Origin of the sequence: Dactylosporangium sp. NPDC050688 (assembly GCF_040654515.1) — a bacterium.
GTDB lineage: Bacteria > Actinomycetota > Actinomycetes > Mycobacteriales > Micromonosporaceae > Dactylosporangium.
Genome location: NZ_JBFAIC010000023.1, coordinates 56,782 through 114,452 on the forward strand (window position 1 = coordinate 56,782; position 57,671 = coordinate 114,452).

48 protein-coding genes (2 of these 48 only partly in view) are annotated in these 57,671 nt (G+C 71.1%); 24 read left to right on the forward strand and 24 right to left on the reverse strand.

Features of this window, described 5'->3' with window-relative positions; all coding sequences use genetic code 11:
- Positions 1-204 carry the 3' end of a hypothetical protein gene (locus tag AB0H83_RS22560; RefSeq protein WP_360097153.1) on the forward strand. The gene continues 576 nt to the left of window position 1, outside the view, so 204 of the gene's 780 nt are visible here — the last part of the coding sequence; its start codon lies beyond the left edge, outside the window; the stop codon is at positions 202-204.
- 282 nt (positions 205-486) lie between these two features.
- Positions 487-1,695: an ATP-binding protein gene (locus tag AB0H83_RS22565; RefSeq protein ID WP_360097156.1), complete on the forward strand. Its 1,209-nt coding sequence runs from the start codon at positions 487-489 to the stop codon at positions 1,693-1,695.
- On the opposite strand, the gene AB0H83_RS22570 is transcribed toward AB0H83_RS22565, so the two are convergent.
- From AB0H83_RS22570 to AB0H83_RS22590, 5 genes are all read right to left on the reverse strand, one after another.
- On the reverse strand, positions 1,692-2,867 hold the full coding sequence (locus AB0H83_RS22570; protein ID WP_360097159.1) for a VWA domain-containing protein: 1,176 nt from the start codon (positions 2,865-2,867) through the stop codon (positions 1,692-1,694). The genes AB0H83_RS22565 and AB0H83_RS22570 overlap by 4 nt on opposite strands.
- A complete protein-coding gene (locus AB0H83_RS22575) occupies positions 2,860-5,544 on the reverse strand; it encodes a DUF5682 family protein (protein WP_360097162.1) in 2,685 nt (894 codons plus the stop codon). Before AB0H83_RS22575 ends, AB0H83_RS22570 begins: the two co-directional genes overlap by 8 nt.
- A complete protein-coding gene (locus AB0H83_RS22580) occupies positions 5,537-6,634 on the reverse strand; it encodes an AAA family ATPase (RefSeq protein WP_360097165.1) in 1,098 nt (365 codons plus the stop codon). The genes AB0H83_RS22575 and AB0H83_RS22580 overlap by 8 nt, the downstream gene beginning before the upstream one ends.
- The gene (locus tag AB0H83_RS22585; protein ID WP_360097168.1) at positions 6,631-8,151 is read right to left on the reverse strand and encodes a DUF5691 domain-containing protein; all 1,521 of its coding nucleotides are present in this window, start codon (positions 8,149-8,151) and stop codon (positions 6,631-6,633) included. Before AB0H83_RS22585 ends, AB0H83_RS22580 begins: the two co-directional genes overlap by 4 nt.
- A gap of 568 nt (positions 8,152-8,719) precedes the next feature.
- On the reverse strand, positions 8,720-10,069 hold the full coding sequence (locus AB0H83_RS22590) for an SWIM zinc finger family protein (RefSeq protein WP_360097171.1): 1,350 nt from the start codon (positions 10,067-10,069) through the stop codon (positions 8,720-8,722).
- Between the two features lie 54 nt (positions 10,070-10,123).
- Here AB0H83_RS22590 and AB0H83_RS22595 point away from each other — a divergent pair, with 54 nt between their 5' ends.
- Entirely contained in the window at positions 10,124-10,720 is a 597-nt protein-coding gene (locus AB0H83_RS22595; RefSeq protein ID WP_360097174.1) for a DoxX family protein, read from the forward strand.
- 12 nt (positions 10,721-10,732) lie between these two features.
- Here the strand turns inward: AB0H83_RS22595 and AB0H83_RS22600 are convergent, their stop codons facing one another.
- Genes AB0H83_RS22600 through moaC form a run of 4 tightly spaced genes read right to left on the reverse strand, consistent with a single transcriptional unit; the run spans position 10,733 to position 13,332 of the window.
- Positions 10,733-11,155, reverse strand: a complete 423-nt coding sequence (locus tag AB0H83_RS22600) for a molybdenum cofactor biosynthesis protein MoaE (RefSeq protein ID WP_360097177.1) — start codon at positions 11,153-11,155, stop codon at positions 10,733-10,735.
- Complete coding sequence (locus tag AB0H83_RS22605; protein ID WP_360097180.1) at positions 11,152-12,354, reverse strand: molybdopterin molybdotransferase MoeA; 1,203 nt, start codon at positions 12,352-12,354, stop codon at positions 11,152-11,154. The genes AB0H83_RS22600 and AB0H83_RS22605 overlap by 4 nt, the downstream gene beginning before the upstream one ends.
- Positions 12,355-12,391: 37 nt before the next feature.
- Positions 12,392-12,874: a MogA/MoaB family molybdenum cofactor biosynthesis protein gene (locus tag AB0H83_RS22610; protein WP_360097347.1), complete on the reverse strand. Its 483-nt coding sequence runs from the start codon at positions 12,872-12,874 to the stop codon at positions 12,392-12,394.
- The gene (gene moaC / locus AB0H83_RS22615; RefSeq protein WP_360097183.1) at positions 12,856-13,332 is read right to left on the reverse strand and encodes a cyclic pyranopterin monophosphate synthase MoaC; all 477 of its coding nucleotides are present in this window, start codon (positions 13,330-13,332) and stop codon (positions 12,856-12,858) included. Before moaC ends, AB0H83_RS22610 begins: the two co-directional genes overlap by 19 nt.
- A 347-nt stretch (positions 13,333-13,679) precedes the next feature.
- On the opposite strand from moaC, the gene AB0H83_RS22620 reads away from it, so the two are divergent.
- From AB0H83_RS22620 to AB0H83_RS22630, 3 genes are read left to right on the forward strand one after another with little or no spacing between them, the layout of a single operon-like run.
- On the forward strand, positions 13,680-16,205 hold the full coding sequence (locus AB0H83_RS22620) for a bifunctional diguanylate cyclase/phosphodiesterase (RefSeq protein ID WP_360097186.1): 2,526 nt from the start codon (positions 13,680-13,682) through the stop codon (positions 16,203-16,205).
- Entirely contained in the window at positions 16,193-17,698 is a 1,506-nt protein-coding gene (locus AB0H83_RS22625; protein ID WP_360097189.1) for a glycosyltransferase family 87 protein, read from the forward strand. The genes AB0H83_RS22620 and AB0H83_RS22625 overlap by 13 nt, the downstream gene beginning before the upstream one ends.
- 9 nt (positions 17,699-17,707) lie before the next feature.
- On the forward strand, positions 17,708-18,334 hold the full coding sequence (locus AB0H83_RS22630) for a phosphoribosyltransferase family protein (RefSeq protein ID WP_360097192.1): 627 nt from the start codon (positions 17,708-17,710) through the stop codon (positions 18,332-18,334).
- Positions 18,335-19,140: 806 nt separating this feature from the next.
- Here AB0H83_RS22630 and dnaB read toward each other — a convergent pair.
- A complete protein-coding gene (dnaB, locus tag AB0H83_RS22635) occupies positions 19,141-21,837 on the reverse strand; it encodes a replicative DNA helicase (RefSeq protein WP_360097195.1) in 2,697 nt (898 codons plus the stop codon).
- A 274-nt stretch (positions 21,838-22,111) separates the two neighbouring features.
- On the opposite strand from dnaB, the gene AB0H83_RS22640 reads away from it, so the two are divergent.
- Complete coding sequence (locus tag AB0H83_RS22640; RefSeq protein WP_360097198.1) at positions 22,112-22,501, forward strand: hypothetical protein; 390 nt, start codon at positions 22,112-22,114, stop codon at positions 22,499-22,501.
- A 216-nt stretch (positions 22,502-22,717) separates the two neighbouring features.
- Positions 22,718-24,217: a von Willebrand factor type A domain-containing protein gene (locus AB0H83_RS22645; RefSeq protein WP_360097201.1), complete on the forward strand. Its 1,500-nt coding sequence runs from the start codon at positions 22,718-22,720 to the stop codon at positions 24,215-24,217.
- A 59-nt stretch (positions 24,218-24,276) separates the two neighbouring features.
- Here the strand turns inward: AB0H83_RS22645 and rplI are convergent, their stop codons facing one another.
- The 5 genes from rplI to AB0H83_RS22670 form a co-directional block, all read right to left on the reverse strand.
- Positions 24,277-24,726, reverse strand: coding sequence for a 50S ribosomal protein L9 (rplI, locus tag AB0H83_RS22650; protein ID WP_360097204.1), 450 nt, complete (start codon positions 24,724-24,726; stop codon positions 24,277-24,279).
- Positions 24,727-24,738: 12 nt separating this feature from the next.
- Positions 24,739-24,978, reverse strand: a complete 240-nt coding sequence (gene rpsR, locus AB0H83_RS22655) for a 30S ribosomal protein S18 (protein WP_033359945.1) — start codon at positions 24,976-24,978, stop codon at positions 24,739-24,741.
- A gap of 20 nt (positions 24,979-24,998) precedes the next feature.
- Positions 24,999-25,517, reverse strand: a complete 519-nt coding sequence (locus AB0H83_RS22660) for a single-stranded DNA-binding protein (RefSeq protein ID WP_360097207.1) — start codon at positions 25,515-25,517, stop codon at positions 24,999-25,001.
- Positions 25,518-25,625: 108 nt separating this feature from the next.
- On the reverse strand, positions 25,626-25,916 hold the full coding sequence (gene rpsF / locus AB0H83_RS22665) for a 30S ribosomal protein S6 (protein WP_033359943.1): 291 nt from the start codon (positions 25,914-25,916) through the stop codon (positions 25,626-25,628).
- A 222-nt stretch (positions 25,917-26,138) separates the two neighbouring features.
- Entirely contained in the window at positions 26,139-26,936 is a 798-nt protein-coding gene (locus AB0H83_RS22670) for a hypothetical protein (protein ID WP_360097210.1), read from the reverse strand.
- A gap of 225 nt (positions 26,937-27,161) precedes the next feature.
- Between AB0H83_RS22670 and AB0H83_RS22675 the strand changes: the two genes are divergently transcribed.
- Together AB0H83_RS22675 and AB0H83_RS22680 are read left to right on the forward strand one after the other, a co-directional pair.
- Positions 27,162-27,935 carry a deoxyribonuclease IV gene (locus AB0H83_RS22675; protein ID WP_360097213.1) on the forward strand — a complete coding sequence of 258 codons (774 nt, stop codon included), beginning with the start codon at positions 27,162-27,164 and terminating at the stop codon, positions 27,933-27,935.
- Positions 27,932-29,974 carry a hypothetical protein gene (locus AB0H83_RS22680; protein WP_360097216.1) on the forward strand — a complete coding sequence of 681 codons (2,043 nt, stop codon included), beginning with the start codon at positions 27,932-27,934 and terminating at the stop codon, positions 29,972-29,974. The genes AB0H83_RS22675 and AB0H83_RS22680 overlap by 4 nt, the downstream gene beginning before the upstream one ends.
- 355 nt (positions 29,975-30,329) lie before the next feature.
- On the opposite strand, the gene AB0H83_RS22685 is transcribed toward AB0H83_RS22680, so the two are convergent.
- The 4 genes from AB0H83_RS22685 to AB0H83_RS22700 form a co-directional block, all read right to left on the reverse strand.
- A complete protein-coding gene (locus tag AB0H83_RS22685) occupies positions 30,330-31,784 on the reverse strand; it encodes a glycosyltransferase 87 family protein (protein ID WP_360097219.1) in 1,455 nt (484 codons plus the stop codon).
- A gap of 4 nt (positions 31,785-31,788) precedes the next feature.
- Positions 31,789-32,982, reverse strand: coding sequence for a glycosyltransferase 87 family protein (locus AB0H83_RS22690; protein WP_360097222.1), 1,194 nt, complete (start codon positions 32,980-32,982; stop codon positions 31,789-31,791).
- 81 nt (positions 32,983-33,063) lie between these two features.
- Positions 33,064-35,547, reverse strand: coding sequence for a transglycosylase domain-containing protein (locus AB0H83_RS22695; protein ID WP_360097225.1), 2,484 nt, complete (start codon positions 35,545-35,547; stop codon positions 33,064-33,066).
- 526 nt (positions 35,548-36,073) lie between these two features.
- A complete protein-coding gene (locus AB0H83_RS22700) occupies positions 36,074-36,508 on the reverse strand; it encodes a DUF5318 domain-containing protein (protein WP_360097228.1) in 435 nt (144 codons plus the stop codon).
- Positions 36,509-36,693: 185 nt separating this feature from the next.
- Here AB0H83_RS22700 and AB0H83_RS22705 point away from each other — a divergent pair, with 185 nt between their 5' ends.
- Both AB0H83_RS22705 and AB0H83_RS22710 read left to right on the forward strand, forming a co-directional pair.
- Positions 36,694-37,293, forward strand: a complete 600-nt coding sequence (locus AB0H83_RS22705; RefSeq protein ID WP_360097231.1) for a PadR family transcriptional regulator — start codon at positions 36,694-36,696, stop codon at positions 37,291-37,293.
- A 23-nt stretch (positions 37,294-37,316) separates the two neighbouring features.
- Positions 37,317-38,396, forward strand: coding sequence for an inositol-3-phosphate synthase (locus tag AB0H83_RS22710; protein ID WP_360097350.1), 1,080 nt, complete (start codon positions 37,317-37,319; stop codon positions 38,394-38,396).
- Between the two features lie 57 nt (positions 38,397-38,453).
- Here the strand turns inward: AB0H83_RS22710 and AB0H83_RS22715 are convergent, their stop codons facing one another.
- Positions 38,454-38,936 (reverse strand): methylated-DNA--[protein]-cysteine S-methyltransferase, encoded by a 483-nt coding sequence (locus AB0H83_RS22715; RefSeq protein ID WP_360097234.1) that lies wholly within the window; start codon positions 38,934-38,936, stop codon positions 38,454-38,456.
- Positions 38,937-39,018: 82 nt separating this feature from the next.
- Between AB0H83_RS22715 and AB0H83_RS22720 the strand changes: the two genes are divergently transcribed.
- The 3 genes from AB0H83_RS22720 to AB0H83_RS22730 all read left to right on the forward strand — a co-directional run bounded on the left by AB0H83_RS22720 (position 39,019) and on the right by AB0H83_RS22730 (position 42,517).
- Positions 39,019-39,525 carry an NfeD family protein gene (locus AB0H83_RS22720; protein ID WP_360097237.1) on the forward strand — a complete coding sequence of 169 codons (507 nt, stop codon included), beginning with the start codon at positions 39,019-39,021 and terminating at the stop codon, positions 39,523-39,525.
- Between the two features lie 13 nt (positions 39,526-39,538).
- A complete protein-coding gene (locus AB0H83_RS22725; protein ID WP_360097240.1) occupies positions 39,539-41,056 on the forward strand; it encodes an SPFH domain-containing protein in 1,518 nt (505 codons plus the stop codon).
- 90 nt (positions 41,057-41,146) lie between these two features.
- Complete coding sequence (locus AB0H83_RS22730) at positions 41,147-42,517, forward strand: MFS transporter (RefSeq protein WP_360097243.1); 1,371 nt, start codon at positions 41,147-41,149, stop codon at positions 42,515-42,517.
- On the opposite strand, the gene AB0H83_RS22735 is transcribed toward AB0H83_RS22730, so the two are convergent.
- Positions 42,514-43,434, reverse strand: a complete 921-nt coding sequence (locus AB0H83_RS22735) for a hypothetical protein (RefSeq protein WP_360097246.1) — start codon at positions 43,432-43,434, stop codon at positions 42,514-42,516. The genes AB0H83_RS22730 and AB0H83_RS22735 overlap by 4 nt on opposite strands.
- A gap of 214 nt (positions 43,435-43,648) precedes the next feature.
- Between AB0H83_RS22735 and AB0H83_RS22740 the strand changes: the two genes are divergently transcribed.
- Both AB0H83_RS22740 and AB0H83_RS22745 read left to right on the forward strand, forming a co-directional pair.
- A complete protein-coding gene (locus tag AB0H83_RS22740; protein ID WP_360097249.1) occupies positions 43,649-44,788 on the forward strand; it encodes a glycosyltransferase in 1,140 nt (379 codons plus the stop codon).
- 26 nt (positions 44,789-44,814) lie between these two features.
- Positions 44,815-46,227 (forward strand): peptidylprolyl isomerase, encoded by a 1,413-nt coding sequence (locus AB0H83_RS22745; RefSeq protein WP_360097252.1) that lies wholly within the window; start codon positions 44,815-44,817, stop codon positions 46,225-46,227.
- Here AB0H83_RS22745 and AB0H83_RS22750 read toward each other — a convergent pair.
- The gene (locus AB0H83_RS22750; RefSeq protein ID WP_360097255.1) at positions 46,214-47,656 is read right to left on the reverse strand and encodes a CCA tRNA nucleotidyltransferase; all 1,443 of its coding nucleotides are present in this window, start codon (positions 47,654-47,656) and stop codon (positions 46,214-46,216) included. The two genes, AB0H83_RS22745 and AB0H83_RS22750, sit on opposite strands and share 14 nt — an antisense overlap.
- Before the next feature lie 181 nt (positions 47,657-47,837).
- Here AB0H83_RS22750 and murJ point away from each other — a divergent pair, with 181 nt between their 5' ends.
- From murJ to AB0H83_RS22785, 7 genes are all read left to right on the forward strand, one after another.
- Positions 47,838-49,700: a murein biosynthesis integral membrane protein MurJ gene (gene murJ / locus AB0H83_RS22755; protein ID WP_360097258.1), complete on the forward strand. Its 1,863-nt coding sequence runs from the start codon at positions 47,838-47,840 to the stop codon at positions 49,698-49,700.
- 400 nt (positions 49,701-50,100) lie between these two features.
- Entirely contained in the window at positions 50,101-51,624 is a 1,524-nt protein-coding gene (locus AB0H83_RS22760; RefSeq protein WP_360097260.1) for a protein kinase family protein, read from the forward strand.
- Between the two features lie 37 nt (positions 51,625-51,661).
- A complete protein-coding gene (sigM, locus tag AB0H83_RS22765; protein WP_360097263.1) occupies positions 51,662-52,282 on the forward strand; it encodes an RNA polymerase sigma factor SigM in 621 nt (206 codons plus the stop codon).
- On the forward strand, positions 52,279-53,175 hold the full coding sequence (locus AB0H83_RS22770; protein ID WP_360097266.1) for a hypothetical protein: 897 nt from the start codon (positions 52,279-52,281) through the stop codon (positions 53,173-53,175). Before sigM ends, AB0H83_RS22770 begins: the two co-directional genes overlap by 4 nt.
- 98 nt (positions 53,176-53,273) lie before the next feature.
- The gene (trxB, locus tag AB0H83_RS22775) at positions 53,274-54,200 is read left to right on the forward strand and encodes a thioredoxin-disulfide reductase (protein WP_360097269.1); all 927 of its coding nucleotides are present in this window, start codon (positions 53,274-53,276) and stop codon (positions 54,198-54,200) included.
- A 34-nt stretch (positions 54,201-54,234) separates the two neighbouring features.
- Complete coding sequence (trxA, locus tag AB0H83_RS22780) at positions 54,235-54,570, forward strand: thioredoxin (RefSeq protein ID WP_033359929.1); 336 nt, start codon at positions 54,235-54,237, stop codon at positions 54,568-54,570.
- A gap of 135 nt (positions 54,571-54,705) precedes the next feature.
- Positions 54,706-55,863 carry an N-acetylmuramoyl-L-alanine amidase gene (locus AB0H83_RS22785; protein WP_360097272.1) on the forward strand — a complete coding sequence of 386 codons (1,158 nt, stop codon included), beginning with the start codon at positions 54,706-54,708 and terminating at the stop codon, positions 55,861-55,863.
- A gap of 189 nt (positions 55,864-56,052) precedes the next feature.
- Here the strand turns inward: AB0H83_RS22785 and AB0H83_RS22790 are convergent, their stop codons facing one another.
- Both AB0H83_RS22790 and AB0H83_RS22795 read right to left on the reverse strand, forming a co-directional pair.
- Positions 56,053-56,730: a GNAT family N-acetyltransferase gene (locus AB0H83_RS22790; protein WP_360097275.1), complete on the reverse strand. Its 678-nt coding sequence runs from the start codon at positions 56,728-56,730 to the stop codon at positions 56,053-56,055.
- A gap of 142 nt (positions 56,731-56,872) precedes the next feature.
- Positions 56,873-57,671 carry the 3' portion of a hypothetical protein gene (locus tag AB0H83_RS22795; RefSeq protein ID WP_360097353.1) on the reverse strand. Its footprint extends 107 nt past the window's final position, so the window shows 799 of its 906 coding nt (coding positions 108-906); its start codon lies off the right edge, out of view; it ends in the stop codon at positions 56,873-56,875.

The following is a 57,671-nucleotide window of genomic DNA, read 5'->3' on the forward strand; positions in this document are numbered from 1 at the left end:
TGCCTGGTCAACCAGGGCACCGCGACCGCGCCGCGGATGGTGAAGACGGCGTGCGCGCCGGCGACGTTCGAGGTGCTCAAGCGCATCCCGAACACCACCGACAAGTCCAAGTGCAACGGCGTCTCGGGCTACACGCACGACTACTTCTACGACAGCACGCTGGACAGCGAGGACTTCGTGCTGTGCCTGAAGCTCAGGAGCTGAGCGGCTGACGCACGGGATGGGCGGGCCGCGGAGGGAGCAACCTCCGCGGCCCGCTATCGTTTGGCAGGTCGAGGCGACTCGAACGTTTGTTTGACCCCCTTGCGGGGTGGCCCTCGGGGCGTGTAGTACATTAGTTCGAGCGCGGGCAGACGGGCACTCGATGCAGCGATCTAAGCCATTCTTGCGTGTGCCCTAGACTGCCCTAGACAAGGCACGACACGCCACAAGGATGTTCTATGCGGTTCTAGCGTTTTGGCTAGAGACGCCGATACGGTGCGATTCGTGGATCCCGTTCGCAACCCGTATGCGCCCGGCGCCGGGCAGCGGCCCCCGGAGCTCGCCGGCCGTGACCGCGAGCTGCATGCCTTCGAGGTCGTCCTCGAGCGGGTCTCCCGCGGGCGGCCCGAGCGCTCACTGATGCTCACCGGCCTGCGCGGCGTCGGCAAGACCGTCCTGCTCAACACGCTGCGCTCGCAGGCGATCTCGCGACTGTGGGGCACCGGCAAGATCGAGGCGCGGCCCGACCAGTCGCTGCGCCGGCCGCTGTCGGCGGCGCTGCACATGGCCATCCGCGAGCTGGCCCCGCACCACCGGGCGCCGGACCGGATCGACGAGTTCCTCGGGGTGCTGAAGGCATTCGCGGTCCGTGAGGATCCGAACAAGCCGCCGGCGAAGCTCCGCGACCGGTGGCAGCCGGGGATCGACGTCCCGGCGACCACGGGCCGCGCCGACTCCGGCGACATCGAGATCGACCTGGTCGAGCTGTTCACCGACGCGGCGAGCGTGGCCACCGACGTCGGCACCGGCGTGGCGATCTTCATCGACGAGATGCAGGACCTCTCGGCCGACGACATCTCGGCGATGTGCGCGGCGTGCCATGAGCTGTCGCAGACCGGCGCGCCGCTGATCGTCGTCGGCGCCGGGCTGCCGCACCTGCCGGCGCTGCTCACGGCGTCGAAGTCCTACTCCGAGCGGCTCTTCCGCTACCAGCGCATCGACCGGCTCGACCGCATCGCGGCCGACCTGGCCCTCACCGCGCCCGCGATGCGGGAGGAGGTCGAGTACGAGCCCAAGGCCCTCGACGCGCTGTACGAGGCGTCGGGCGGGTACCCGTACTTCGTGCAGGCCTACGGCAAGGCGACCTGGGACCACGCGCCGCGCTCGCCGATCACCGCCGCGGACGTGCGGGTGGCGGCGCCCGAGGCCGAGGCGGAGCTGGCCGTCGGCTTCTTCGGCTCCCGGTACGAGCGGGCCACCCCCGCCGAGCGCGAGTACATGCGCTCCATGGCCACGCTCCTGCCCGCCGTCGACGTGTCCGAGGCGGTGCCGACCGCCGAGATCGCGCGCAGCCTGGGGCGCCGCCCGGCGAGCCTCTCCCCGGCCCGCGACGCCCTGATCAAGAAGGGCCTCATCTACTCCGGCGAGCGCGGCACGGTCGCCTTCACCGTGCCGCACTTCGCCCGGTACATCCGCTCCCAGCCCGCCGACTAGGCCTTCGCCTTCTCGATGACGGCGCGCAGATCCCTGCGCTCGATGGCGGCGGCCATCAGGTCCGGAAAGACGTCAGGGGTACAGGCGAACGCCGGCACCCCGAGCGCCGCCAGCGCCGCGGCGTTCTCGTGGTCGTAGTCCGGTGCCCCCTCGTCGGACAGTGCCAGCAGCGTGATCACCTGCACGCCGGAGGCGGTCATCGCGGCGACCCGCCGGAGCATCTCCTCGCGCACGCCCCCCTCGTACAGGTCGCTGATCAGCACGAAGATCGTGTCCTGCGGGCGGGTGATGAGCTGCTGGCAGTACGCGAGGGCCCGGTTGATGTCCGTGCCGCCGCCGAGCTGGGTGCCGAACAGCACGTCGACCGGGTCCGCGAGCTGGTCGGTCAGGTCGACCACGGCGGTGTCGAACACGACGAGGGATGTCTTGAGCGACCGCATCGAGGCGAGCACCGCGGCGAACACCCCGGAGTACACGACGGAGGCGGCCATCGAGCCCGACTGGTCGACGCACAGCACGACGTCACGCTGCACCGACTGGGCCCGGCGCCCGTACCCGACCAGCCGCTCGGGGACGATCGTGCCGTACTCGGCCTGGTAGTGCTTCAGGTTCGCCTGGATGGTCCGGTTCCAGTCGATGTCGTGGTGCCGTGGCCGGTTGACCTTGGCGGCCCGGTTCAGCGCGCCGGCCAGCGCGGTCCTGGTCGGCTGCGCGATCCGCCGCTCCAGCTCGGCGACGACCTTGGCCACGACCTTCCGCGCGGCCCGCTTGCTCTTGTCGGGCATGACCCGGTTGAGCGACAGCAGCGTCCCGACCAGGTGCACGTCGGGCTCCACGGCGTCGAGCATCTCCGGCTCGAGCAGCAGCCGGGTCAGGTCGAGCCGCTCGATCGCGTCGGCCTGCATCACCTGCACCACGGTCGACGGGAAGTACTGACGGATGTCGCCGAGCCACCGGGCGACCCGCGGCGCCGACGCGCCGAGGCCGGCGCCGCGCTGGCCGCCGGTGCCTCCGCCACTGTCGTACAGGGCGCCGAGGGCCGCGTCGATCGACACGTCGGTGCCGGTGAGGCCGTAGCCGGTGCCTTCGCCGCCGGACGCGCCGCCGAGGGCGAGGCGCCAGCGACGGAGCCGCTCGTCATGCTGGTCCTGATCGTGGGTCTGGTCAGGCATGGTGCAGCTCCTTGCCCAGGAGGCGGGCCACGACCGGCAGCAGCAGCGCGCCGCGGTCGGGGTCGACCTGGTCGTCGTGCTCGCCGGCGCGGGGCCGCCCGCCGGTGCCGATGTGCGCGGCCCGCTCGCCGATCATGCGCCGCTGCGGCGCCGGGTATCCGCTGAACGTGCGCCGCAGCAGCGGCAGTACCTCGACGAACGCGTCCGCCGGGATGCCCGTCAGCCACGCGTCGACCAGCGCCAGCAGCCGCTCGTCGTGGACCAGCAGCAGCCCGTCGCCCGCGAGGAACCCCTCGATCCAGGCCGCGGCCTTCGCCACCGGTACGCCCACCGTCAGCACCAGCGCCATCCTGACGCCGATCTCGTCGGCGTCCACGGTGCCGGCGTCCAGCAGCAGCCGGCTCATCCGCCCGCTGAGCAGGCCGTGCAGGTCGTCGCGGGTGGACAGGCCACCGAGCAGCGCCTGCCACCGCTGGCTGGCCTCGGCGTCGTCGATGAGCGCCAGCGCGCCCTGCACCCCGTCGATGCGGTCGCGCATCACCGCGGCCGCCGCGTCGTCGAGCCCGCCGACCGCCGCGGGCAGCCCGACGCAGACCCTGGTGATCATGCCGTGGGTCACCGAGCGCAGGGCCGACAGGTCGGTGCCGCGCACGTCGCCGTACCGCAGTGTCCGGGCCAGCGCCGGCAGCGCGTCCATCAGGTGCGCGACATCGGCGTCGAGCGCCATCCGCTCGTCGAGCGCGTCGAGCACCCCGGGCAGCGCGTCCGGCAGGTCCGCCAGCAGGCACCGCTCGACGAGGGCCGTCACGTCGGCGAGGGTCTCGGCCTCGGCGGCCTGCTCCGCCACCCGCGCGGTCGCCGCCTCGCGGACCGTGGTCCCGTACACCCCAGCCTCGACCAGATCGACGGCGAACTCCGGCTGCCATGCGATCTGCCACGACTCCCAGAACGTGCCGCGACCCTTCCGGTTCGCGAGGACCTGCCCCCAGTCCACGCCCAGCAGCCGCAGCCGGTGCAGCAGCTGGCTGCGCTGCAGGTCGAGGTCGCGGCGCAGGTCGAGGTCGATCTCGCGGCTGCTGACCGCCGGCTGGAGCCGCAGCCGGCGTTGGCTGCTGGCCACGTCCCGCGCGATCGGCACCCCGGGCGTCTGGTCCGGCACCCGCCCGAGCCGGTCGCCGACCACCAGCCGCCGGTTGATCAGGCTCAGCCGCAGGTCGTCGCCGTCGCACAGCACCGCGTGCGCCGCATCGGTCACCTCGGCGAGCCCGGCCAGCGGCCGGCCGCGCATCGTCGCGAGCGCCTCGGCGAGCCGGGTCGCCTCGATGACGTGCGCGCTGGACACCGGCACGCCGTCCTTGCGCAGTACACCGGCCGCCCGCACCAGCCAGCGTGCCACCACGTGCTCGTCGACCGCCGTGAAGAGGTGGTGGTACCAGCCGGGTGAGCGCACTCCCGCGCCGTACCCCTGCCAGGACGCCAACCGCGCGTGCGTCCACGGCACCCAGGTCATGGCAACCTTGACCTTCGGCAGTCCCTTGAGGATCGCGGCATCGGAGGACGCGCTGGGCAGCGGCGCCGTCAGCGCGGGCACGTGCCAGGCCCCGCACACCACGGCGACCCGGTCGAACTCCTTCGTCGCGGCCCGCATCGCCTGGCGCATGTGCGCCTCGCGCCGCTCCTCGTCGACCCGCTCGGCCTCGGGCGGGGCGGGCGCGTGCGCCCGGACCACGGTCATCGCCTCGGCGATCGCCGCGAAGGGCGCCACCGCGGCGGCGAGCCGCTCCTCGTCGATGTCGGGCGCGGTGGCGAACAACGACCCGGCCCCACCGAGCCCGGGGGCGACCTGGACGTTGTCGTGACCTGCTCCTGCACCAGGAGCCCGGGCGCCGCCGGCGAGCCCGCCCGAGACAGACCCAGCCGAGACAGACCCAGCCGAGACAGACCCAGCCGGGGCAGACCCAGCCGGGGCAGGCCCGCCGGCGACGGAGCCAGCGTCGGCTGGTCCGGCCAAGGCAGACTCCGCCGAGGCAGGCCCGGCCGAGGCAGGCCCAGCCGGGGCAGGCCCGCCGGCGACGGAGCCAGCGTCGGCTGGTCCGGCCAAGGCAGACCCCGCCGAGGCAGACCCAGCCGGGGCAGGCCCGCCGGCAACGGAGCCGGCGCCCGCCGGCACACCCCCCGCCGGGCCGGCGGCGGGTCGGGGTGGCGGTGTCAGATGCGGCTCCCGCCGGTGCTCGACGACGTCTTCCCACCACCGTTCGGGGTCGTCGTACCCCGCCGCCTCGGCCAGCGCGCCGATCGGGTCGATGCGCACCGCGTCGTCGGCCGGGGTCGGCGCGGACGGGGTGCCCGAGGCGAGCCGCACCGCCGCCGGCAGGTCGATAAACCGGACCGGGATGTCGCAGGCGACCGCCCACCGGATCGCCTGCCACTCCGGGGAGAACTCGGCGAACGGCCAGAACGACGCGCGCAGCTTCGGGTCGGGGTTGTCGGCCGGATACGCCAGCAGCGCCACCGGCGCCCGCATGTCCTCGTCGCCGGCGAACGGCACCAGCGGGTCGGCCTCCGGGGGTCCCTCGATGAGGATCACGTCGGGTTGGAACGCGGCGAGGGCACGGCGCACCGCCCGCGCCGACCCCGGTCCGTGGTGGCGCACCCCGAGCAGCAGCGGCTCACTCACCGCGACGGGCCGCCCGGTAGAAGTCGCGCCAGCCTTCTCGCTCGCGGATCACGGTTTCCAGGTACTCCTGCCAGACGACCTGATCGGAGACCGGGTCCTTGACGACCGCGCCGACGATGCCGGCCGCGACGTCGCTCGGGCGCAGCATGCCGTCGCCGAAGTGCGCGGCGAGGGCGAGCCCGTTGGTGACCACGGAGATCGCCTCGGCCGTCGACAGTGTGCCGCTGGGCGACTTCAGCTTGGTGCGCCCGTCCTCGGTGGCGCCGTTGCGCAGCTCCCGGAACACGGTCACGACCCGGCGGATCTCGTCGACCGCGGGCGGCATCTCGGGCAGCTCGAGCGCCTTGCCGAGCGCGGCGACCCGGCGCGACACGATGTCGACCTCCTCCTCGACCCCGGCGGGCACCGGCAGCACCACGGTGTTGAACCGGCGCCGCAGCGCGGAGGACAGGTCGTTGACGCCGCGGTCGCGGTCGTTGGCCGTGGCGATGACGTTGAACCCCTTGCGGGCCTGCACCTCCTCGCCCAGTTCGGGCACCGGCAGCGTCTTCTCCGACAGCACGGTGATCAGGCTGTCCTGCACGTCGGACGGGACGCGGGTCAGCTCCTCGATCCGCGCGATCCGGCCGTCGGCCATGGCCCGCAGCACGGGGCTGGGCACGAGTGCGGCCCGGCTGGGGCCTTCGGAGAGGAGGCGGGCGTAGTTCCACCCGTACCGGATCGCTTCCTCGGGCGTGCCGGCGGTGCCCTGGACGAGCAAGGTCGAGTCGCCGCTGACGGCCGCCGCGAGATGCTCCGACACCCAGGTCTTGGCGGTGCCGGGCACCCCGAGCAGCAGCAGCGCCCGGTCCGTGGCCAGGGTCGCGACGGCGACCTCCATGAGCCGGCGGGATCCGACGTACTTCGGCAGGATCACGGTGCCGTCCGCGGCGGTCCCGCCGAGCAGATACGTCACCACGGCCGCGGGGGACAGCAGCCACCCCGGCGGTCGCGGGCGGTCGTCGCCGGCGGCCAGTGCGGCCAGCTCGGCGGCGAACTCGTCCTCGGCGTGCCGCCGCTGGACTGCCTGCGCTTCGACTGTGCTGGTCACGCGAGCTCCTCGAGCATGTCTTGTCGGAACCGGAGGGTGTCGGCGAAACGGCCGACGATGGAGGACATCGGGTCATCGGACGCCAGCCCGGCGGCGAGCTTCACGGCCCGGTCCGCGGCTTCCGCGGGCAGCCGCAGCGCGGCCAGCTCGCAGAGCCCGGCGAGCCGCCACCCCGCCGAACGCCGGCCGCCAAGGTCATCGAGCGCGGCGAACACGGCTTCCACGAGCGCCGGCGGCCACGGTCGCGGGCACAGCTCCAGCACGTGCTCGACGCCGACAGCGGCGGCGCCGACGAGGCCGCGGCGCAGGACCTCGACCGCGATCGCGGACAGCGCGTCGGACGGCAGCGCGTCATACAGCGCCTCGAGCAGCAGCCGGTCGTCGGGGCGCCCACCGGCCGCGACCTCCTCGGTCAGCTGGCCGGTCAGCGCGGTCGCCCACCGCGCGTCACGCTGCCCGGCCGCGGCCCGGGCCAGCCCGCGGCGCAGCACCGCGGCCCACTCGTCGGTCACGGGCAGGCGCAGGAACTCCTCGGGCTCGCCCCACACCCGCAGCGGGGTCCGGGTGAGCAGCTCCTCCAGCCACCAGGCCCGCTCGCCGACCCCGACCGGCGGGCGGGGCGTGATGCCGTCGCGCCGCATCGCCTTGTCACACGCGGCCGGTGGCAGGACAACGATCCGCCCCCCGCTCACCTGCACCGATGCCGTGGAACGCTCGGCCATTCGGCGGGCATACGCACTGTCGGGCAGCAACGCGAGCAATTCGACCGCGGCGGCCCGCACCTCCTTGCGCCGGTCGTCGAGCGCGGTCTCCAGGATGCCCTCGTCGGCGTCGGACAGGCCGGTCGCCAGCGCGCCCAGCAGCGCCGCCCGGTCGTCGGGTGTCTCCGTGGGCCAGGCGGTGCGCAGCAGCCGGCGGGCCGCTTCAGGGTCGCGGCGCCGCAGCGCGGTCAGGAACCCCACCCGCCGCCCGATCGACCCCAGCTCCCAGGCGCTGCCGTCGTCGGCAGGCCCGTCGACGGTCGCGGTGACCAGATACCCCCAGTCGGGTCGCTGGGCCGCCAGCCACTCGGCGCGGGGCCCGCCGACCGCGGCAATCAGCGGCCGCAAGATCCGGTGCCGGCGCCCGACCTCGAGCAGCGCGGGCAGCAGCTCGCCGGGCACCCGCCGCGGCCCGACCGCGCCCAGCCACTCCGCGAGCAGCTCCAGCCGCCCGTCGGCGTCGCGCACCGGGGTCGCGTTGCTGGAGCCGTAGCCCGCGGCGTCGACCGCGAGCAGGTCCGCCGCGCGCGCCGACGCCGGCCACGGCACCAGCGGGATCCCGGAGTCGTCGGGGGCGGGGGCCGGCACCGGGACACCGGATCGGGCGGCCACGCCCGCGCGCCGGTACATCGTCAGGGTGGCCGCGGCGTCGAGCAGCACCTCGGCGGGGTCACCGTCACCGGCCGCGAGATGCCGCCGCTGCGTGCCGACCAGCGCCGTCGCCAGGACGTCGCCCCATTCGGGCAGCGTGCTCACGCCGTCACCTCCGCTACGCTCCGGCGCCGCCGCGAGCCAACACCGAGCCCATGGTTCGCGGCCCCTCCACTCCGCTCCGGACCGCTCACGCCGCCACCTCCGCTACGCTCCGGCGCCGCCGCGAGCCAAAACTGAGCCCATGGTTCGCGGCCCCTCCGCTCCGCTCCGGACCGCTCACGCCGCCACCTCCGCTACGCTCCGGCGCCGCCGCGAGCCAAAACCGAGCCCATGGTTCGCGGCCCCTCCACTCCGCTCCGGACCGCTCACGCCGTCACCTCCGCTGTGCTCCCGTGCCGGGCCACATCCCGCCGACCGCCGGTCACCGCGCCACCACGCCCGTCACCGCGGTGAGCCGACCCGGGCACGGCCTCCGGCCGGCGATCACAGTGAGCCGACCCGGGCGCGGCCTCAAGCCGGCGCCCGCGGTGAGTCGGCCCTCGCCAACGCCCGTGCCCGGGAGCACCCGCGCCAACCGCAGCGGTGAGGTCTGGCGCCGCCGCGGGCGCGACACCGGCCCGCCGGGCGCCACCTCCGGTGCACGGTTCGCCGCCCACGACAGCCACGCCGGTCACAGCCGCACCAGCCGGCCCTCGGACCAGGCGCCGAGAGGTCGCAGCCCGCCCGCCGACCACTCGCCGGTGACCGTCGTCGGACGCCCGCCGGTGATGGCGAGCAGCCGCCACGGATCGCCGGAAGCAGGGTCGAGGGGGAGCGCGACACCGTCGGGGTCGACGAGGTGCCACGTGCCGCCGTCGCGGGTGGGGCACACGGCGTCGATGGTCATCGGCCAGTAGTCCAGCCACGGGTCCTCGGCGAGGGCGGCCGCGTGGGCCCGCAGGTTGGCCTCGATGCCTGCGGCGCCCGCGACGGCGTGCATGCGGGCGGGCGGGCCGTGCCGCTTGGCGATCAGGGCGCGGGCCGGCTGACCGCCCGGATAGAGGCACACGTCGGCGTCGATCTGGGTGCCGGGCAGCAGGTCGATCGGCAGCGACTGCCCGGCGACGGCGAACGACAGCACCAGCACAGGCCGCAGCGTCGAGGTGCCGCGCAGCCAGGCGCGGCGGACGGTGAGCTGGTCCTCGATCTCGTCGCGGACGCCGTGGACCTGCCAGCGGTCGCGCAGGGCGGGCCCGGCCAGGACGGTCTCGGTGGCGATCGGCAGGCCGACCCGCATGCGGACGCTGGCGGCGAGCTCCTCGGGCAGGTCGGCCATGCGCCGATAGCCGCCGACGAGCAGGTGGAGCCGGGCGAGCTCGCCGAGGAGCCGCTCGGGGGAGCTCGTGACGGCCGAGGTGCGGCGCAGGATGCCGGCCGCGCCGGCGGCCTGGGCGTCGACGAGCCGGGCGGCCATCGTGTCCCAGTGCGCATAGCCGCTCTTGGCGACGCTTGCCAGCCCGGCCCGGGCCTGGTCGGCGAGCCAGCGGTCGAGCTCGTCGAGGCCGGCGGAGATCCGGTCGGCGCGGCGGGCCTGCGCCTTCTCACCCGGGGCGGCCCGGCCCCCGCCACTACTGCCGCCGCCCGGTGCGGCGGGCGAGGTCGGGGTGGGTGCGGCGCGCCGGGCGGCGCGGGAGGACTGCCACTCCTGGACCCAGCCGGGCGCGGTGGCGTCGGTGACGCTCCCCGCCGACCAGCGCAGCAGCAGGCCCAGGGCGTGCTTGCAGGGGAACTTGCGGCTCGGGCAGGTGCACTTGAACGCGGGCTCGGTGAGATCTACGGCCGTCTGATACGGCGTGCTGCCGCTGCCCTGGCAGAGCCCCCAGACGGTCGGTGGCACGTCGTCGGAGGAGCTGAGCCCGGACTCCAGCCACGCGCGGTCACCGGCCATGCCCCTGGCCGCCCGCTGCGCGGACGCGTCGGGTGCGAGCGCCATGACCTGGTCGGTGGTCCAGACCGTCGTCTCCGTCGAAGTTTCGGCCATGCTGCGAAGCGTAGTGAGGGGGTACGACATTCCGTGGTTGGGTATGAGCCGGGCATGAGACCCGTGCGCACCGCGGCCCGCTCGATGCTCGCCGCCATCTTCGTCATTCAGGGGTGGGCGGCGTTCCGCGACCCCGCCAAACTCGCCGACAAGGCCCAGCCGGTCACGGACCGGATGGAGCCGGCGTTGCGGGCGGTCCATCCGCGCCTGCCCACGGACGCCGAGACGCTGGTACGGGTCAACGGCGCGGCGCAGGTCGCGGGCGGGCTCCTGCTGGCCACCGGCAGGGCGACGACCCCGGCGGCGCTGGTGCTGGCCGGCTCGCTGGTGCCGACGACCCTCGCGGGGCACGCGTTCTGGGACATCGAGGACCCGGCGCAGCGCAACCAGCAGCGGATCAACTTCCTCAAGAACCTCGGGCTGATCGGCGGGCTGCTGTTCGCGGCGCTGGACAACGAGGGCCGGCCCGGCCTGGCGTGGCGGACCCGCAACACCGCCCGCAACGCGCGCCGCGGCGCCGGACACACCGCCCGGACCGCGCGCCGGGAGGCCCAGCACGCGGTGCACACGGCGCAGCGGGAGGCCCGGCACGTCCTGCGCGACGCCCGCATCGCCCGCCTGGCGGCACAGGCAGGACGCCGTCTGGGGTAACCGATACGACAGCTAGGGGCAGTTGACCCATTCCTCTTCGCCGTCGGTGAAGACCTGCCGCTTCCACACCGGCAGCCTGGCCTTCACCTCGTCGACGAGCCGCGCGCACAGCAGGAACGCATCCGCCCGGTGCGAGGTCGAGATCGCCGCCGCGAGCGCCAGGTCGCCGATCTCCAGCCGGCCGACACGGTGCGACACGGCGAGCGCGTGCACGGCCGGCTCGGCCGCGATCTCCGCGGCGATCTCGGCGAGCACGTCGCCGGCGCTGGGGTGGCCCTCATACTCGAGTTCCACGACACCGCGCCCGCCGTCGTGGTCCCGCACCACGCCGGCGAAGGACACGACGGCGCCCGCGGCGCGGTCCGCGACCGCAAGCTCGTGGGAGGTCACGTCGATCGGCTCACCGGTCACCAGGACCGTGATTCGGTCGGTCACACCCGCTCCCCATCCAGAATCGGCAGCGGTACGAGCTGCGCCGGCGTCCCCGCAAGACCCCGCCCTCCGGGCGGGATGATCGCGAAGCCGATCGAGTTGGCCAGGCCTCTCAGCATCGAGGAGCCGGCATGGGCCACGGGATACGCCAGGCCGTCCAGCGGATCGCGGCGCACGAGCGCCAGATGGGTGTACTCGCCCCGCCCGGGGATGTCGGCGCCCAGCTTGACGGTGGCGTGTGCCGGTCGGGGCCGGCCGGTCAGTCCGGCGAGCAGTGGCAGTACCAGCGAAACCAACGCGACGAAGGTGGACTGGGGGTTGCCCGGCAGGCCCGCGACGAACTGGCCGCCGGGCAGCTGCGCGACGAGCATCGGGAAACCGGGGCGCACGGCCACGGTGTTGACGACGTAGGTGGCGCCCAGCTCGGCCAGCGCGGGGTGCAGGTGGTCGACGGGGCCGTGCATGGTGCCACCGGTGGTGCAGATGACCTGGGCGCCCGCGTCGACGGCGGCCCGCAGCGCGGCGACATGGTCCTCGAGGGTGTCCGCGACCGGGGCACGGTGGTGCACGACGTCGGTGCCGGCGCGGCGCAGCCACGAGGGCAGCGACGGGCCGAGCGCGTCGCGGACCCGCCCGACGCCGGGCACGCCCTCGGTCAGCAGCTCGTCGCCGAAAACCAGCAGCGCGCTGCGCGGCCTGGGGCGGCAGGACAGCGTGTCATAGCCGCAGGCGGCGGCGAGACCGATAACGCCCGGGGTGATCGGCGTGCCGGCGGGCAGGAGCTCCTCGCCGAGGGCGGCCTCCTCGCCGGTCAGCCGCCAGTCGGGCACCTTGCGGGGCTCGCCGGCGACGACCTGGTCGCCCTCGACCTTGGAGTCCTCGATGCGCACGACGAAGCGGGTGCCCTCGGGCACCATGCCGCCGGTGGCGATCTCGACGCAGGTGCCGTCGGTGGTCAGCGGCTGGGCCTGGTCACCGGCGAGCACCCGGCCGATGATCCGCCACGGCGCCGGGCCGCGGACGGCCCAGCCGTCGACGCTCGAGGTGGGAAACGCGGGCAGGGCCGTGAGCGTGGTCAGCGGCTCGGCCAGCGTCAGGCCGTCGGACTCGACGAGGGGGACGGGCACGGGGCTCGACGCGACCGCCGAACCCGCCTCGAACACCGCCTCGCGGGCGTCGGTCCACGCGATCGGTAACGTCACGCGTCGAGCCTAGTCCGTGCGGTGGGCGGGATCGCGGTCAGTGGTCACCGCCGCGGAGCTGGTCGACGGCGTGGGCGAGGACCGGCCCGAGCACGGCCAGGCCGTCCTTGGCGCCGCCCTTCGAGCCGGGCAGATTCACGATGAGGGTGCGCCCGGCGACACCACTGAGCCCGCGGGACAGGATGGCGGTCGGCACCTTCGCGGCGCCCGCGGCGCGGATGGCCTCGGCGATGCCGGGCACCTCGTAGTCCAGCACGCGGCGGGTCATCTCCGGGGTGGCGTCGGTGGGGGTGACGCCGGTGCCGCCGCTGGTCACGACGACGTCGGCGCCGCCGGCGACCGCGGCCCGCAGCGCCTCCTCGACCGGCGGGCCGTCGGGCACGACGACGGGGTCACCGACGTCGCAGCCGAGCTCGCGCAGGCCGGCGACGAGCAGGGGACCGCTGGTGTCGGCGTAGATCCCGGCCGAGGCGCGGTTGGACGCCACGATCACGACGGCCTTCACGAGGCCCGCTCCCAGAGGCCGGTCTTGCCGCCTTCCTTGCGCAGCACCCGCACTCCTTCCAGCGAGGCGGCCGGGTCGACCGCCTTGATCATGTCGATGAGAGCCAGCCCGGCGGCGGCGACGGCGGTGAGCGCCTCCATCTCGACGCCGGTGCGGTCGGCGGTGCGCGTGGTCACCACAATGTCAACCGAGTCGTCACCCAGCGTAAGGTCCACCGTCACCCCATGAAGGGCAATCGGATGACATAACGGGATGAGATCGGGCGTGCGTTTGGCACCCATGATTCCGGCGATCCGCGCGACGGCCAAAGCGTCACCCTTGGGTAACGCACCGTCGTGCAACAACGCTATTACGTCAGCGGTCGTACGGACGGAACCAGCCGCAACCGCTCGCCGGGCGGTGATTTCCTTGCCGGCGACGTCCACCATCCGTGCCGCGCCACTCTGGTCGACATGCGTCAGTTCATGTGCCACGACATCACCCTATAGGCGGTGCAGTGAGATGCGGTTTGATCATGCACGCTAGTGGGAACATGCGTCGATTCCGATGTACGGAGCGTAACTTTCGCGTCACCAAAGTATGACAAGTCATGCCCTTCTTCGCAAACTGTGAGTCGACGGACAAAAGGGTATGGGCAACTTGCGAAATGCACCCTAGGCTTCGTTCAACGCTACGGAGTTCGATGTTCATCGATGTCTGTGGCGACGGGGGTCGTAACCGCGATACGACTTAGGGGGCAGCAATGCGCATTCACGAGTGGGGCTAGGAAATCCGGCCTTGACAAAGGCACACGGCCATCGGTCACGATGAGCAGACCGCGATGCAAAGACCACTGGGTTCCGACGACGCGACCAACCGGCGCCTCTGGCGTCTTGTTGGTCCCGTCGTCGTCGGTGCGGGCCTGGCAGTCGCCGGGGCACTGTGGCTGATCAAGGACCAGGGCAGTCTGACACTGCTCCTTCCGCTGCCGACCCTGCTGGTCGCCAGCGGCAGATACATGCGGGTCCAGATGCGGATCCGCTCGGCGTTGCACGTATCGACGCCCGTATCGGCGGTCATCATCGCCGCGGCGGTGTTCCTGCCGCCGTCATTGGTGATCCTGTCCATCGCGATCGGAAAACTCACCGATCAGCTGCTGAATCCGGCACACGTGCCGGCAAAAATCAGTTTTAACGTCGGCAAGGAAGTCCTCGCCGGCACCGCGGCGACCGCGGCCGTGACCGCCATCGGCTTCACCCCGATCCTGGACACCGCCGGCCGCAGCAGCCCGCTCGGCGCCGCACTGATCGCCACCGTCGTGGCCTGGATCGCGTACACCATCGTCGACGAGCTCGTCTCGCAGGCGTTGTTCGCGATGCTCACCGGGACGCCGTACCACCGACGCCTGGTCGCCGACTGGGGCATCCTCACGGTCGTGCGGGCCGGAACGTTCGGCATCGCCGTCGTCACCGTCGTCGCGTACGACGTCAACTACTGGCTCCTGCTGGTCCTTCCGCTGCTGCTCTGGTGCATCCACCTCGCCTCCGGCAACCGGGTCCGGGCCCGCCAGGGCAACGAGGCCTGGCAGCGGCTCGCCGAGGCCACCGACGAGTTCAACTCCGTCGACCAGACCGCCGTCCTGCACGCCGCCGTGCGCAAGGCCGCCGACCTGTTCTCCACCGACGAGGTCGAGGTCCAGATCCGGCCGCAGACCGGCGAGGCACGGCTGGTCCGCAGCAACGGCCGCGACATCCTGTACGACGGTCACCCCGACGACGCGCCCGCCGCCACCGGCTTCGTCATCCCGATCGGCCTGGAGAGCTACCGCGGCGACGCCGACCTCGGCGAGCTGCGGCTCCGGTTCCGGGCGCCGATCAAGCTCACCGAGCGTGAGGGCTACACGCTGCACACGTTCGCCGCCGCGCTGTGCACCGCCATCCGCAACGCCTCCACCTTCGCCGAGACCCAGCGCCTCGCCGACAGCCACGCCCGGGCCGCCGCCCAGGACCCCCTCACCCACCTCGCCAACCGGCGCAAGCTGCAGCAGTACGGCGACGAGGCCCTCGCCACCGGCATCGTCGGCGTCCTGCTCATCGACCTCAACCACTTCAAAGAGGTCAACGACACCCTCGGCCACTCCGCCGGCGACCGGGTCCTGATCACCGTCGGCGAACGCCTCACCGCCGCCGTCCGCGAAGACGACCTGGTCGCCCGGTTCGGCGGCGACGAGTTCGCCGTCATCCTCGCCAACCTCAGCGCCCCGGCCCTCGCCGAGATGCGCGCCCACACCATCCTCGACGCCCTCGCCCCACCCATCCAGCTCGACGACATGCGCATCAGCGTCGAGGCCAGCTGCGGCGTCACGACCGCCAGCGGCGGCACCGTCGGCGAGCTGCTCCGGCGCGCCGACGTCGCCCTGTACCAGGCGAAACAGGACGGCCAGCGGGTCGTGGTGTACGCACATGCCCGCGACACCGCCGACATCGGCACCCTCACCCTGGGCGGCGACCTCGCCCGCGCCGTCGCCGAAGGCCAGTTCGTCGTCAACTTCCAGCCGATCGTCGACCTCGCCACCGGCAAGGTCATCGGCGCCGAGGCGCTCACCCGCTGGCACCACCCGGACCGCGGCGACCTCGCGCCCGACCGGTTCCTCCCCGCGATCGAACGCTCCGGCCAGCTCTCCGCGTTCGCCGACGCCGTCCTCGACCAGGCGCTCATCGCCGTGTCGCAGTGGGCCGACGCGGGGCACGACATCCCGGTCGCCGTCAACGTCTCGCCCCGCAGCCTGCTCGACCCCTCCTTCCCCGACGCCGTCGCCCGCCGCCTCGCCGCCCGCGGCGTGCCGTCCTCGTCGCTCGTCATCGAGCTCACCGAATCCGTCACCCTCAGCAAGCTCGAGGTCGTCGACGACGTCCTCGCCGCCCTGCGCGACCAGGGCATCCGTCTCGCCCTCGACGACTTCGGCACCGGCTTCTCCTCCCTGGCCACCCTCGCCCGCGTCGCCGTCGACGAGCTCAAGATCGACCGCAGCTTCGTCGCCGCCATGAACACCTCCGCCCCCGGCGCCGTCGTCCGCTCCACCGTCGACCTCGGCCGCAGCCTCGGCCTGGTCGTCGTCGCCGAAGGCATCGAACGCGAAGAGCAGCGCCAGCAGCTCTGGGAGCTCGGCTGCCCGGCCGGCCAGGGCCACCTCTTCGCCCGCGCCATGCCCGCCGACCGGCTCCTCGCCGCGCTGCGCCGCGGCCACGACGGCCAGCCCGGCTACCTCGCGCCACCCCTGCACGACACCGACACCGTGATCCGCCTCCCGCGCCGCCGGTCCCGCCGCGCCGGAGCCGCCGAGCCCGGGCAAGAATGGGTGCCATAGCCACGTTCTGGTCCCGCCCCCGCTTCAGCGACGCCGTCCTCTACGGCCTGTCCGCTGCCTTCGCCTCGCTCACCGCCGTCACGTCGACCCTGCTGCCGCACCGCGCCTGGGGCGCCATCGCCTGGTGGGGATACACCGCCGCGTTCCTGATCACGTTCGTCGCGCTCCGTCGGCTCCTGCTCACGTTCGCCGTCTTCGCGGCGGTCACGCTCGTGCCCCTGATCACCCAGGCCGTGCAGCGCGCCGGCGGCCGCACCGACCGGGCGCAGGAAGAGGTCCACGTCGTCGAGCAGATGGGCCAGCGCCTCCTCGACACCGGCACGCCCTACCTCGACCGCCCCGCCATCACCGCCCTCCCCGAGCCGGAACGGTTGCTCGGGTACTCGCCGTACCAACCCGGCATGGCGATCTTCGGCATCCCCCGAGCGGTCCTCGGCGACCACTGGTGGACCGACGCCCGGGTCTGGTTCGCGGCCGCCACCATCGCCGCCCTGCTGTGGACCCTGCGGCTGCTCGCCGACCTCGTCGCCCCGCCCGGACTCGTCCTCGTCGCCCAGTCCATCGCGGTCCTGCCGATCTGCACCCTCACCCTGACCACCGGCGGCGACGACCTGCCGGTGGTCAGCCTGGTGGTGCTGGCCATGGCGTTCACCGCGCGACACCGCTGGGTGGCTGCGGGCGTGACGATCGGTCTGGCGGGGGCGTTGAAGCTCTTCGCTCTTCCTGCGGCGCTGGTACTGCTGGTGCTCGCGTTCCAGTCAGCGGGCTGGTTGAGCCGGCCGCGGCGCGGCGCTGCTCCGGCTTCTCCGGATGCCGTCTCCCAGGCATCGGGCGGCGTTTCGTCGGTTGCTTCGGGTGCTGCTTCTTCGGCTCTTGCGGGCGGTGATTCCTCGGCTCTTGCGGGCGGCGCTTCTTCGGCTCTTGCGGGCGGTGATTCCTCGGCTCTTGCGGGCGGTGATTCCTCGGCTCTTGCGGGCGGCGCTTCGTTGACGGACGGTGCGGCTTCGGCGGGCGGCGCGACTTCGGTGGGTGCTGTCCGGCGGGCCGCGCTGTTCGCCCTTGGCGCGTTCGGCCTGCCGTTGCTGGTGATGCTGCCCGCCCTCGCCGTCGCCCCGTCCGCCTTCGTCGAGAACGTTCTGCGCTTCCCCGCCGGCCACGGCCTCGTCACCAGCCCTGCCCAGTCCCCCTTGCCCGGCCAGCTCATCGCCTCCTCGACCGGCGCTGGCCGCACCATCGCCCTGTCGCTCCTGGTCGCCGCCGGCCTCGCCATCGGCGTCTGGCTCCTGCGCCGCCCGCCGCAAAACACCGGATCCGCAGCCCTCGTCGTCGCCCTCGGCCTCACCGCCGCGATCATGCTGATCCCGTCGACCCGCTTCGGCTACCTGCTGTACCCGGCAGCCTTCGCCGCCCTCTGGTGGGCCCTGCGCCAACCCGCCGCCAGAGCCCCGAATCAGCCGACCGATATCTGGCCGGCAACCTCAGGAGCGGCGTAAACAGGAAGCATGGCCTTCCGGGACCGCCAAGAAGCCGGCGCCGCGCTTGCCGCGCTCCTCACCGGCTACACCGACCGGTCCGACGTCATCGCCCTCGGCCTGGTCCGCGGCGGCATGCCCGTCGCCGCCGAGGTCGCCACCCGGCTCCACGTCCCGCTCGACGTCCTGGTCGTGCGCAAGCTCGGCGTACCGTGGTCCCCCGAAGTCGCCTTCGGCGCCATCGGCCCAGGCGGCGTCCAGGTCCTCAACCCCGAGATCCGTCTCGAACCCCACGAGATGGCCCCCGTCATCCGCCACGAAACCGCCGAACTCCGCCGACGCGACCGCCTCTTCCGCATCGGCCGCGACCCGCTCGACCTCACCGGCCGGGTCGCCCTCATCATCGACGACGGCCTGGCCACCGGCGCCACGGCCGGCGCAGCGGTCGCGGTCGCCAGAGCCCTGTCCGCCACCCGCGTCGTCCTGGCCGTCCCGGTCGGCGCCACCCAGGCCGTCAACCGCCTCTCCCTGACCGCCGACAAGGTCGTCTGCCCCGTCACCGCCAACTCCTTCGGCGCCGTCAGCCGCTACTACGACGACTTCCGCCAGATCCCAGACGCCGAGGTCACCCGCTTACTGAGCCGCTGCCGCACGTAGCGGCATACGGTGGCCGATCGCGAGCCAGCATCAACGCCGACCGTCCCAGGCGCAAAACCCAGGCTGGTGGCGAAGCGGCCCCGTGCTGCCGGACCATCGCGGTGATCCGAGTCGCGTCCCGTTCGTCTGGACGACCACGCCGCGACTTCGATCAACCGGGCAAGATCACCAGTGAGCCGGTCGCGACCGCGACAGGATCGGCCACTCACCGCGACCGCGGCTCGCGCGTGTCCGCCGCTCTGAACGCCCGACGCCGACGGAGTCAACCAGCCACCCGAACAGCGCCTTACCAACACCGTGAACCTTCGTGGTCGGAGCACCAGCGCCGGACGGAAGGTCGGCCGGCGTCACTGGCTTGGGCGGCCGGGGATGCCGTTGGCTTGGGTGGCTGCCGGCTCGGGTCGGTGCCACGGACGAACGGCGGTGCCGGCTCGGGTCGGTGCCGCTGGCGAACGGCGGTGCCGGCTCAGGGCTCGCGGCGCTGGGCGGACACCGGTGCTGGCTCAGAGCTCGCGGCGCTGGGTGGACGAGGCGTCGCTGGCGCGCGGTGGACGGGGGCGTCGCTGGCGCGGGTCGGGGCGCCAGCGAACAGGGTGCTGCTACGGCAGGCACGACGGCGACCACCGGATGCCGCACCCGTAAGCCTGCCACGCGCCAGCGCAGGCAGTACGAGCGGCAACGAGCATCGAGGACTCCGGGGAACCTCCGGCTGGCCCCCGGCGCCGGCACGGAGGAAAGTCGCTCGCGCACCCGTCCGGCAAGAAACCGCAACACCGTCAACCCGGTGAACGTTCGTGGTTACAGCGCTAGATCGCCATGTCGACGAAGCGGGACAGGTGCAGCTGCGCCGCGACCGTGATCGTGTCGGTCGGGCCGTTACGGTGCTTGGCCACGATGAAGTCGGCCTCTCCCGCGCGCGGAGACTCCTTGTCGTAGTAATCGTCGCGGTGCAGCAAGATCACTACGTCGGCATCTTGTTCGATCGATCCTGATTCACGCAGGTCAGAGAGCTGTGGCCGCTTGTCGGTGCGCTGCTCGGGGCCACGGTTGAGCTGGCTGACCGCGACCACCGGGCACTCGACCTCTTTCGCGAGCAGCTTCAGGCCACGCGACAGGTCGGCGACCTCCTGCTGCCGGCTTTCGGTCCGCTTCGGGCTGGTCATCAGCTGCAGATAGTCCACAATGATCAGCTTCAGGTCGTGCCGCTGCTTGAGCCGACGGGCCTTGGCCCGGATCTCCATGAGGTTCATGTTGGGCGTGTCGTCCACGAACAGCGGCGCCTCGCTGATCTCGCCCATCCGCCGGGCCAGCTTGGTCCAGTCGTCGTCGGACAGCTGCCCTGACCGCAGCACGTGCAGCGGCACCCTGGCCTCGGCCGAGAGCAGTCGCATGACGATCTCGACCTTGGACATTTCCAGGCTGAAGATGGCGCTGGCCATGTTGTGCTTGACCGACGCCGCCCTGCTGAAGTCCATCGCGGCGGTGGAGTTGTGGGTCGGGATCATCGAGCGACCGGCCAGGTAGAGGTGGTCGTCGTTGTCCACCTGCACGCAGCGCACCGGCACGCTCGCAACGGCCCTGACGTCGACGATGTGCCGGGCGCCGGTCCTCGACGTGCCGCTCGCCCTCCGTCGCTCCCGGTGCGCGGTGCGCTTGCGCTCCAGGCGGAACACGTCGTCCACCGTCGTGAACTCCAGCGTGTGGCCGGCGGAGCTTGCCGGCGTGCGACCCTCGACCTGCTTCGTCGTGACAGTGCACCGGTAGCCGAGGCTGACGACCAGCTCGCGCACGTCGCTCGCCAGCCGGGCCGAGGTGGACGTGAACTGCACGGTGCCGGTGGCCGTGACGGTGCCGCCGGTGTCCAGCAGGCCGGCGAGCAGCGCACGTCGCTGCCGCTCCGCGCCACGCAGATAGGCGGCTGGGATGCGCTTGTTGTCGAAGACGCCGAGCACTCTCAGGCTGCTCACCAGCGGCTGACCATGGTCGGCTGATCTGCCACCTGCGCAGTGGCCGTCTCCGAGCCACGCGCCAAGCATGTAGGGCGGCACCAACAGGTCCCGCTCCGGCAGCTGCAGCGGCCGGCAGTTGTCCACGGCGTGGTTCAGCTGGCCGTCCATCGGACACCGGAGGGTGTCCGCGATGTCCTGGGTGGTGACGACCCGGCGGTGCAGCGTCGTAGGCAGCGTGTGCTGGGAATACACCTGACTCAGGCAGTGCTGCGGCTTGCCCGCACGCCGGTATTCGCGGACGACGGCGCCTGATGTGCCGACCTGACTGCCGGCAGCCTGCAGCACGTGCCGGAAGGACGGTCCGACCAGCTCGACCGCCTCGCCGAACGTCACCAAGGAGTCCGGCTGCGACAGGGACCTCGCCAGGACCGATTCGACCTGGGCGCGCGCCGCTTCGGCCCGTTGTGGTGTCAGTGCACCCTCGCCGCGCTGCCGGCGGGCGGCCCTGGTGGTGGTCGTCCAGAGGTGCTCGGCGTCGGCGACGATCACGCTGCCGTCGGAGAACTCCACTTCGAAGCACGGACGGTCGTGCAGGATCTCGAAGGCGTTGACGACCGTCGTCGGTCGTCCGTCGGCGCCGAGCAACTGGTCGCCCGCCTTGACCGCGCCCATCGTGGTCCAGCCTTCGGGCGTCGGCAGGGGCGTGTCGAGTGCCAGCGCCTTGCCCAGGCCGGGACGACCGGCGACGATCACGAGCTGGCCGGGGTGCAGGCCGTTGAGCAGGCGGTCCAGGTCACTGAAGCCGGTGGGGACGCCGGTCATGACGCCGCCCTGGGCGCCGACCGCTTCGATCTCGTCGAGGGTCGGCTGGAGCATCTCGGCGAGGACGGCGAAGTCCTCGCTGACGCGCTTCTCGGTGACGTCGTAGATGGCCTGTTGCGCGAGGTCGACCACGTCGTCAACGTCGCGGCCGCCGGGGCCGGCGGAGCCGTAACCGAGCTGGACGATGCGGGTGCCGGCCTCGATGACCCGGCGCAGGACGGCGCGCTCGGCGACGATGCGGGCGTAGTAGGACGCGTTTGCTGCGGTCGGGACCGCGGCCATGAGGGTGTGCAGGTATGCGGCGCCGCCGACCTTGGCGATCTCACCGGCGTCGGTCAGGGCGGCGGCGACGGTGACGGCGTCGGCCGGCTCACCGCGGCCGTAGAGGTCGAGGATCGCGTCGAAGACGATGGTGTGGTTAGGCCGGTAGAAGTCGTGAGATTTCAGGATCTCGACGACGTCGGCGATGGCGTCCTTGGACAGCAGCATGCCGCCGAGGACGCTCTGCTCTGCGGCGACGTCCTGCGGTGGGGTGCGTTCGAAGGTCTCCGCGCCGCCGGATGGGCGCTCGGCGTCCTTCGAGGGTTGCTGCCGGCGCGGCTCGGCCGGAGTCGCGTCCTCCCAAGGGTCGCCGCCCAGCCTGTCTTCGGTGATCGACACTCGCCCCTCCAACGTCGTACCCGCACCGCCTAGTAGACCTCGGGGGTACGACAAAAACTCGCCGGTGCGCACAGAGCGCCCCGCGCAACCGTAAGGAGCGTGCGGCGTTCGGCAAAACCGGGCGGTGGACAACCCTTGGGACAACCTGTGGACCGTCGTGCACAAACGGGGGATCAACTGTGCACAGGCCTGTGGATAACTCAGGTGCCGGGATCCACAAAGCTAGCTTGACCTGCGGTTTCTCCATCCACAGCCTGTGTGCAAAAAATAGTCGCCCAATCGAGTGATGTGACATGCGGCTGTAAGGAGGATGGCGGGCACCTCATGGACGGGTGACGCTGCGCCCGTGGGCTACCGGGAGTGGGACAGGTCACCTGGACCGCAGGACGAGGACGAGCCCACCGACTACGCGGGCGCGTTCATCGCCACCGCCTGCTGGTACGTGTTCCCCACCATCGGCTACGTGATCTGGGCGGCGACCCTGCCTTCGGTTCCGCGGCCGGGTTGCGTGAACGCGTTCGGGGTGCCGTGTCCGGCGCCGCGGGCGGAGGCGTTCACGAAGCTGCTGGACGGTGTGCCGCAACTCGCGGTGGCGCTCGCGCTGGGGATCTCGGTGGCGATGTTCCTGGGCTGGGCGACGACCGGCTGGCGGGCATGGACCATCGGGTTCGCCTCGGCGGTGCTGAGCGCGGGCATGGCAACGGTGATCTTCGCGGTGCTCGCGACGCAGCTCTGAGCGATGCCCGCAACGCAACTCTGAGCGATGCCCGCAACGCAGCTCTGAGCGATGCCCGCGACGCAGCTCTGAGCCGATCGGTTCCCCTCGAAGGGTCACAGCATCCTTGCGGGACGATCACCGAAGCTCACGCTTGAGTCTCTGTCCGGTTACGCTCGGAGCCGATCACGGACGGGCCGCCGTCTGACTGGCCAAACACCTTTCAGGGAGGCTTCCATGGTCAGCCAGTTCCGCATCGCCGCCGTGGCCGTGATCGCCGCGGTGTGTCTGACGGCGTGTGGCGCGTCCGACGAGGACAGCAGTGCCAACTATGACCGTGCACCGACAATGAACCCGCAGGGTGGTCAGCCCGGCCCACCGGCGACCGCCGAACTGGCGGACGGGGCACCGGGCGAGCAGCCGGCGTCGAGCCAGCCCGTGTCGACGTTCGCGGTCGACGTCGACACCGCGTCCTACGGCTACGCGAAGCGGCAGCTGCTGTCGGGGCAGCGGCCGGCGGCGGGCACGATCCGGCCGGAGGAGTTCGTCAATTCGTTCCAGCAGGGGTACCGGCAGCCTTCGGGCGACGGATTTGCCGTTTCCGCCGACGGTACGCGGTTGCCCCGCACCCACCGCAACGCAACCGACACAGCCAGGCTGCTGCGGGTGGGGCTGCAGACGAGGGCCGAGCCGGACGGGCAGCGGCTGGACGCGTCGCTGACGTTCGTCGTGGACGTGTCCGGTTCGATGGCGGAGCCCGGCAAGCTCGACCTGGTCAAGAGCGGCCTGCACACGCTGGTGGACCAGCTGCGGACCACGGACTCGGTGGCGTTGATCGCCTACAACGACGACGCCGAGGTGCTGCGGCAGATGACGGCGGTCCGGGACCGCTCGGCGTTGCACAACGCGATCGACCGGTTGCGCGTGTCGGGCAGCACGAACCTCGAGGCCGGGCTGCGGCTGGGGTACGAGACGGCGCGCAAGAGCTTCCGTTCGGGTTCGACCAACCGCGTCATCCTGCTCTCCGACGGCCTGCCGAACGTCGGCTCGACGAACGCGACGTCGCTGGTCCGTGAGGTGCAGGAGGCCGCAGCGAAGCAGATCACGATGATGGGTGTCGGGGTCGGCAGCGACTACGGCGACAAGTTCATGGAGGAGCTGGCCGACAAAGGCGATGGGTATGTCGTGTACGTGAGCGACACCGCCGAGGCGAACAAGGTCTTCGTGGAGCAGCTGCCGGCGACGCTCGCGGTACGGGCGTTGGACGCGAAGGCGCAGGTGGAGTTCGATCCGGCGGCGGTGGCGTCGTACCGGTTGATCGGTTACGAGAACCGTGCACTGTCGGCGTCGGCGTTCCGCAACGATCGGGTCGACGGCGGCGAGGTCGGGCCAGGGCACGCGGTGACGGCGCTGTACGCGCTGCATCTGCGGCCGGGCGCGGAGGGTCATCTGGCGGATGTACGGGTGCGCTGGCAGGACCCGCAGTCGCGGGAGCCGAGCGAGCAGAACCTGTCGGTGACGGTGGCGTCGCTGAACCGTGAGTTCTCGTCGGCGGCGCCGCAGCTGCAGGTCTGCTACACGGCGGCGTACTTCGCCGAGGTGCTGCGGGCCAGCCAGTACGCCGAGGAGGTCCAGCTCGACGATCTGTTGCGTCTCGCGTTGCGGCTGGGGGAGAGCGACCGGCAGGTCGCGGAGTTGTCCGACGTGATCCGGGCCGCGACGAAGATCTACCGATAGGGAGAACAGCGAAGAGGGGCCCGCTCCACCGAGCGGGCCCCTCTTCGTCTGCAGCGGTGTTACTTGGCGGCCGTGACCTTCAGCGTGAAGCTGGCGGCGACCTCGGGGTGCAGCTTGATCTGCACCTTGTAGTCACCGACGGACTTCACGTGGCCCGGCAGCTCGAGGCGGCGCTTGTCCAGGGACGGACCGCCGGCCTTCTGCACGGCGTCAACGACCTCGGCCGGGGTGACCGAGCCGTAGAGCCGGCCGCCTTCGCCGGCTCGGACGGCCAGCTTGACGGTCAGGTTCTCCAGCTGGGCCTTGACCTCGTTGGCGTGGCCCAGGTCGCGGATCTCGCGGGCCCCACGGGCACGCTTGATGGTCGCGATCTGCTTCTCGCCGCCCTTGGTCCACGGGATGGCGTAGCCCTGCGGGAGCAGGTAGTTACGCCCGTAACCGTCCTTGACCTCAACCACGTCGCCGGGGGTCCCGAGGCCGGTGACCTCCTGCTTCAGGATGATCTTCATGTCAGCCTCCCCTTATCGCGCGGTCGCGGTGTAGGGGAGCAGGGCCATCTCGCGCGCGTTCTTGACGGCACGCGCGATCTGCCGCTGCTGCTGAGCGGTCACGCCGGTCACCCGCCGAGCGCGGATCTTGCCGCGGTCGGAGATGAACTTGCGCAGCAGCGCGGTGTCCTTGTAGTCGATGTAGGCGATGCCCTCCTTGTCGAGAGGGTTCACCTTCTTCTTCGGTTTGCGCAGGGCCGCAGCCTTCGCCATTGCTCTTGCTCCTGATGCCATTAGAACGGGGGCTCGTCGTCGAAGGATGAGCTCGACCTGCCGCCACCACTTCCGGCGTTCGCCGGCTGCGCGCTGGCCCACGGGTCGTCGAACCCGCCGCCACCGCCGCCACCGCCGGACGAACCGCCGAAGCCGCCACCGCCACCGGAGCGCTGCATCTTCTGCACCTTGGCAGTCGCGTAGCGCAGCGAGGGGCCGATCTCGTCGACCTCAAGCTCGATGACAGTGCGCTTCTCGCCCTCGCGCGTCTCGTAGGTCCGCTGCTTCAGGCGGCCGGAGACGATCACACGGGCACCACGCTGCAGCGACTCGGCGACGTTCTCCGCCGCCTGGCGCCACACCGTGCAGGACAGGAACAGCGGCTCGCCGTCCTTCCACTCGTTGGAGCTCTTGTCCATGTACCGGGGGGTGGACGCCACCCGGAACTTGGCCACGGCCGCTCCAGACGGAGTGAAGCGCAACTCGGGGTCGTCGGTCAGATTGCCGATGACCGTGATCGTGGTGTCTCCTGCTGCCATATTGAGTCAACTCCTCGCGCACTTGGGTATGGGCCACCTTGTCACAGGGGTATGACAATTCCCGGTGACGCGTGGCCGGCGACGCAGGTCGATCTCGCCCGGATCCGCTTAGCGGACCTCGGGCCGGATGACCTTGGTGCGCAGCACGGACTCGTTGAGCCGCAGCTGACGGTCCAGCTCGGCCACCGACTCCGGCGATGCCTGGAGGTCGATGACGGCGTAGATGCCCTCGGTCTTCTTGTTGATCTCGTACGAGAGGCGCCGGCGGCCCCACACGTCGAGCTTCTCCACCGAGCCACCCGACGTCCGGATCACGTTCAGATACGTGTCGAGCGACGGTGCGACGGTGCGCTCCTCGAGACTTCCATCGAGGATCACCATGATTTCGTAATGACGCAAGACGTTCTCACCTCCTACGGGCTAAGCGGCCGCGGTCCATCCGCGGCAGGAGGTCGTGCGTCGTCGCCCGTCCGATGGACGGTCGACCGAGCAAGAGTACACGGTGCGTGTACACGCAAAGACCGCGGGGCGCGTCATCCGCTTCTCTGGGTGGGACCTGGGGAGGAACGACCACACCGGTGCGTTGGATGACGGCGCCCCGCGGAGCTACCTAATTGTACCTTAAGCGTAGCTAGCGTGTGATGCCCGCTGCGCAATGATAGCCCGAATTGCGGCGATTCCCACGCCGACCACGCAGACCGTCGCGACCAGTGCCAGCAGCCCCGTGGGGGCGTTCGTGGCCGGACCGCTCGCGGCGACGGGCTCTTCGACATATACCCGCTCGTCGGCCGGCGCACTCGGGTTCGCCGCGGCGGGTGACGCGGTGGCGTCCGGTCCCAGCAGCGCCGGGTCGATCGGCTCGGTGCCGGTCCCGTCGGCCTCGCCGGTCGTGCCCGGCGCGGTCGTGGACGGCTTACGGGTCGAGCGCCCGTTGGAGGAGCTCATGGCCTGGTCCGCGGCGGCCGCCGCGGCGCCGGCCGGCCCGGTGGTGCTCGCCGGCCGGCCGGCCTGGCCGCCCTGACCCGCGCTCTGTCCGGCGGCTGGCGCGGCGGGCGGCGGGGTGACCCCGACGGAGACGGGCTTGAACTGCTCGACCACGCCCACGCCGCAGGAGAACGTCATCGCGACGTCGACCGGGCCCTTCTTGAACACGACCGGCACCGCCTGGTTGGGCTGCACCGAGGAGACGGGCTTGCCGTCGACCTTGAGGGTGGCCCCCTGGCCGAGCCGGTTCACGAAGTTGACCCGCGACTCGGCCGGCACCGAGACGCTGCCCGTGCTGGGCTCCGACTTGCACACCAGCAGGCTCAGCACGCTCCCGCCGCTGAACTCGACGATCGGGGTGGCAGGTGCGGCGTGCACGGGGCTGGCGCCCACGGTCAGGGCCGCGGCGAACAACGCGGCGGCTGCTGCCGCCACGCGGAGTGCCGGTCGGTGTCCAGACAAGGTAGCCATCCAAGGTTGAGGATTGAACAAAGGTCGTTCCATCGAGGCCGCGCGATCACGGGCGACCTGATTGCGTAACGACGCGGCCGACTGGACGGTGACGGAAGCATGGCATTCCGGACCCTTCGGTCGCGGTTCCGCGCTGCCCGCAGGCTCGGGTCGCGCAAACTGTCGGTCCCACGTCGTAGGCTCTGCGGCATGCGAATCGGTGCTCACGTCGACCCCGCTGAGCCACTGGCCGAGGCCGCGGCGCGCGGCGCTGACCTGGTCCAGTTCTTCCTGACCGACCCGCAGGGCTGGGCTGAACCCAAAGACCGTCCCGACGCGGAGGCGCTCATCGCCTCCGACGTCGACGTCTACATCCACGCGCCATATCGGATCAACGTCGCGTCGTCCAACAACAGAATTCGCATCCCCAGCCGCAAGCTGCTGTTCCGGCACGCGTCGGGGGCCGCCAAGGTCGGCGCCAAGGGCCTGATCGTGCACGGCGGCCACGTCGAGAAGGCCGACGGCCTGGAGGCGGGCTTCGACAACTGGCGCAAGACGTTCAAGTTCGCCGCCGACGAGGGCGGCTTCGCCACGCCGGTGCTGATCGAAAACACCGCCGGCGGCGACAACGCCTGCGCCCGGCGCTTCGACTCGCTGGCCCGCCTGTGGGACGCGGTCGGCGAGTATGAGGTGGGGTTCTGCCTGGACACCTGCCACGCCCACGCCGGTGGCGAGGACCTGCTCGACATCGTCGAGCGGGTCAAGGCGATCACCGGCCGGATCGACCTCATCCACGCCAACAACTCCCGCGACGGGTTCGACTCCGGCCGGGACCGGCACGACAACCTCACCGCCGGCGAGATCGACCCGGAGCTCATCGTCGCGGTGATCCGGGCCGCCGGCGCGCCGGCGCTGGTCGAGACGCCGGGCGGTGCCGACGGGCAGACCGCCGACATCACCTACCTGCGGGAGCGGCTGGCGTGAGCAACGTGTCCGAGACCGAGAAGGGCCCGGAGGCAGAGCCGGCCGCCACCGCGCAGCCCGAGGAGCCCGAGCCGGCGACCGCTGGGAACGATGCCGGCAGCGGCGACGTGCAGGAGGCCGAGCAGCAGGACGGCGGCCAGGACGGCGCGGCGACCGGCGACGCGGCGAAGGACGACGCGGCGAAGAACGACCAGCGGGTGAGCCTCGTGAAGGCCGGCAAGGGCAAGGAGGACCCGTTGTGGTCGTTCGCGCCCCTGCCCGACCCGGCGCCCGGCCGGGCGCGCAGGGTGGCGGCCCGGGTCGGCAACGCCGTGGCGGAGTTCCTCGGGCACGAGTGGACGATGGCCGCGGTCGGATCGGTGCTGCTGGCCGCGTTCATGACCTGGCCGACCCTGCGGGACCCGGGGACCACGATCCCGCAGGACACCGCCGACCCGACGCTGCAGGCCTGGCAGATGTCGTGGGCCGGGCACATCCTCACGACCGACCCGTCGCAACTGTGGAACGCCAACGCGTTCTTCCCCGACAAGTACAGCTACGCGTTCTCCGACACGCTGCTGGGCTACGCGCCGGCCGGCATGATCGGCAGCGGGCCGGTTGCGGCGCTCGTGCGGTACAACATCATGTACGTCCTGATCTTCGCGCTCGCCTTTTTCGGGGCGTATGTGCTGGCCCGGCAGCTCGGCGCCCGGCCGACGGGGGCGGTCGTGGCCGGTGCCGCGTTCGCCTACGCGCCGTGGCGGCTCGGCCAGGCGGGGCACCTGCACGTGCTGTCGATCGGCGGGATCGCGCTGGCGCTGGCGATGCTCGCCCGCGGGCACGGCTTCTCGCTGCGTGACGGCTATCGGCCCGACCGGCGGCGGTGGGGCTGGGTGCTCGCCGGCTGGCTGGTCGCGGCCTGGCAGATCAGTCTGGGCTTCGGCATCGGCATCCCGTTCGTGTATGCGCTGCTGCTCGCGGTGCTGGCGACGGCCGTGTCGTGGGGCTACCGGCACGTGCGGGTATGGGGGGTCACGCGGCCGTTCGGCTGGAAGCTGTTCTTCGCCAACCTCGGCGGCGGCACGATCTTCGCCGTGGTCGGCGCGCTGATGGCGTATCCCTACCTACAGGTGCTGAAGGAGCATCCGTACGCGCGACGCAGCGAGGATCTCATCGGACTGTTCTCGCCGCCGCTCAAGGGCTTCTTCATCGCGCCCCCGGAGTCGTATCTGTGGGGTGACGCGTATGCCGACGCCCGCGCCACGCTGACCTGGGCGCCGGAGATGGCGTTGTTGCCCGGTTTCTTCCTTTACGGCCTGGCCTTCGCCGGACTGTTCGTCTCCACGTGGCGGCTGAAGCACCGGATCTGGATGCTGATCGGCATCGTGGGCACGGTCGCGCTGGCGATGGGGACGCACGGCCCCGGCAAGGGAGAGTTCGGCTACCTGGCGCTGTACCGGGCGCTGCCGGGCTTCGACGGCATCCGCACCTCGGGCCGCCTGGTGGTATGGACGACGCTGTTCCTGGCGCTGCTCGCGGCGGGGGCGGTGAGCGCGTTCGCGGAGCGGGCGGTGGAGCTGTTCGCCGACCGAACGCAGACCGACCGCACCGACCGGGCCGGGTTCCTGCCCCGCCTGGCGACGCTGGTCCCGGTGATGCTGGTGCTGTTCGAGGGCGCCCACAAGACGCCGCACTCAGTGGTGCCACCGACTCCCGTCGCGATGAGCACGCTGCAGGGGCCGCTGATGGTGCTGCCCAGCCATGAGCTGTTCGACATGAATGTCATGCTGTGGAGCACCGACGGGTTCCCGAAGATCGTCAACGGGGGCAGCGGTTTCAGGCCGATGGGTCAGGAGGAGCTGCGCCTGACGATGCAGCAGTTCCCCGACGAGGCGACGGTGGCGATGCTGCGGGAGCGCGGCATCCGCACGGTCGTGGTGGTGCGCAGCCAGGCGTTCGGCAGCGCGTACGAGCGGGCGATCGACGCGCCGATCGACGGCCTCGGGCTGACCCGCACGGAGCAGGGCGACGTCGTGCTCTACAAGGTCGAGGACAGCTGACCGGACCGCGCCAGCGCCCCGCGCGCGCCAGCGGCAGGCGGAAGACCAGGCCCAGGGCAGATGGAGACGAGAAAGGCGCTCCAATGCGGGCGGCGACCGGGGCGCCCAGCGCGAACGGAAGACGAAAGCGCCCCGGACCGGCTCGGCTCGCCGAGCGCAGACGCGAGACGGAAAGCACCTCGGGGCCGGCTCGCCAAGACGCGAGACAAGTCAGTGCCCCGGGTAGACCAGGGACCGGAGCGCCCAGCGCACACGTGAGCCGGGGCGGCTGAGGGGCGAGGACGGGGCGGGAGTTCCAGCAGCGAAACGCACGAAGGGCCGGCGAGCAACCTCGCCAGCCCTTCGTCGCATCGCCCTACAGCGTCTTGACCAGCGGTGGCGGATCGATGGGCGACGGCTCGACCTCGTCGCGGTTGAAGACGCCGCCGTCGGGGTCCTCGCCCTCGTACGTGTCGCGGACGACGTCCAGCTCAGGGTGCCGGATGTCGCGGATCACGTAGCCGACCAGCACCGCGAGCGTGACCAGCCGCAGGATCGAGGCGAGCACGAACACGCCCTCGGGGAAGACCTGCCGACCCGAGGCGCCCATGAGCTCGCCGTAGAACGACACGAAGTAGAGCACCTCGGCCGCCTGCCAGGCGAGGAACGCGCCCCACCGGGGACGGGCGAGCACGGCGAGGGGGATCAGCCACAGCACGTACTGCTGCGACCACACCTTGCCGGTGATCAGGAAGGCGGCCACGATCAGGAACGCCAGCTGCGCCAGGCGCGGCGGTGTCGGCGCGGTCAGGCCGATGACCAGGATGCCGACGCAGCAGACCAGGAACAGGCTGAGGTACAGCATGTTGAGGGTGCTGTGCGTCGGATCGGAGTCGAGGTTCTGGAAATAGGGGAACCCGTACTGCCCGGAGCCGCGCGGGAAGTGCGCCCCGATGTACCACAGGGTGCCCCAGTCGATGCCGCGCTGGGAGTTGAAGTCGAAGAACTTGACCCACGAGTCCCAGTAGAGGACCGCGACCGGCACGTTGATCGCCAGCCAGGTGCCGGCACCGACGCCGAAGGTGGCCAGGGCCTCCTTCCACTTGCCGGTGCGCAGGCACAGCACCAGCAGCGCGCCGAGGATCAGCACCGGGTAGAACTTCGCGGCCGTGGCCAGGCCGAGGAAGAGGCCGGCGAGGAGTGGTCTTCGGCGCGCCCAGAACACCATCGCGATGGAGGCGAGACCGACGCAGAAGAGGTCCCAGTTGACGGTCGCGGATACGAAGAGCGCGGGCGCCGCGGCGAACATCGCGGCGTCCCAGGGCCTTCGCCGGCGCACGGCGAGCGTGGCGGCGACCGCAGCGATGCCGAACGCGCTGAGCACGACGGCGTTGAGGTCGTAGAACGTCTTGCCGGGGTTGTTGATCCGCTGCGGGTCCTGGCCGAGGGAGTGCACGGGCAGGCCGAGCACGCCCATGAACACGCCGGTCAGGACCGGGTACTCGACCGGGTGGTCGGCGTAGGGGACCTTGCCCTCGTTCAGCCCCTCGGCGTAGTACAGGGCCAGGACATCCGAGTAGCAGAAGTACTTGTACTGCTTCATGTCCGCCCAGGCGCCGTCGCGACAGGGGGACTTCTGCACCCAGGAGAAGCTGAGCATGGCGCAGATCAGCAGCAGGACCACTCTCGAGGGGGTCCAGAAACGGCGCGGTGCCCGCACGGCGTGATTGCCCAAGGGCCCACCGATCGACTCGGAGAGGCCACCGACGAAGCGGTCGGAGTTGGCGGGCTCGTCACTCAGGCGGTGCTCGGGTCGCACAGTCGGCGGCATCGCATCACCGTACCGTCGCCACCTCCGAGGCGGGTGCACCACCCGACATGGTTTCCTCGCCGATCCGCCGTATCGGCAGCGCGAACAGCAGCGCCAGCGCGAGCAGCACGTACCAGTTCTCGATGAAAAATCCGAGCACACCCTCGCCCCACGGGTCGACGGGCAGGCCCTGGTCGTACAGCGACACCATGCCCACGCCGACGGTGACAGCAATCAATGCCGCCAGCCATCGCCGGCCCGCGTCGACGAGGACGACGATCGCGGGGACGAACCAGTAGAGGTGGTGGATCCAGCTGATCGGGCTGGCCAGGCAGCCGACGAAGCCGGCGATCGTGAGCCCGACCAGCTCGTCGCCGGCCAGCGCGGCCCGGCGGGCCCGCCACAGCCCGGCGGCCACGACGGCCAGCACCAGCAGCGCCCACAGCCAGCCGGGGGCGTCGTAGCGGGCGAGCAGGCCGCGCAGCGACTGGTTGGGGATGTAGGCCTTGTTGCCGATCCCGTCGCCCTTCCACAGGGTGTCGCTCCAGAAGTCCCACGAGGCCCGGGGCGCGACGGCGGCGGCCAGCAGGGTCGCCGCGGCGGCGCTCACGATCGCCGTGACGCCCGCCCGGTACCGCCGGCTGACCAGCAGATACACGATGAAGATCGCCGGGGTCAGCTTGATGGCGGCGGCCAGGCCGATCAGCACGCCGGCCCACCGGCTGCCCCGCGGCAGGAGGATCAGCAGGTCGGCCAAAATCAGCACGATCAGCAGCACATTGATCTGGCCGAAGCTGAACGTTTCACGGACCGGCTCGAGAGTGCTGAACACGACGGTCGACAGCACCAGCGCGAACGGCAGCGACCAGCCGTGCCGGCGCGCCACCGGGGCGACCAGCCAGAAGGTGGTGACCAGCAGCCCGGCGAGGGCGATGACCACGTAGACGGTCACGGCCGCGTTCTTGGCCAGCAGCGCGAACGGGACCAGCACCATCGCGCCGAACGGCGGGTATGTGAAGCCGAGCGCACCCTGCGTGTCGTCGGGCTTGGTGAAGGTGTAAAGGTCGTGACCGTCGAGCCACCAGTCGATGGCCTGCCGGTAGATCTTGAGGTCGTAGAAGTGGTGCCTGATGCCATACCACCAGTGCGCATAGGCCACCAGCGCCACGAACAGCGCGAGCAGCCCCCACCGGACGGCCTTCAGCCTGCCCGCCTCCAACGCAAACCCCCAACGACAGCGGCCACGGTCCCGGCGAACATACCGCCGTGACCGTGGCCGCACATCTTCGGCCCGCCTCGATCAGCGCCTTCGTGTCGGCGAGATGGTCGGGATGATGCCGCCGCCGTTTCCGCCGGGGTTGCCAGGGCTCTGGGTGTTGCCGGGGCCGCCGCCGGGGTTGCCGGGGCCGCCACCGTTGGGGATGCTCGGTTCGACCGGGAGGCTCGGCTGCGGCGAGACGCCGGTGCCGACCTCGAGGTTGCCGACGTTCTTCGGCCCCGGGAAGTTGATCTTCGGCTGCTTCATGATGGCTACGGCCTTGTCCATGAAGTCCTGCCAGATCGGGCCGGGCAGGTTACCGCCGATGACGCCCCTGCCGCTGCTGTCGACGATCTTCTGCTCCTCGGCCTTGTTGCCGACCCACACCGCAGCCGCCAGGCCCGGCGACTTCTTGCCCGGGTCGTAGGCGGTGTAGCCGACGAACCACGCGTGCGCGTTGGAGGTGGTCTGGCCGAGCTGCCAGGTGCCGGTCTTGCCAGCGATCTGGCGGCCGTCCTTGAGCTTCAGCCCGTAGTGCTTCGGCACGCCCTGCAGGACGGTGTTGAGGTCGTCGGCCATCTGGTCGGTGAAGCCCGGGATGCGCTTCGGGTTGATCACCTCGCCGTAGGTCTTCCTGCCGTCTTCCCAGATCTCCTTCAGGAAGTGCGTCTTGGCCGCGACGCCGCGGGCGGCGAACGTGGCGATGCCACCGGCGTGCTCGAGGACCGTCACCGGGTACTGACCGAAGGAGACCTCGGTGTTGAAGTACTTCGGGAACACGTCGGAGCCCTTGTTGGCCACGAGGTCGATCTTCTTGCTCTTGTTGTCGACGTTGGCCCACATGTCGGTGATGCCGGCCGCGCGAGCGGTGTCGACCACCTTGGCCGGGCCGACCTTCTCGGCGAGCGCGAAGAACGGCACGTTGAGCGACATGACGGTGACCTCTTCCAAGGTGCACCACTTGCCGTCGCCCGACTTGCACTTCGGCGACGAGACCGCGCCCTCACCGGCGTTCTTGACCGGGTTCTTGGCCGTGCGCCCACTGGCGGGGAACTGCTGCGGCGAGTCGCCGTTCCAGTAGGAGTCGATCCGGTACCCGGCCATGAGGCCGGTCGCGAGCGTGTAGACCTTGAACGTCGAGCCCGGCGGGTGGCCGCCGCAACAGCTGTCCTCGCCGTTGCTGAGCACCGGGTCGTTGTAGTAACCGGCGAAGTCGCCACCGTTGCCGCTGTCGCCGCCGTAATAGGCCTTGACCGCGCCGGTGCCCGGCTCGACCGCCACGAGGGCGGCCTGCAGGTTGCCCGGGTACTTGTTGATCCGCGACTCGGGGTTGCGGCTGGCTTCCTGGACCGCGGCCTGCTGCAGCTTCGCGTCGACCGTGGTGACGATCTTCAGACCACCGTTGGCGATCTTGTCGAAGTTCTTACTGCCGTCCGCGTCGACGCCCTCGTAGAGCAGCGCGCCGGTCTTCGGGTCGGTCAGCGCGGCGACCTCGCCGAGGACGTGGTGCACGATCAGGCCCTCGGGCTTGTCCATGCTGCCCTGGGTCTTGATCGCGTTGGCCCGGGCCTCGGCCGGCGTGATGACCTTCGCCGGGTAGGCCATCTTCGTCTCGGCCTCTTCGGACTTCACGAAGCCCAGCTTGATCATCTGGTTCTTGATGTAGTTGAAGCGGTCCGTGGCCTGCTGCTTGTCGATGTTGGGGTCGAACGGGCTGCCCTTGCCGCCGCTGCTGTCGGGGCTCTTGATGATGCCGGCCAGCACCATGCCCTCGGCCAGCGTGAGGTCCTTCGCGGGCTTGTTGAAGTACGCGATGGAGGCGGCCTGGATGCCGTACGCGCCGCGACCGAAGTAGACGATGTTGAGGTACATCGTCATGATCTGGTCCTTGGTGTACTCCTTGTTGAGCTTCAGCGCGATGACGGCCTCGCGCAGCTTCCGGCCGTAGGTGACGCCCTCCAGCTCGGCCCACTTCCGCGCGTACTGCTGGCTGATCGTCGAGGCACCCTGCCGGTCACCGCCGGTGACGTTGTTCCACGCCGCTCGGACGACACCTTTGTAGTCGACGCCGTCGTTCGTATAGAAGGAGTTGTCCTCGGCGGCGACGACGGCGTGCTGCACGTCCGGGGGGATCTGGTCGAACGGGATGACCGTGCGGTTCTTGTCGCCGATGCGCCCCATGGGCGTGACGCCGTCGGCGTAGTAGATCGTGGTCGACTGCTCCATCGCCAGGTTCTCCGGCAACGCGACCTGGTCGAAGTAGTACGTGCCGCCGACCATACCGATGCCGGCGAGCATGATGAACGCGGCGATCGAGGCGATGACGATGTTGCGGCGGCGCCGGCGCTTGGCCTTGGCGCTGCTGCTCTTGCCCCTGCCGGAGCCCGAGCCGCCGGGGCCGTCGGGGCCACCACTGCCGGGACCGCCAGGACCGGCGAAGCCCTCGGCACCGGACATCGAGATCGAGGCGCGGCCGACCGTGGCCCGGCCGACGGTCGCCCGGCCGGCGGACGCACTGCTGGGCACCGACGCCGAACCTGACACCGAGGCGGAGCCTGACACGGACGCGGAGCCGGACACGGAGGGCACCGATGCGACCCCCGACGCGCCCGGCACGGGCACGGAGGCCCGGCCCGTGCGCGGCTCGTCACCGCCGGGGCGCCCTACGCTCGCCCGTCCGACCGTCGCGCGGCCGGCCGCACCGGCGCTCGGCGGGGGCGGCAGCGGAGGCGGTGGTGGCAGCGGTGGGCCACCGAAGGGGTCATCACCGTCTGGCCCCGGAAAGGATCCAGGAACCTGCGCCCGGCCCGAGGGGGAGTTGGTCGGGTCACCGTAGTTCATTCGTCCCACCTTGCCGGTTGCGTCGTTGTCGCATGCTCCGTCGCCACCATGTCTGTGAGCTGAGGCACTCGTCGGTCAGGTCTCAAGTCTGCGGTTCGCACGGCCGGGGGGTTCTGCCACCCGCGGCCACGCTGGCGGCGGCCGCCGCCGGTCAGGGCATCGATGCAAATCGGCCAGTCGCAGTGACCACGGATGGCCATGCGGGCCAGGTTCACTCGGCCGCCCCTCCTCGGACCCGCGTCGACGACCGACCGCCGGCTCCATCGTCCGATCCGGCCGCAAGGCCGTCCCGCCCCAGCAGATACTGCTCCACGAGGTGATTCCAGCCGCACGCGCGGCAGACCTCCACCACGTAGACGTGAAACTCACTCAGCGTCATCGCCAGGAGCGGCAGCTCGGTCAGGCGGCGGGCCTGTCCGGACGACTGCCGCAGCTCATCCCCATAGATGTAGTGCACATGGGTGAGGTTTTCCCGGCGGCACACCGGGCACAGCTCCTCCGTCGGCTCACCGTGGAATTTCGCTGCGCTCTTCAGGTATGGCGACGCGTCGCACACCTCATAGGTGCCGACGCGCCCGGAATGCACCTCACGCAGCAGGGCGCGTCTCCGCAAGGAGAAGTCGACCACCTGACGCTGGGTACGCATGCGCCCGAGGGTACGCGGTCCCGCGCCGCTCGGCGACATCGGTCACGATCGGTAACGGTCGGATAGACGATCAGCGCTGTGTTCCAGGCCACTTGGTCAGCATCGTTGCATCCGTTCGGACATCGGCCTACCGTTGCGATGTATCGGACCGATACATCGGCCGGGTAAACGGAGGGGGGCTGGGAATGCTCGACCTGGCGATCCTGGGCCTGCTCCACGAATCCCCGATGCATGGCTATGAGCTGCGCAAACAGCTCACCACCAAGCTGGGCGCGTTCCGGGCCGCGATCAGCTACGGCTCCCTTTACCCCACTCTTCGTCGACTTCAGTCGGACGGCTGGATCTCCGAGGGTGCGCCGCCGGCGGGGATGCCGGCATCACCCGACGAGGTCCCGTTGCTGACCGGCAAGCGCGGCCGCGTGGTCTACACGATCACCGCGGAAGGCAAGGAACGCTTCCAGGAGCTGCTCACCGCCGCCGGCCCCGAGACCTATGACAGCGAGGCCGGCTTCGGAGTGCATTTCGCGTTCTTCGCTCGCACCGACCCGGCAACCAGGCTGCGGATTCTTGAGGGCCGCCGCCGCCGGGTGGAGGAGCGCCGCGAGGGCATGCGCGACGTGCTGAGCCGGGCCGCGGAGCGGCTCGACGCCTACACCCTGGAGCTGCAACGCCACGGCCTGGACGCGTGCGAGCGCGAGGTCCGCTGGCTCGAAGAGCTCATTGCGAACGAACGCAAGGGCACAACCCCTCAGCCGCCTTCGGCAGATCCGGAGCGGTCATCGTGAACAACAAGAAGGAGGCATCCGCGATGGGCTCCGTCCGCGTTGCCATCGTCGGTGTCGGCAACTGCGCCTCGTCCCTGGTTCAGGGCGTGGAGTATTACCGCACCGCCGACCCGAATGACCGGGTTCCAGGTCTCATGCACGTCAAGTTCGGCGACTACCACGTCGGTGACGTGCAGTTCGTGGCCGCCTTCGACGTCGACGCGAAGAAGGTCGGTCAGGACCTCGCGGCCGCGATCAGCGCCAGCGAGAACAACACCATCCAGTTCTGCGACGTGCCGCCCACCGGCGTCACCGTCCAGCGTGGTCCGACCTTCGACGGCCTGGGCCAGTACTACCGCGAGATGATCGACGAGTCCGACGAGCAGCCGGTCGACGTGGTCGCGGCGCTGCGCGACGCTCAGGTCGACGTGCTGGTCTGCTACCTGCCGGTCGGCTCGGAACAGGCGGCCAAGTTCTACGCCCAGGCCGCGATCGACGCGGGCTGCGCCTTCGTCAACGCGCTGCCGGTGTTCATCGCCTCCGACCCGGAGTGGGCGCAGAAGTTCACCGACGCCGGGCTGCCGATCGTCGGTGACGACATCAAGAGCCAGGTCGGCGCCACGATCGTCCACCGCGCCCTCGCGAAGCTGTTCGAGGACCGCGGCGTCGAGCTGCTGCGCACGTACCAGCTCAACTTCGGCGGCAACATGGACTTCATGAACATGCTGGAGCGCACCCGCCTGGTCTCGAAGAAGATCTCGAAGACCCAGTCGGTGACCTCGCAGATCCCGCACGAGATGGTGAAGTCCGACGTCCACATCGGCCCGTCGGACCACGTGCCGTGGCTCGACGACCGCAAGTGGGCCTACATCCGCCTCGAGGGCAAGTCCTTCGGCGACACCCCGCTCAACGCGGAGCTGAAGCTCGAGGTCTGGGACTCGCCCAACTCGGCGGGCGTCATCATCGACGCGCTGCGCGCCGCGAAGATCGCCAAGGACCGGGGCATCGGTGGTCCGGTCCTGTCCGCGTCGAGCTACTTCATGAAGTCGCCGCCGGTGCAGTACAACGACCACGACGCGCACCAGTCGGTCGAGCAGTTCATCGCGGGCGAGATCGAGCGCTGACCTCACTCCTTCATGGCGTTCAGGGCCCCTTCCTCCGGGAGGGGTCCTGAACTTTTGTCAGAGCAGTCCGAACTCTCGCTCGATGCGCACCTTGGCCTCCAGCTCCAGCAGCACCTTCTTGCGCCATATGCCGCCGCCGAAACCGACCATCTTGCCGTCGGCGCCGACCACCCTGTGGCAGGGCACGATGATCGGCAGCGGGTTGCGGTTGCAGGCGACCCCGACCGCCCTGGCGCCGTCCGGCTCGCCGACCGCGGCGGCGATCTGCCCGTAGGTGCGCATCTCCGCGTACGGGATGGCCCACAACGCCCGCCAGACGGACCGCTCGAACTGCGAGCCGCCCCGCACCGACAGCGGGACCGTGAAGGGCGCGGACTCGCCGGCGAAGTAGCGGGTCAGCTCCTCGACGGCCCGCTCGAGCACCGGGTCGCCGGCGGCCAGCGGGCCGGCCGCGCCGCCGAAGCGGACCGCGCACACGCCGGTGTCGTCCACCGCGATGCCGACCGCATCGATCGGCGCCTGCATCTCCGCCCAACGCACGCAACCAATTGTGCCCGAAAACGCGAGTGTCAGATTTGCGTCAGGTCGATACCCTCCTAGTTCCAGCGGGAGGGGGCCGGCGATGGATGTGGTGTTTCTGATCCTCGGCGGGCTCGGTGTGCTCGTGCTGGCCGTGTCATTGCTGGTCGGCGACCTGCTGCATTTCGACGTGGACCACCCCGACGCCGTCGGCGTCTTCTCCCTGCCGGCGATCGCCGGTTTCGTCGGCGCGTTCGGGTTCGGCGGCGCGATCGTGTCGGCTCTGGGCGTCCCCGGCGGCACGGTCGTCGCGGCCCTCGGTGGTCTCGCCGCCGCCGTGCCGACCGCGTGGTTGGCGACCCGGCTCGCCCGGATGGCGATGAACATGCGTACCGACGCCACACCCACACAACAGGACATGGTCGGCACCACAGGGGTGGTCGTCACCCCGATCACCGCGAACGGCTTCGGTGAGGTGCGGATCTCCCTCGGCGGCCAGCCGATGAAGCTCAGCGCCCGGGCCGACCGCCCGATCGCGCTCGGCACCCGGATCCTCGTGGTGGAGGCGACCAGTTCCACCAGCGTGATCGTCGAAGAAACCCCTTTCTAGAAGGGACGGACATATGAATACAGTTCTGCTCATCGCCATCGGTGGCGCGGTCCTGCTGATCCTCTTCCTGATGCTGTTCGTGGTGTCGCGGATCAAGGTGGCCGGCTCCAACGAGGCGTTCATCATCACCGGCCGCAAGGGCAAGTCGGTGCAGGGCCTGGACGGGTCCCGCTCGACCGATCTGTCGGGCCAGAAAGTCGTCATGGGCGCCTCGGTGTTCGTGGTGCCCATCGTGCAGAAGCTGCAGGTCCTCGACCTGTCCAGCCGCCGCATCCATGTCGAGATCACCGGCGCGGTGAGCAAGCAGGGCATCCGCGCCAACCTGCAGGGCGTCGCGATCGTCAAGGTCGGCGGCACCGAGGACGCGATCCGGGCCGCCGCCCAGCGGTTCCTCAACCAGCAGCAGGGCATCGACCTGTTCACCAGCGAGGTCCTGGCCGGTGCGCTGCGCTCGATCGTCGGCCGGCTGACCATCGAGGAGATCATCCGGGACCGGACCGCGTTCGCCAGCGCGGTGGCCGAGGAAGCCGAGCACTCGCTGACCAACCAGGGCCTGGTCCTGGACACGTTCCAGCTGCAGGACATCTTCGCCGAGGGGTCCTACCTGCAGGACCTCGGCCGGCCGGAGGCGGCCCGGGTGCTGCGCGACGCCGCGATCGCCGAGGCGCACGCCCGCCAGGCCGCCGAGTCCGAGCGGCTGAAGTCGGAGGAGGCGATCGCTGAGGCGAACCGCAACCTGTCGCTCAAGCAGGCCGCCATCCAGGCCGAGATCGACGCCGCGAAGGCCCGTTCCGCCGCGGCCGGTCCGCTCGCGCAGGCCGAGCGGGAGCAGGTCATCCTGGCCGAGCAGCAGAAGGTGGCCGAGCGCAACGCCGAGCTCAAGCAGCGCCAGCTGGACACCGAGGTGCGCAAGCCGGCCGACGCCGAGCGCTACCGGGTCGAGCAGGAGGCCGAGGCGGCGAAGAACGCCGCGATCTTCAAGGCCGAGGCGCAGCGGCAGGCCGTCATCGCCGCCGCGCAGGGCTCGGCCGAGCAGGCCCGCCTGACCGGTGAGGGTGAGCGGTCCCGGCGGGCCGCGCTCGCCGAGGCCAACGCGATCGAGGGCGCCAAGGAGGGTGAGGCCGAGCAGCGGCGCCGCGTGGCGATCGCGGAGGCCCTCGAGCGCGAGGGTACCGCCGAGGCGTCGGCGATCCTGGCCCGCGGCCAGGCGGAGGCGGAGGCGATGAAGCTCAAGGCCGACGCGTTCGCCACCTACGGCGAGGCCGCGGTCCTCGACCTGCTGGTGCGGGTGATGCCCGACGTGGTGCGGGCCGTGAGCGAGCCGATGGGCAACATCGACAAGATGACCGTCATCTCCACCGACGGCGCGTCGTCGCTCACCAAGTCGGTCGCCGGCACGGTGGCCCAGGGCCTGCAGCTCAGCACCGACCTGACCGGCATCGACCTGGCGAAACTCCTCGGCAGGCTCAGCGGCGCCGCGGTGGAGGAGCCGGTCAACGGCCGCATCGCGGTCGAGCCGCCGAAGGCCTGACAGCCAGCACATCGCTCGGTGGAGGTCATGGTCCGGCCTTCACCGAGCTTTGGCGGGTATGTCTGACTGAACGGGCCGTAGGCTTTGGCCGTGTCCTTCGTCACCGCAGCAGCCCATCCGCAGTCCCACTTCGTGCGGGCGGTCCTGCGGCAACGCGGCTTCCGGCGGCTGCTCGGCGTGCGGATGGTGGCGCAGATCGGCGACGGACTCTTCCAGGGCGCGCTGGCCGGCACCGTGCTGTTCAACCCGGAGCAGCGCACCGGCGCGATGGCGATCGCGGCCGGCTTCGCCGTGCTGCTGCTGCCCTATTCGCTGATCGGGCCGTATGTCGGGGTGTTCCTCGACCGGTGGCGGCGGCGCACCATCATCTCCCGGTCCAACCTGCTGCGCACGGTCCTGGTGCTGCCGATCGCCCTGTACATCTGGCAGGGCCACGAGTCGCCGGTACCGTTTCTGCTGGCACTGGTGGTGACAGGGTTGAACCGGTTCTTCCTCGCCGGGCTGTCCGCCGCGACCCCGCACGTGGTCGACGACCACATGCTGGTGACCGCCAACTCGTTCTCGGCGACGCTCGGCTCGCTGAGCTTCTCCGTCGGCATCGGCACCGGCGCAGCGCTGATCAAGACGGTGCTGGCCACCTCGTTCCACGGCTACGCCCTGGTCGCCGCGATGGCCGCCGGCTTCTACCTGATCTCCGCTCTGATCGGCCGGTCCTCCTTCACCGCCGACGAACTGGGCCCGGACGCCGCGCAGCAGACCAGGAGCTCGATCCGGGAGGCCGTCGGCGACGTCAACCGCGGCACGGTCGCCGGGGTCCGGCACCTCGCGGCGAAGCGCGGCGCCGCCTACCTGGTCCTGGTGCAGGCAGTGTTCCGGCTGCTCTACGGCGTCGTGCTGCTGGCCTGCCTGCTGCTGTTCCGCACCGTGTTCAACACGGGCGACGAGGTCAGCGACTCGTTCGACACCATCGCCAAGGCGTTCGTCGCCGGCGGCGTCGGGATGCTGCTGGCGTCCTTCGTGACGCCCCCGGTGGCCCGCCGAATCGGCGGCTGGCGCTGGGTGGCCGCGGTGCTGGCGGCCACGGGCGTGGCGATCCTCGGCTTCGGGCTGCCCTTCGACCCGGTCCTGCTGCTCGGGGCGGTGTTCGTCACCAGCCTCGCCGCCCAGGCGATCAAGATCGTCGCGGACACGTCACTGCAGCACGAGTGCGCGGACGAGTTCCGGGGGCGGGTGTTCAGCATCAACGACACCGGGTTCAACATCATGCTGGTCGCCGGCATGTACGTCGGCGCGCTCACCCTGCCGTACAACGGCCGCTCGGCGCTCGTGCTCATCCTCGTCGCGGTGGGCTACGTGCTGACCGCCGCCGCCTACGCGGTGCTGGGCGGCCGGTGGGCCCGCCGGGTCGGCGACGACATCGCCCAACCCGACGGGACCTCGGAGGTGCTGGTCAACCGCTAGGACTTGCGCTTCGCGGTGGCCTGGATCTGGTTGGTGCTGAAGGTCAGGCTGTCACCGTTGCAGGTGTACTTCGCCGGGTTGTCATCCGCCGTGAACGGCTCGGTCTCGCTGTAGCTGATCGACGGCGCCGTCGTCAGCGTGTTGCCGCTCGCCTTGACGTTCGAGTAGACGATGCTGCCGCTGGCGGTCTGGATGTCCGAGTTCACGGTCGCGTTGACGGTGATCGTGATCGGCACCTTCTGGCCCTGGATGGTGGGGCTGCCGCTGAAGACGCTGTCCTGGTACGTCTCGGTGAGCTTGCCGTCGGACGTGAACGTCAGCGTCGAGCCGTTCTTCGTCAGGCTGATCGACACACCGCCCTCGACCCCCTCCATGGCGGCGGTCTCGGTGTAGGTCGAGGTCTGCCACGTGCCGACGAGGCACTTGTCGATCTTCGACTCCGCCGCCTTGGCGCTCGCGCCGGTGGTTGCGTTCGTGCTCTTGCCGGGGTCGGCGACGGTCTTCGGGTCGTCGTCCTTGCGCAGGGCGACGACGGCGACGATTGCGATCACCAGCACCACGACCACGCCGGACAGCGCGAGCAGCGGCATCATGAACTTGTTGCGGCGCGGCGGCGTCGGCGTCGCGCCGTACTGCCCGCCGTAGGTGGTCGGCGGGAACGCCGGTGGGCCGCTGACCGGTCCCGGGTAGGCCGGACCGCTGGTCTGGGCCGGGTAGCCGCCGCCGCTGCTGGGGTAGCCAGGGCCGCTGACCTGCTGGTCGGGGAACGAGGGTCCATTGCTTTGGTAGCCGGCATAGGGCGCGCCGCTGTACGGGTCGCCACTGTAGGGCGTCCCACTCACCGGCGGTTGCGGCGCCTGCGGGACGCCTCGATAGGTGCGGCACTGCGTGCAGTAGCCGTTCATATCAATGCCCATGCCGCCGCAGTTGGGACACGGCTGCATGTCTGCCTCCAGGGTTCAGGGGGTGGCCAGCCCAGATGCTCCGTGCGGCCGAAGGGGGATCGTGTAGCGACGGTAGCTGACCTCGTCTACGTGCAGAACCGACCGAATCGCCACATCCACGACGCAGCGGTGGTCAAAGTTCCGACAGCGTTGAACCGCCTCCTCGTCCTCCAGGAGAATGTGGGCCGTGCCTCAGCCGCTGGTCGTCGTCTTCGCTGGAACGTCGTGGGACGGGGTGACCGGCTCCGACCGGCTGCTCGCCTCCGCACTCACCCCTCATGCTGACATTCTCTGGGTCGATCCGCCGATCTCTGCGGCAACCCCGGACCGCTACCGCTACGGCGCTTCCCGCCTCGGCGTCGCACCTCAGATACGTCCGGTGTCCGACGGTGTGACCCGGCTGACTCCCCGGGTGCTGCCGCTGCACACCCGCCCCTACATCAAGGTCAGCACCGCCGCCCTCATCCGCTCGCAGACCCGCTGGGCGCTGCGCAAGCTCGACCGGCGGCCGGTCGCGGTGCTCGCCTGCAACCTCGTCGACGTGCTGCGCAGCTGGGGACCCGGGGTCACCAAGGTGCTCTACGGCACCGACGACTATGTGGCCGGCGCGCAGCTGATGGGGCAGGACGCCGCGCGGGTCGCCGAGGACGAGCGCCGCCAGCTCGACAACGCCGACCTGGTGGTGGCGGTTTCGACGGTACTGGCGGAGCGCTGGACAGGGCTCGGCGCCAAGCGGGTGGTACTGATCCCCAACGGGGTGCAGACGTCGGCGTACCGGACCCCTGGCGAGCCGGCCGTGCTGCCCAAGCCCCTGGCCGGTCCGGTGGCCGGGGTGATCGGCCAGTTCTCCGACCGCACCGACTTCGAACTGCTCGCCGCCCTCGCCGACGACGGCATGTCGCTGCTGCTGGTCGGGCCGCACGACGCCCGCTGGGAGCCAGCCCGGTTCCCCGAGCTGACCGAGCGGCCCAACGTGGTCTGGGTCGGCCGGCAGCCGTTCGAGTCGCTGCCGACGTTCCTGCGGCACATCGACGTGGGGGTCACGCCGTACCGGGACACCCCCTTCAACCGGGCGTCCTTCCCGCTCAAGACGCTGGAATACCTCGCCGCCGGGAAGCCGCCGGTGAGCACGGACCTGCCGGCGGTGCACTGGCTCGACTCCCCGCTCGTGCGGGTCGCCTCCACGCCGAAGGCAATGGTGGCCGCGGTACGCGAGGCCGCCGCCGAGGCGCACGACCCGGGGCTGATGGCGGCCCGGCAGGCGTTCGCCGAACAGCACTCGTGGGCGGAACGGGCGAAGGCGTTGGCGGCAGCCCTACCACTTTGAGCGGAATGTGATCGTATGATCACGTAATGCCATCACCTCCACCACCTTTGTCTGCTTCGTCACCGGAGCCCGATTCCAGCGGCCGTGCCAGGTTCGAGCTGGAATCGGGGCCACCGGCGCGTCCTTCGCTGCCGTCCCGGGCGTACGAGGCGCCTGCGTGGGGCCCGGGCTCCTACGACGACTACCGTGACGCCGGCTACGACCCCGGCTACGGCGACGTCGCCGCTGGCTACGGCGACGCGAACTCGGCCTACGGCCAGGCGCATCCGCCCTACGGTGAGGCGCACCCCTATGGTGAGGCGCGCTCTTACGGTGAGGCTCGGCCGGCTCATGGCGAGGCGCAGGCTGCCTACAGCGAGGTGCCGGACTACGAGCCGCCGCGGCCCGGCGCGCCGAAGCCGCCGGAGCTGGCCGAGCCGCTGCCGCCGGCGGCGCCCGACCCGACCCTGCCCGCCTGGTTGCGGCCGGCCGCGCCCGCGGGTGACGTCCCGGACATCCATCCGCCGGGCGAGCAGCCGGCCGCGGCCGGGCCGGGCCGCGACGACCCCGCTCCGGGTTTCGCCCCTGCTCCGGGTTTCGTCCCCGCTGCGCCGCCTGGTGCCGCTGCGCCCGGCGCGGTGCCCGGCCGGCGCGGGCGGCGGTGGTTGCTTCCCGTAGCCGGCGGGATCGCCGCGCTGCTGATCCTCAGCGGCGCCGGCACCGTCCTGCTCTACCTGCGGGCCAACAACGACCCGGTCGACACCGCCGCCGGGCCGGTGGTGTCGGTGGCGGCGTCGACGGGCGAGACCGTGCCGCAGGCCTCGCCGAGCGCGGGCGCTGGCCCCAGTCGCGGCCCCGCGGCCGGCCCGACCGGTGGGATGCCGCCGGCCGGGACGGGCGTGCCGTGCACGTACTCCCCGGCGGACCGCGGCGGTGGCGAGACCCGCCTGGTGGCGACGCCCGCGCCGCGCTCGACGCTGAGCGGCAAGCCGACGGCCACGCTGGAGACGAACCTCGGCGCGATCGGCATCCAGCTGTACGCGGACCGGGCGCCCTGCACGGTCAACTCATTCGTTCACCTGGCCCGGGACGACTTCTACAGCGACACGTCCTGCCACCGGCTGACCACGGAGGGCCTGTGGGTCCTGCAGTGCGGCGACCCGGGCGGCACCGGGACCGGGACGCCCGGGTACCAGTTCGGCGAGGAGAACCTGCCGACGACGCTGCCGCCGTACCCGCGGGGGACGCTCGCGATGGCCAACGCCGGGCCCGGTACCAACGGTTCGCAGTTCTTCATCGTCTACAAGGACAGCGACATCCCGCCGGACTACTCGGTCTTCGGGCAGGTGACCAGCGGCCTGGACCTGCTGGACCGGATCGCCGCCGCCGGCACCACCACGGGGGGTGCCGACGGTCCGCCGAAGCTGGCCGTGCAGATCACGGAGATCAGGGTTTCGTGAGGCCCTCGGCGGCAGCCCAGCGCAGCAGCTCCGCCTCGGCCTCGTCCCGGTCGAGCGGGCCGCGCTCCAGCCGCAGCTCCTTGAGGTGTCGCCAGGCTCGGCCCACGACCGGGCCGGGCGGCACCCCGAGCAGTTCCATGATCGCGTTGCCGTCGAGGTCGGGCCGGACGCGGGCCAGGTCCTCCTCGGCGGCGATCCGCGCGATCCGGGCCTCCAGCGCGTCGTAGTCGGCCGCGAGCTGCGCCGCCTTGCGCCGGTTGCGGGTCGTCACGTCCGAGCGGGTCAGGCTGTGCAGGCGCGGCAGCAGCGGGCCGGCGTCGGTCACGTACCGGCGCACCGCCGAGTCGGTCCACTCGCCCCGGCCGTACCCATAAAAGCGCAGGTGCAGCATGACCAGCTCGGCGACGTCGGAGATCACGTCCTTGGGGAACTTGAGCGCCTTCATCCGCTGCTTGGTCAGCCGCGCGCCGACGACCTCGTGGTGGTGGAAGCTCACCCCGCCGTCGGGGCCGACCGCCTTGGTCGCCGGCTTGCCGACGTCGTGCATCAGGGCGGCCATGCGCAGCGTGAAGTCCGGCCCGTCGGTCTCGTGGCCCATGGCGTTGCGGACCACGATCAGGGTGTGCTCGTAGACGTCCTTGTGCTGGGCGTGCTCGTCGATCTCCAGCTTGAGCCCGGTCAGCTCGGGCAGGAACGTCTCCGCCAGCCCGGTGTCCACCAGCAGCCGCAGGCCAGTGATCGGGTCGGCGCCGCACATGAGCTTGACGAACTCGTCGCGAATCCGCTCGGCGGTGATCCGGGAGAGGTCGCCGGCCATGGCGGCCATCGCGGCCCGTACCTCCGGCGCGACACTGAACCGGAGCTGCGCGGCGAACCGGGCGGCCCGCAGCATGCGCAGCGGATCGTCGGCGAAGGAGTCCTCCGGCGCGCCCGGCGTGCGCAGGACGCGCTCGGCCAGGTCGGTGAGGCCGCCATAGGGGTCGGTGAACTCGTGCCCGGGCACCGACACCGCCATCGCGTTGACCGCGAAGTCGCGCCGGTGCAGGTCGTCGACCAGGTTGTCGCCGTACTGCACGATCGGGTTACGGCTCACCCGGTCATAGGCGTCGGCGCGGAACGTGGTGACCTCGATGCGCAGCCCGCGGCGGGCGAGCCCGATCGTGCCGAATTCCTGGCCGGTCGTCCACACCGCCTCGGCCCAGCCCTCGATGATCCGCAGCGTCTGCTCGGGCCGCGCGTCCGTGGTGAAGTCCAGGTCGTCGCCGAGGCGCCCGAGCAGCGCGTCGCGCACCGAGCCGCCGACAAGGTGCAGCTCGTGCCCGGCCGCTGCGAACCGGCGACCGAGCTCGTCGGCAACGGGGGAGACGCGCATCAGCTCGTGCACGGCACGGCGCTGGGCGTCGGTGAGGGCTCGTGTGGTTTCGGACATCGGTCGGTGAGCCTATCGCGAGGGCATGAGCGGTGAGCAAGGAGCGGACACCGAGGGTAGTGGCCGTGTCGGCGTCAGGTCGCGCGATTTGTCAGCTCAACGGTGGGACGAAGGAAATGTCGGGGGGTGCCACTATGGTCTGTGCTGCGAGCGGAAGCACGGCCGAGTTGGGGTGTGGCGGATGGACCCGGCAGACGACGGGCGCTGGAGCAACGAGCCGACGGCGGTGCTGCGTCCGGTCGGCCAGGGCGCGCACAGGCCCCCCGACCCGCACGGTGAGCTGCCCACTCAGCCGCTCGACCCGCGCCTGAGCGACCCGGCCAACGCGCCGACGGTGCACCTGCCGTTCGTGACCGCCAGGCCCGAGGTCGTCAACGACGCGCCGGTCGTCGAGGAGACGGCGCCGCCGCCGGGGCCGGGCGACGACGAGAGCACCGGCACGGTCGTGCGCAACAGCAGCACCATGGCGATCCTGAGCCTGGTCAGCCGCGCAACCGGCTTCCTGCGCGCGGCCGCGATCGCCGCGGCGATCGGCGGGTTCGCCGTCGGCGACGACTACACGCTCGCCAACAACCTGCCCAACCAGATCTATGAGCTGCTGCTCGGCGGCGTGCTCGCCAGCGTGCTGATCCCGACGCTGGTGCGGGCCCGCAAGGAGGAGCCCGACCGCGGCGAGGCATATACGCAGCGCCTGCTGACCCTGGCGGTGGTCGCCATCGGCGGCGCCACGCTGGTCGTGGTGCTGGCCGCACCGCTGCTGACCGCGGTCTACACCCTCGGCAACGACAGGGTCACCGCGACCGACCGCGACCTGATCACGCTGCTGGCCTATCTGCTGCTGCCGGAGATCTTCTTCTACGGGCTGGCCGGCATCTTCGCGGCGATCCTCAACGTGCGGGGCCACTTCGCCGCGCCGATGTGGACACCGATCCTCAACAATGTCGTGATCATCGCCACGGCCGGCGTCTTCCTCCTGGTCCCCGGCCCCGGCCTGCCGACGCCCGAGACGATCACGCTGGCCCAGGTGCTGGTGCTCGGCATCGGCACCACGCTCGGCATCGTCGTGCAGTCCCTGGGGCTGTGGCCGGCGCTGCGCAGGTCCGGGTTCCGCTGGAAGTGGCGCTTCGACTTCGGCAAGCTCAACCTGCGGGAGCTCGGCAAGCTCGGGTCCTGGATGCTGCTGTATGTCGCGGTCAACCAGATCGGCATCACGGTCGTGATGGTCCTGGCGAAGAACAACGCGCTGCGCGGCGGTGACGGCCCGGCCGTCTTCAACAACGCCTTCCTGATCTTCATGATGGCCCACGGCATCGTGGCCGTCTCCGTGATCACCGCGCTGATGCCGCGGATCTCGTCCGCCGCGGCCGACGGCCGCTTCGGCGACGTGACCGACCAGCTGTCGCAGGGCACCCGGCTGGCCTCGGTGATCCTGATCCCGGCCGCCGCGGTCTACGTGGTGCTGGGCCAGCCGCTCGCGGTGACCCTGTTCGACTGGGGGCAGTATGACTACGACACGGCCCTGGCGACCGGCTGGGTGGTCAGCGCCGCCGGGCTGGGCCTGCTGCCCTTCGCGCTGAGCCAGATGCAGACCAGCGTGTTCTACGCGCTGCGCGACACCCGCACGCCGGCGCTGGTCAACATCGGCGGCGTCGCGGTCCGGCTGGTGCTGGACGTGGCCTTCTATTTCATCCTGCCGATCGCGGCCGTCACGGCCTCGCTGATGGTCGGCACCGCGCTGTCGTTCGTGGCGGCGCTGCTGATGGGCTACTGGCTGCTGCGGACGCGGCTGGGCAGGCTCGGCCTGGCCAAGGTCGCCGACACCCTGACGCGGCTGGCGGGGGCGGCGGTGGCCGGCGGGATCGTGGCGTTCGCCGTGTCCTGGGCGGTCGGGAAGGTGCTCGACCCAGGCAAGATTCTCGGCGTGGTGCAACTCGTCACAGGTGGCACGGCCCTGCTGGTGACCTACGCCGCCGTGGCCATGGCGCTGCGGGTGCCTGAGGTGCGGCAGTTCGCCGGCCTGATCAAGGGCAGGCTCGGCCGATGACCAGCACAGTGGGCCGCGACGCGGCGCGCCGGCCCGCCGGCGGCGGTGTGTCCGCCCCGGCCGGATCAGGGCGCGAGGCCGGCGGGAGCGGTGCAGGCGCTCCGACCAGGGCTTGGTTGGTTGCGGGCCGGGCCGGCACGGCGGTCGGGCTCGGCGGACGGCCCGTCCGGAGGCGGCCGAGCCGATGAAATACGGGTGAAAGGTATATGACCGCTATGTCCTGGCATGGGTGATCAATTGGCATCGCCCCGGGTGGTCCGGAGAAGATGACGTGTCGGAACCCGGAGAGCTGACCGGTAAGGTCAACCTCGACGCCCCGCCGGAGCGCTTAGGCTTAGTGACTGCGACTCGCGTTACGACGCACGCCCCTGGTGAGCACACGGATCGGAAGGGAGGACGGGTGGCTGAGCTCGACGAAGGGCTGGAGACCTCCGGAGGCATTCCGCAGGTCCTGACCTTCGGCACCCCATCCGTCGGTGAAATCCTTGCCGAGCGATACCAGCTCGAAGAGCACATCGGCAACGACTCATTGGGTCGCCAGCTGTATCGCGGGATCGACGTGATCCTGCGGCGGCCGGTGGCGGTCGTCCTGCGCTACCCCGGTGGGGAGAGCGCCAAGGAGATGCTGGGCGCGGCCGTGGCCGCCAGCCGGATCGTGCACCCCCACCTGGTCGGCGTCTACGACGCGATCGACGAGGGCCACCGGGCCTATGTGGTCCGGGAGTGGGTCGACGGGATCGCGCTGCGCGACATCGTGGCGTCGGGTCCGCTGGACCCCGGACGGTCGGTGGCGATCGCCTGGGCCGTCACGGACGCCGTGGCGTCGCTGCACGGCACCGGGATGGCGCACGGCAACGTGCACCCCGGCACGGTGCTCGTCGCGCACGACGGGCGGGTCGTGCTGACCGACGCCCGGGCCGACGACCTGGCCACGCCCGAGACCGACATCCGCGCCATCGGCGCCGTGCTCTACTGCGCGCTCACGGGCTACTGGCCGCACCGCGAGGCCGGCACCTACTCGGTGCCGGACGGCGTGCGCGACAGCAGCGGCGCGCTCGCCGCGCCGCGGCAGGTGCGTGCCGGTGTGCCGACGCACCTCGACTCGCTCGTGACCGATTTGCTCAATCCGGACCTGCCACTGCCGTCGGCGGAGTCGCTCGCCGGCGAGCTGGCGTCGTTCGGGCAGTTCGAGGAGAGCGACCTCGCCGAGGGTGGCGACAACTCGCTCGACTTCGAGGCGTTCGACGCCGCGTCGCAGTCCACCGCGCCGCCGAGGCCCGCCGGGCGGAAGCTGGCCGTGGGCGTCGTCGGCCTGCTGGTGCTGGCCCTGGCCGGCACGCTCGCCGCCGCAAAGGTGCTCGGCGACCCGGCCACGCCGGGCCAGGCCTCGCCGTCGGCGACGACCAGCGGCGCGCCGCAGCAGGCGAAGCCGGCCAACCAACCGACGGTGCTGAAGATCGACGGTTCGAAGGTCCGGATCGTCAGCCCGAAGGGCAGCCAGGACAACGCCAAGGACGCCGGGAAGATGGTCGACGGCAACCAGGCGACAGCCTGGAACACCGATCGATACAACAACAAGGCCAACTTCGGCGGCCTCAAGGACGGCATGGGCGTCTGGATCGACCTCGGCGAGGCCAAGCAGGTCGTCTCCGTGCAGGTCGACCTGGCCACCCCCGGCGCCAGCGGTGAGCTGCGCTCCGGCACGGTCGACTTCGGCAGCGGCCAGGCGCCCGACCAGCAGACGGTCGATCAGTACAAGGTGATCGAGGGCACGGCCAAGGACGAGATGGGCCCCACGAATCTGTACCCGGGGCCCCAGGAGCCGACCCGCTATCTGCTCGTCTGGATCACCAAGCTGCCGAAGGAAAGCAGCAGCGGCCGATTCCGGATTTCCATCGCGGAGATAACCGTTCGAGTCCAGTAGCCCCCACAGGTCACTCGCGGTCGATAAGGTGCCAGCCGTGGAGGCGGAGCCGGGCGTGCGTGAGACGCCGGATGACACCGCCCTTCTGCATGCCCACGCCGCGGGCGACCCGGATGCCTTCGCCGAGATCGTCCGGCGGCACAGGGACCGGCTGTGGGCGGTCGCGCTGCGGACCCTCGGCGACCGCGAGGAGGCCGCTGACGCCCTCCAGGACGCGTTGCTGTCGGCGTTCCGTGCCGCCGGCAACTTCCGGGGCGAGTCGGCGGTCACGACGTGGCTGCACCGCATCGTGGTCAACGCGTGCCTCGACCGGATCCGGCGCCGGCAGTCCAGGCCGACCGTGCCGCTGCCCGAGACCGACGTCACACCGGCGCCGGTCACCGACCGCGACACCGCCATGGACGTGCAGCAGGCGCTCCAGCAACTCGCCCCCGAGCAGCGCTCGGCCCTGGTGCTGGTGGACGTCCAGGGGTATTCCGTGGCGGAGGCCTCGGTGATCCTGGGCGTCGCGGAGGGCACCATCAAAAGCAGGTGCGCCCGCGGGCGGGCCCGCCTCGCTGTGATGCTCGGCCACCTGCGGAACCCGGTCGGCAGCGGCGGCGTCCCATCACCGAACGGACCCGAGGCGGCAGCGAGCAGGAAGGAGGGCGGCGCGTGACGACCTTCTCCGACGCCGACTTCGACCTGCTCGCCGACTTCGTCGGCGGCGCGCTGGACGGCACGCCCGAGGCCGACGACGTGCGCCGGCTCATCAGCACCGACGAGGGCTGGGCGGAGGCGTATGGCGCCCTGGTGACCGCCGAGGTCGTCGTCCGTGACCAGCTGACCGAGCTAGGTGCCGTGCCGGTGCCTGTACCGGCGGACGTGGAGCAACGGCTGAACGCCGCGCTGCAGGCCGCGGTGCTCGCGCCGAAGCCCGATGCCCCGGTGCTCGATCTCGCCCGGGCCCGCGAGGCACGCAGGCGCCGCACGCAGCGCTGGGTGGTCGGCCTTGCCACCGCCGCGGCCGTGCTGGTCTGCGGCGGGATCGGCGTGACGGTGGTCATGGACCAGCAGTCCGCCAGCCGGGACACCGTGACGTCCTCGGCCGACGGCGGCAAGGGCGAGGCGGCACCGCAGCAGCTGCCACCGTCGACGTCGGGCACCAGGTCCTCCACGCGGTCGGACGCCGCCCTCGTCGCCTCCGGGCAGGATTACGGACCGAGCTCGGTCGGCCAGCTGGCGCAGGCGTCCCCGCCCCCGGCCGCGATCGCCGGCGAGGGCAGCGACAACGCCGACGCGAGCAAGTCCGCGAAGCCCAACCCCGTGCCGGAGGAGCTGCGCCGCCTGCAGGACCCGGTGGCCAGGGCCGCCTGCCTCAACGCAGTGGTCGGGGAATACGGTGGTCAGGTGGCACTGGTCGACTACGCCCGGTTCGAGGGTCGCCCGGCGCTGGTCGTCATCGTCGACGGCACGCGCCTGGCCGCCGGCAGGCGCCTGGTCCTCGCGGTCGGACCGGACTGCGGTATCGGTGGGGCGATCGCTGACGAGCTCTACCGCGGCATTGCCTGACCGTAGTGGTGATGTGGCACACGCGTCACCCCGCAACGGGAATCATCGGTTCGTAGGATGACGTTTTGCTGGCACAGGCTTAACTCGAGGAGTCGACCGTGGACGAGGTCCGCAACCTGATCATCGTGGGGTCCGGCCCCGCCGGGTATACGGCAGCCGTCTATGCGGCCCGGGCCAACCTCAAGCCGCTGGTCATCGAAGGCGTCACCTCCGGTGGTGCGCTGATGACGACCACCGAGGTGGAGAACTACCCCGGCTTCCCGGACGGCATCCTCGGCCCCGAGCTCATGGACAACATGCGCAAGCAGGCCGAGCACTTCGGGGCGGAGTTCATCACCGACGACGCGACGCGGGTGGCGCTGGAGGGCGCCGTGAAGAGCGTCTGGGTCGGCGAGACCGAATACCGTGCCCGCGCCATCATCCTGGCGACCGGCTCCGCCTGGCGCCCGCTCTCCGTCCCGGGGGAGCAGGAGCTGCTCGGGCGGGGCGTCTCGTCCTGTGCGACCTGTGACGGTTTCTTCTTCCGCAACGAGGACATCGTGGTCGTCGGCGGCGGTGACTCGGCGATGGAGGAGGCGACGTTCCTCACCCGGTTCGCCAAGTCCGTGACCATCGTGCACCGGCGGGACTCGTTCCGGGCCAGCAAGATCATGGCCGAGCGGGCGCTGTCCAACGAGAAGATCAAGGTCCGGTGGAACAGTGTGGTGACCGAGGTGCTCGACCGCGGTGGCCGCGTCGGCGGCCTGCGCGTCCAGGACGTCAACACCGGCGAGGAGGCTGACCTCGAGGTCGCCGGCGTGTTCGTGGCGATCGGCCATGACCCGCGCAGCGAGCTGTTCCGCGGTCAGGTGGAGCTGGACGACGCCGGCTACGTGAAGGTGGCGTCGCCGAGCACCCGCACCAACGTCGAGGGCGTCTTCGCCGCCGGCGACCTGGTCGACCACACCTACCGGCAGGCGATCACGGCCTCCGGCACCGGTTGCGCGGCGGCGCTGGACGCCGAGCGCTACATCGCGACGCTGTAGTTCAAGACGAGCTTGAGTAGTAGAGGGAGTGCGTATGGGAGCCATCCAGCCGGTCAGCGACAAGACCTTCGAGGCTGACGTCCTCAAATCCGATATTCCGGTCTTGGTGGACTTCTGGGCTGAGTGGTGCCAGCCGTGCCGGAAGATCGAGACCATGCTCAACGAGATCGCCGTCGGTGACCTCGCCGACAAGGTGAAGATCGTCAAGGTCGACATCGACAGCAACCCGGAGACGGCCCGCGCCTACCAGGTGCTCTCCGTCCCGACGCTCACCGTGTTCAAGGATGGCGAGCCGTTCCGCTCGGTCGTCGGCGCCAGCCCGAAGAGCGCCCTGGTGCGGCTTATCGAGTCCGCGCTCGAGCCCGCCTGAGCCCAGCTCCAAGCGTTGACGCGCCCCGCCTGAGCCAAGGCGGGGCGCGTTTTTGCCAAAGGCCGCGTGATGACGCGTCCCTGAGCCGTGAGCGGTACGCTGCGGTGCATTCGCAGGCATTCTCAGGAGGACCTTATGCGGGCAATCCGGCGCGGGGCGCGGGGCGCGGCAGTCGCCGAGATCCGCAGCATTCTTGTCGTGCTGGACCTGCTGGCCGATGCTCCGCACGCAGATCCGGAGTTCGACGCCGACACGGAGCGTGCGGTCCGCGCGTTCCAGCAGAGCCACGGCCTGACCGTCGACGGCGAGGTCGGCGACGAGACCTGGCGGTCGCTGGACGCGGCGCGCTGGCGGCTCGGGCAGCGGGCGCTGTTCCACACCGTCGGCGACCCGTACATCGGCGACGACGTCCGGCAGCTGCAGGAGCGCCTGCTGGAAATGGGATACAACCCGGGCCGCGCCGACGGCATCTACGGCAGCCGCACGGCCCACGCCGTCGCCCAGTTCCAGCGCGAGGTCGGGCTGCGTCCCGACGGCGAGTGCGGGCCGGCGACCGTCGGTGCGCTGCGCCGCCTGGGCCGCAAGGTGGTCGGCGGCCGGCCGCAGCTGCTGCGCGAGGCGGAGACCTTCCGCGACTCCGGCCCGACGCTGCTGGGCAAGCGCATCGTCATCGACCCCGGACACGGCGGTCCCGACACCGGGCACGTGGTCCCCGACGGTCCGCTCCGGTGGGCGGAGGCGGACCTCGTGTATGACCTCGCAGCCCGTCTGGAAGGCCGCCTGGCGGCCGCGGGCATGCGGGTGAACCTCACCAGGGGTCCGCAGCCCACAGCGGCTCTGAGTGACCGTGACCGGGTGCAGCTGGCCAATGAGCTCGGCGCGGACCTGCTCATCTCGATCCACCTCGACGGGTACCGCAACCCGGAGGCCGATGGCGTCGCCACGTACCACTACGGCACCGTCTCCGGCCCGACCTCCATCGTCGGCGAGCGGCTCGCGAAGCTCGTGCAGCGCGAGATCGTGGTGCGCACCGGGCTGCGCGACTGCCAGACGCATGCCAAGACCTGGGAGCTGCTGCGGCTGAGCCGGATGCCCGCGGTCAGGGTCGACGTGGGCTACCTGACCTCACCGACAGACCGGGAGCGGCTCATCGACCCCGCGTTCCGTGAGCGGGTCGTCGAGGCGATGATGGCGGCGGTGCAGCGGATGTACCTGCCGGTCGAGGCCGACGTGCCGACCGGGTCGATCGACGTCAGCCTGCTGCGGGCGCTGACCAACTCCAACGCGGTCTGAGGCTTCCACCGCCGGTCCTGCCCGGTCGGTCCTTCCCGGTCCTGCCTACCTGGTTTATCGCTGCCTGGTCCTGCCCTGCTCGGTCCCGCCCTGCTCGGTCCTGCGCGGGCGGCCGTGCCGTGCCCTGGCCGTGCCCGTGCCCGGGCCGTGTCCTGCGCCTGGCCCGCCTGGCCTGGCTGGTCTGCCCTGTCAGGACTGCATGCTGCGGGTCGCCGGGCGTACCGGCAGGACCGGGCGCAGCAGCGACTCGGGACTCATCGAGCCGAGCAGCTTCTCCAGCGCGTACTCCACGTCGGACTTCCACGACAGCGCCGTGCGCAGCTCGAGCCGCAGCCGTGGGTAGCGCGGATGCGGACGGACGGTCTTGAACCCGATCGACGTGAAGAAGTCCGCCGGCGCCAGGCAGCCCCGCTCGTTGCGACCGGCCTCGTCGACCTCGCCGAACTTCGCGTCGCCGAACGCCTCGATCGCCTTCACGCCGCGCTTGGTCAGGTCCCGGGCGACGCCCTGCACCAGCATCCGCCCGAGCCCGCCGTCGGCGAACGGCTGCACCACGTGCGCCGTCATCAGCAGCACCGCGTCGGGGGAGACCGGCGACGTCGGGAACGCCATCGACCGCGGCACGTACGCCGGCGGCGCGAACATCACGAACCCGGCCGGCATGCCGTCGACGTAGACCAGCTTGCCGCAGGAACCCCATTCGAGCAGGGTCTGCGATACCCATGCCTCTTTCTCGAGGCCCGGGTCGCCGTTGGCGCACGCCCGGTCGGCGGCGACCGGATCGAGCTCCCAAAATACGCAGGCGCGGCACGATCGAGGCAGATCCTCGAGAGTGTCTAGCGTCAGACTTACGAGACGTCGCGACATTGGCCCATCTCCGCGCGCTGCTTACCTACGGTCAACCGTCATGATGGTACGCACCCATCACGGGCGGTGGGAGTCATCCGGTCAGAGTTCCTCACCCGGTATCACCCCATCGTCCTCGGCGGTACCGTCTGACGTTTTGGTTTCACGGCGTGTCAGGCTGCGCGGTCTCCGGGGCCGGGTTCTTGGTCAGGGACGGCGGCACGGCCGCTGTGTCGTCGGCGGCTGCCGGCGCTGTGGGGGTTCCCGGCTTGGGCAGGGTTTCGCCGGCGGCTGCTGATGGGTGTTCGGCTGTCAGCGCGTTGCCCGCCATTCCTGCGTTGCCGGTTGCGTCTGCGTTGGCTGCTGCTGTGGCGTCGCTCGATGCCCTTGCGTCCACCGCTGCCCCCGCGTCGGCGGCTGCGGGCTCCGGCGGGTCCACGTGAATCCCGGCATCACCCAGCGCGGCGTCCGGGTCGGCGGTCCGGGCCTCCTCGCGGAACTGCGCCGGCGCCGTCCAGTTGATCCGCGGCGGTTCGGCGAGCGGCCGGCCACCGAACTCGGCCAGCCAGGCGGCGACCAGCGCCAGGTTCTCCCGCCACTGGTCCTCGGGGATCGGCGGCAGGATGTCGTCCCACAGCGCGAGGAATGTGCCCTGCAACTGCAGCCGCCCGTACGGCCGGGCCAGGAACCACAGGTGCAGGTGCGCCGCGCCGTCGCCCCACCGGTTCACGTGGACCCGCGCCACGCCGTCGAGCGACCGGATCGCCCGCTCCAGCCGTACGGTCATCACGCCGAGCTCGGCGGCGAGCATGTTCGGCAGGTCGCCGAGGTCGAGGTGCGACCGCGACTCGAGGATCAGCACCGCCGGCAGTCCGGTCGGGCGGTCGAGGCTGCGCACGCGCCATCGATCGCTCACCCAGATGTACGCCTCGTCCGGCGCCCCGCACGCGCGGCACTCGGCC

Excerpts from the sequence above, each read along its gene's own strand:
- AB0H83_RS22785 (WP_360097272.1), top strand. The coding sequence starts at position 54,706 with ATGCGGGCAATCCGGCGCGGGGCGCGGGGCGCGGCAGTCGCCGAGATC.
- AB0H83_RS22745 (WP_360097252.1), top strand. The coding sequence starts at position 44,815 with ATGCCATCACCTCCACCACCTTTGTCTGCTTCGTCACCGGAGCCCGAT.
- rpsR (WP_033359945.1), bottom strand. The coding sequence starts at position 24,978 with ATGGCGAAGGCTGCGGCCCTGCGCAAACCGAAGAAGAAGGTGAACCCT.
- AB0H83_RS22720 (WP_360097237.1), top strand. The coding sequence starts at position 39,019 with ATGGATGTGGTGTTTCTGATCCTCGGCGGGCTCGGTGTGCTCGTGCTG.
- AB0H83_RS22725 (WP_360097240.1), top strand. The coding sequence starts at position 39,539 with ATGAATACAGTTCTGCTCATCGCCATCGGTGGCGCGGTCCTGCTGATC.
- AB0H83_RS22710 (WP_360097350.1), top strand. The coding sequence starts at position 37,317 with ATGGGCTCCGTCCGCGTTGCCATCGTCGGTGTCGGCAACTGCGCCTCG.
- AB0H83_RS22750 (WP_360097255.1), bottom strand. The coding sequence starts at position 47,656 with ATGTCCGAAACCACACGAGCCCTCACCGACGCCCAGCGCCGTGCCGTG.
- AB0H83_RS22645 (WP_360097201.1), top strand. The coding sequence starts at position 22,718 with ATGGTCAGCCAGTTCCGCATCGCCGCCGTGGCCGTGATCGCCGCGGTG.
- AB0H83_RS22620 (WP_360097186.1), top strand. The coding sequence starts at position 13,680 with ATGCAAAGACCACTGGGTTCCGACGACGCGACCAACCGGCGCCTCTGG.
- AB0H83_RS22790 (WP_360097275.1), bottom strand. The coding sequence starts at position 56,730 with ATGTCGCGACGTCTCGTAAGTCTGACGCTAGACACTCTCGAGGATCTG.
- AB0H83_RS22660 (WP_360097207.1), bottom strand. The coding sequence starts at position 25,517 with ATGGCAGCAGGAGACACCACGATCACGGTCATCGGCAATCTGACCGAC.
- AB0H83_RS22595 (WP_360097174.1), top strand. The coding sequence starts at position 10,124 with ATGAGACCCGTGCGCACCGCGGCCCGCTCGATGCTCGCCGCCATCTTC.
- trxA (WP_033359929.1), top strand. The coding sequence starts at position 54,235 with ATGGGAGCCATCCAGCCGGTCAGCGACAAGACCTTCGAGGCTGACGTC.
- AB0H83_RS22685 (WP_360097219.1), bottom strand. The coding sequence starts at position 31,784 with ATGCCGCCGACTGTGCGACCCGAGCACCGCCTGAGTGACGAGCCCGCC.
- murJ (WP_360097258.1), top strand. The coding sequence starts at position 47,838 with ATGGACCCGGCAGACGACGGGCGCTGGAGCAACGAGCCGACGGCGGTG.
- AB0H83_RS22705 (WP_360097231.1), top strand. The coding sequence starts at position 36,694 with ATGCTCGACCTGGCGATCCTGGGCCTGCTCCACGAATCCCCGATGCAT.
- AB0H83_RS22735 (WP_360097246.1), bottom strand. The coding sequence starts at position 43,434 with ATGGGCATTGATATGAACGGCTACTGCACGCAGTGCCGCACCTATCGA.
- AB0H83_RS22570 (WP_360097159.1), bottom strand. The coding sequence starts at position 2,867 with ATGCCTGACCAGACCCACGATCAGGACCAGCATGACGAGCGGCTCCGT.
- AB0H83_RS22625 (WP_360097189.1), top strand. The coding sequence starts at position 16,193 with ATGGGTGCCATAGCCACGTTCTGGTCCCGCCCCCGCTTCAGCGACGCC.
- AB0H83_RS22630 (WP_360097192.1), top strand. The coding sequence starts at position 17,708 with ATGGCCTTCCGGGACCGCCAAGAAGCCGGCGCCGCGCTTGCCGCGCTC.
- rplI (WP_360097204.1), bottom strand. The coding sequence starts at position 24,726 with ATGAAGATCATCCTGAAGCAGGAGGTCACCGGCCTCGGGACCCCCGGC.
- AB0H83_RS22700 (WP_360097228.1), bottom strand. The coding sequence starts at position 36,508 with ATGCGTACCCAGCGTCAGGTGGTCGACTTCTCCTTGCGGAGACGCGCC.
- AB0H83_RS22590 (WP_360097171.1), bottom strand. The coding sequence starts at position 10,069 with ATGGCCGAAACTTCGACGGAGACGACGGTCTGGACCACCGACCAGGTC.
- AB0H83_RS22675 (WP_360097213.1), top strand. The coding sequence starts at position 27,162 with ATGCGAATCGGTGCTCACGTCGACCCCGCTGAGCCACTGGCCGAGGCC.